General features: G+C 66.9%; 49 protein-coding genes and 3 pseudogenes (1 of these 52 running past the window's edge). 26 read left to right on the top strand and 26 right to left on the bottom strand.

The annotated features are described in order from the left end of the window. Nucleotides 1-129: 129 nt before the first annotated feature. The 3 genes from ACFQI8_RS12535 (at nucleotide 130) to ACFQI8_RS12525 (ending at nucleotide 3257) form a co-directional block, all read left to right on the top strand. Complete coding sequence (locus tag ACFQI8_RS12535) at nucleotides 130-465, top strand: sensor histidine kinase (RefSeq protein WP_390245253.1); 336 nt, start codon at nucleotides 130-132, stop codon at nucleotides 463-465. 492 nt (nucleotides 466-957) lie between these two features. Beyond that, complete coding sequence (locus ACFQI8_RS12530) at nucleotides 958-1761, top strand: inositol monophosphatase family protein (protein ID WP_390245251.1); 804 nt, start codon at nucleotides 958-960, stop codon at nucleotides 1759-1761. Between the two features lie 698 nt (nucleotides 1762-2459). Beyond that, nucleotides 2460-3257 (top strand): IclR family transcriptional regulator, encoded by a 798-nt coding sequence (locus ACFQI8_RS12525; RefSeq protein ID WP_390245249.1) that lies wholly within the window; start codon nucleotides 2460-2462, stop codon nucleotides 3255-3257. 52 nt (nucleotides 3258-3309) lie between these two features. Here ACFQI8_RS12525 and ACFQI8_RS12520 read toward each other — a convergent pair whose 3' ends face one another. Continuing rightward, on the bottom strand, nucleotides 3310-4977 hold the full coding sequence (locus tag ACFQI8_RS12520; RefSeq protein WP_390245247.1) for an aldehyde ferredoxin oxidoreductase family protein: 1668 nt from the start codon (nucleotides 4975-4977) through the stop codon (nucleotides 3310-3312). 158 nt (nucleotides 4978-5135) lie between these two features. On the opposite strand from ACFQI8_RS12520, the gene ACFQI8_RS12515 reads away from it, so the two are divergent. Both ACFQI8_RS12515 and ACFQI8_RS12510 read left to right on the top strand, forming a co-directional pair. Beyond that, a complete protein-coding gene (locus ACFQI8_RS12515) occupies nucleotides 5136-6515 on the top strand; it encodes an aspartate aminotransferase family protein (RefSeq protein ID WP_390245245.1) in 1380 nt (459 codons plus the stop codon). A gap of 16 nt (nucleotides 6516-6531) precedes the next feature. Continuing rightward, on the top strand, nucleotides 6532-6918 hold the full coding sequence (locus ACFQI8_RS12510) for a Rid family detoxifying hydrolase (protein WP_390245243.1): 387 nt from the start codon (nucleotides 6532-6534) through the stop codon (nucleotides 6916-6918). A gap of 62 nt (nucleotides 6919-6980) precedes the next feature. Here the strand turns inward: ACFQI8_RS12510 and ACFQI8_RS12505 are convergent, their stop codons facing one another. Further along, a complete protein-coding gene (locus ACFQI8_RS12505) occupies nucleotides 6981-7634 on the bottom strand; it encodes a hypothetical protein (protein ID WP_390245241.1) in 654 nt (217 codons plus the stop codon). Between the two features lie 457 nt (nucleotides 7635-8091). Between ACFQI8_RS12505 and ACFQI8_RS12500 the strand changes: the two genes are divergently transcribed. Both ACFQI8_RS12500 and ACFQI8_RS12495 read left to right on the top strand, forming a co-directional pair. Next, complete coding sequence (locus ACFQI8_RS12500) at nucleotides 8092-9726, top strand: BCCT family transporter (RefSeq protein ID WP_390245239.1); 1635 nt, start codon at nucleotides 8092-8094, stop codon at nucleotides 9724-9726. Between the two features lie 193 nt (nucleotides 9727-9919). Next, nucleotides 9920-11278: an aminotransferase class III-fold pyridoxal phosphate-dependent enzyme gene (locus ACFQI8_RS12495; RefSeq protein WP_390245237.1), complete on the top strand. Its 1359-nt coding sequence runs from the start codon at nucleotides 9920-9922 to the stop codon at nucleotides 11276-11278. A gap of 74 nt (nucleotides 11279-11352) precedes the next feature. Here ACFQI8_RS12495 and ilvA read toward each other — a convergent pair whose 3' ends face one another. Next, nucleotides 11353-12651 (bottom strand): threonine ammonia-lyase, encoded by a 1299-nt coding sequence (gene ilvA, locus ACFQI8_RS12490; protein WP_390245235.1) that lies wholly within the window; start codon nucleotides 12649-12651, stop codon nucleotides 11353-11355. Continuing rightward, the gene (locus ACFQI8_RS12485; protein ID WP_390245233.1) at nucleotides 12648-13955 is read right to left on the bottom strand and encodes an amidohydrolase; all 1308 of its coding nucleotides are present in this window, start codon (nucleotides 13953-13955) and stop codon (nucleotides 12648-12650) included. The genes ilvA and ACFQI8_RS12485 overlap by 4 nt, the downstream gene beginning before the upstream one ends. Nucleotides 13956-14084: 129 nt before the next feature. Here ACFQI8_RS12485 and ACFQI8_RS12480 point away from each other — a divergent pair, with 129 nt between their 5' ends. Together ACFQI8_RS12480 and ACFQI8_RS12475 are read left to right on the top strand one after the other, a co-directional pair. Further along, nucleotides 14085-15053 carry a D-2-hydroxyacid dehydrogenase gene (locus ACFQI8_RS12480; RefSeq protein ID WP_390245231.1) on the top strand — a complete coding sequence of 323 codons (969 nt, stop codon included), beginning with the start codon at nucleotides 14085-14087 and terminating at the stop codon, nucleotides 15051-15053. A gap of 6 nt (nucleotides 15054-15059) precedes the next feature. After that, a complete protein-coding gene (locus tag ACFQI8_RS12475) occupies nucleotides 15060-18206 on the top strand; it encodes an FAD-binding and (Fe-S)-binding domain-containing protein (RefSeq protein ID WP_390245229.1) in 3147 nt (1048 codons plus the stop codon). A gap of 67 nt (nucleotides 18207-18273) precedes the next feature. Here the strand turns inward: ACFQI8_RS12475 and gdhB are convergent, their stop codons facing one another. Together gdhB and ACFQI8_RS12465 are read right to left on the bottom strand one after the other, a co-directional pair. Further along, nucleotides 18274-19578, bottom strand: a complete 1305-nt coding sequence (gene gdhB, locus ACFQI8_RS12470; protein WP_390245227.1) for a glutamate dehydrogenase GdhB — start codon at nucleotides 19576-19578, stop codon at nucleotides 18274-18276. A gap of 29 nt (nucleotides 19579-19607) precedes the next feature. Further along, a complete protein-coding gene (locus tag ACFQI8_RS12465) occupies nucleotides 19608-20786 on the bottom strand; it encodes a M24 family metallopeptidase (RefSeq protein WP_390245225.1) in 1179 nt (392 codons plus the stop codon). A gap of 345 nt (nucleotides 20787-21131) precedes the next feature. On the opposite strand from ACFQI8_RS12465, the gene ACFQI8_RS12460 reads away from it, so the two are divergent. Together ACFQI8_RS12460 and ACFQI8_RS12455 are read left to right on the top strand one after the other, a co-directional pair. Next, the gene (locus ACFQI8_RS12460) at nucleotides 21132-22154 is read left to right on the top strand and encodes an LLM class flavin-dependent oxidoreductase (protein WP_390245223.1); all 1023 of its coding nucleotides are present in this window, start codon (nucleotides 21132-21134) and stop codon (nucleotides 22152-22154) included. Nucleotides 22155-22221: 67 nt separating this feature from the next. Beyond that, nucleotides 22222-22578 carry a DUF5658 family protein gene (locus ACFQI8_RS12455; protein ID WP_390245221.1) on the top strand — a complete coding sequence of 119 codons (357 nt, stop codon included), beginning with the start codon at nucleotides 22222-22224 and terminating at the stop codon, nucleotides 22576-22578. A gap of 27 nt (nucleotides 22579-22605) precedes the next feature. Here the strand turns inward: ACFQI8_RS12455 and ACFQI8_RS12450 are convergent, their stop codons facing one another. From ACFQI8_RS12450 to ACFQI8_RS12430, 5 genes are all read right to left on the bottom strand, one after another. Continuing rightward, nucleotides 22606-24471, bottom strand: a complete 1866-nt coding sequence (locus tag ACFQI8_RS12450) for a hypothetical protein (protein ID WP_390245220.1) — start codon at nucleotides 24469-24471, stop codon at nucleotides 22606-22608. Between the two features lie 7 nt (nucleotides 24472-24478). Next, nucleotides 24479-25306, bottom strand: a complete 828-nt coding sequence (locus ACFQI8_RS12445) for a signal peptidase I (RefSeq protein WP_390245218.1) — start codon at nucleotides 25304-25306, stop codon at nucleotides 24479-24481. 3 nt (nucleotides 25307-25309) lie between these two features. Next, nucleotides 25310-26962 carry a TasA family protein gene (locus ACFQI8_RS12440; RefSeq protein WP_390245216.1) on the bottom strand — a complete coding sequence of 551 codons (1653 nt, stop codon included), beginning with the start codon at nucleotides 26960-26962 and terminating at the stop codon, nucleotides 25310-25312. 109 nt (nucleotides 26963-27071) lie between these two features. Next, nucleotides 27072-27704: a TasA family protein gene (locus ACFQI8_RS12435; protein WP_390245214.1), complete on the bottom strand. Its 633-nt coding sequence runs from the start codon at nucleotides 27702-27704 to the stop codon at nucleotides 27072-27074. 208 nt (nucleotides 27705-27912) lie between these two features. Continuing rightward, entirely contained in the window at nucleotides 27913-29883 is a 1971-nt protein-coding gene (locus ACFQI8_RS12430) for a helix-turn-helix domain-containing protein (protein ID WP_390245212.1), read from the bottom strand. 199 nt (nucleotides 29884-30082) lie between these two features. On the opposite strand from ACFQI8_RS12430, the gene ACFQI8_RS12425 reads away from it, so the two are divergent. After that, a complete protein-coding gene (locus ACFQI8_RS12425; RefSeq protein WP_390245210.1) occupies nucleotides 30083-31789 on the top strand; it encodes a histidine kinase N-terminal 7TM domain-containing protein in 1707 nt (568 codons plus the stop codon). A 409-nt stretch (nucleotides 31790-32198) separates the two neighbouring features. On the opposite strand, the gene ACFQI8_RS12420 is transcribed toward ACFQI8_RS12425, so the two are convergent. Beyond that, on the bottom strand, nucleotides 32199-33173 hold the full coding sequence (locus ACFQI8_RS12420; protein WP_390245208.1) for a DMT family transporter: 975 nt from the start codon (nucleotides 33171-33173) through the stop codon (nucleotides 32199-32201). 197 nt (nucleotides 33174-33370) lie between these two features. Here ACFQI8_RS12420 and ACFQI8_RS12415 point away from each other — a divergent pair, with 197 nt between their 5' ends. Beyond that, a complete protein-coding gene (locus ACFQI8_RS12415; RefSeq protein ID WP_390245206.1) occupies nucleotides 33371-34159 on the top strand; it encodes a helix-turn-helix transcriptional regulator in 789 nt (262 codons plus the stop codon). Between the two features lie 79 nt (nucleotides 34160-34238). On the opposite strand, the gene ACFQI8_RS12410 is transcribed toward ACFQI8_RS12415, so the two are convergent. The 3 genes from ACFQI8_RS12410 to ACFQI8_RS12400 all read right to left on the bottom strand — a co-directional run bounded on the left by ACFQI8_RS12410 (nucleotide 34239) and on the right by ACFQI8_RS12400 (nucleotide 35751). Next, nucleotides 34239-34400: a hypothetical protein gene (locus ACFQI8_RS12410; protein ID WP_390245204.1), complete on the bottom strand. Its 162-nt coding sequence runs from the start codon at nucleotides 34398-34400 to the stop codon at nucleotides 34239-34241. Nucleotides 34401-34467: 67 nt separating this feature from the next. Beyond that, the gene (locus tag ACFQI8_RS12405; protein ID WP_390245202.1) at nucleotides 34468-35085 is read right to left on the bottom strand and encodes a class I SAM-dependent methyltransferase; all 618 of its coding nucleotides are present in this window, start codon (nucleotides 35083-35085) and stop codon (nucleotides 34468-34470) included. Between the two features lie 321 nt (nucleotides 35086-35406). Then, a complete protein-coding gene (locus tag ACFQI8_RS12400) occupies nucleotides 35407-35751 on the bottom strand; it encodes a hypothetical protein (RefSeq protein WP_390245200.1) in 345 nt (114 codons plus the stop codon). Between the two features lie 444 nt (nucleotides 35752-36195). Between ACFQI8_RS12400 and ACFQI8_RS12395 the strand changes: the two genes are divergently transcribed. The 4 genes from ACFQI8_RS12395 to ACFQI8_RS12380 all read left to right on the top strand — a co-directional run bounded on the left by ACFQI8_RS12395 (nucleotide 36196) and on the right by ACFQI8_RS12380 (nucleotide 40260). Next, nucleotides 36196-37776: a helix-turn-helix transcriptional regulator gene (locus ACFQI8_RS12395; protein WP_390245199.1), complete on the top strand. Its 1581-nt coding sequence runs from the start codon at nucleotides 36196-36198 to the stop codon at nucleotides 37774-37776. Between the two features lie 109 nt (nucleotides 37777-37885). After that, nucleotides 37886-38659: a helix-turn-helix domain-containing protein gene (locus tag ACFQI8_RS12390; RefSeq protein ID WP_390245197.1), complete on the top strand. Its 774-nt coding sequence runs from the start codon at nucleotides 37886-37888 to the stop codon at nucleotides 38657-38659. A 98-nt stretch (nucleotides 38660-38757) separates the two neighbouring features. Next, nucleotides 38758-39060 carry a stress response translation initiation inhibitor YciH gene (yciH, locus tag ACFQI8_RS12385; RefSeq protein ID WP_390245195.1) on the top strand — a complete coding sequence of 101 codons (303 nt, stop codon included), beginning with the start codon at nucleotides 38758-38760 and terminating at the stop codon, nucleotides 39058-39060. Between the two features lie 171 nt (nucleotides 39061-39231). Further along, on the top strand, nucleotides 39232-40260 hold the full coding sequence (locus ACFQI8_RS12380; RefSeq protein ID WP_390245193.1) for a transcription initiation factor IIB: 1029 nt from the start codon (nucleotides 39232-39234) through the stop codon (nucleotides 40258-40260). Between the two features lie 102 nt (nucleotides 40261-40362). Here ACFQI8_RS12380 and ACFQI8_RS12375 read toward each other — a convergent pair whose 3' ends face one another. Continuing rightward, complete coding sequence (locus ACFQI8_RS12375) at nucleotides 40363-40800, bottom strand: hypothetical protein (protein ID WP_390245191.1); 438 nt, start codon at nucleotides 40798-40800, stop codon at nucleotides 40363-40365. A gap of 96 nt (nucleotides 40801-40896) precedes the next feature. Next, entirely contained in the window at nucleotides 40897-41394 is a 498-nt protein-coding gene (locus ACFQI8_RS12370; protein ID WP_390245189.1) for a TRAM domain-containing protein, read from the bottom strand. A 149-nt stretch (nucleotides 41395-41543) separates the two neighbouring features. On the opposite strand from ACFQI8_RS12370, the gene ACFQI8_RS12365 reads away from it, so the two are divergent. Next, nucleotides 41544-41741 (top strand): hypothetical protein, encoded by a 198-nt coding sequence (locus tag ACFQI8_RS12365; protein ID WP_390245187.1) that lies wholly within the window; start codon nucleotides 41544-41546, stop codon nucleotides 41739-41741. Nucleotides 41742-41957: 216 nt separating this feature from the next. Here the strand turns inward: ACFQI8_RS12365 and ACFQI8_RS12360 are convergent, their stop codons facing one another. Continuing rightward, nucleotides 41958-44099, bottom strand: a complete 2142-nt coding sequence (locus ACFQI8_RS12360; protein WP_390245185.1) for a beta-glucosidase family protein — start codon at nucleotides 44097-44099, stop codon at nucleotides 41958-41960. A gap of 166 nt (nucleotides 44100-44265) precedes the next feature. Here ACFQI8_RS12360 and bioB point away from each other — a divergent pair, with 166 nt between their 5' ends. Continuing rightward, the gene (gene bioB, locus ACFQI8_RS12355) at nucleotides 44266-45324 is read left to right on the top strand and encodes a biotin synthase BioB (protein WP_390245183.1); all 1059 of its coding nucleotides are present in this window, start codon (nucleotides 44266-44268) and stop codon (nucleotides 45322-45324) included. A 73-nt stretch (nucleotides 45325-45397) separates the two neighbouring features. Here bioB and ACFQI8_RS12350 read toward each other — a convergent pair whose 3' ends face one another. After that, nucleotides 45398-46162, bottom strand: a complete 765-nt coding sequence (locus tag ACFQI8_RS12350) for an inositol monophosphatase family protein (protein ID WP_390245181.1) — start codon at nucleotides 46160-46162, stop codon at nucleotides 45398-45400. Nucleotides 46163-46276: 114 nt separating this feature from the next. On the opposite strand from ACFQI8_RS12350, the gene ACFQI8_RS12345 reads away from it, so the two are divergent. The 5 genes from ACFQI8_RS12345 (at nucleotide 46277) to ACFQI8_RS12325 (ending at nucleotide 51500) form a co-directional block, all read left to right on the top strand. Further along, nucleotides 46277-46954: a glycerophosphodiester phosphodiesterase gene (locus ACFQI8_RS12345; protein WP_390245179.1), complete on the top strand. Its 678-nt coding sequence runs from the start codon at nucleotides 46277-46279 to the stop codon at nucleotides 46952-46954. A 131-nt stretch (nucleotides 46955-47085) separates the two neighbouring features. After that, on the top strand, nucleotides 47086-48564 hold the full coding sequence (locus ACFQI8_RS12340) for an ABC transporter substrate-binding protein (RefSeq protein WP_390245177.1): 1479 nt from the start codon (nucleotides 47086-47088) through the stop codon (nucleotides 48562-48564). 27 nt (nucleotides 48565-48591) lie between these two features. Beyond that, nucleotides 48592-49485: a carbohydrate ABC transporter permease gene (locus ACFQI8_RS12335; protein ID WP_390245175.1), complete on the top strand. Its 894-nt coding sequence runs from the start codon at nucleotides 48592-48594 to the stop codon at nucleotides 49483-49485. 4 nt (nucleotides 49486-49489) lie between these two features. After that, the gene (locus ACFQI8_RS12330; protein WP_390245173.1) at nucleotides 49490-50356 is read left to right on the top strand and encodes a carbohydrate ABC transporter permease; all 867 of its coding nucleotides are present in this window, start codon (nucleotides 49490-49492) and stop codon (nucleotides 50354-50356) included. Nucleotides 50357-50366: 10 nt separating this feature from the next. Then, entirely contained in the window at nucleotides 50367-51500 is a 1134-nt protein-coding gene (locus ACFQI8_RS12325) for an ABC transporter ATP-binding protein (protein WP_390245171.1), read from the top strand. Between the two features lie 47 nt (nucleotides 51501-51547). Here ACFQI8_RS12325 and ACFQI8_RS12320 read toward each other — a convergent pair whose 3' ends face one another. From ACFQI8_RS12320 to ACFQI8_RS12305, 4 genes and pseudogenes are all read right to left on the bottom strand, one after another. Next, the gene (locus ACFQI8_RS12320) at nucleotides 51548-51949 is read right to left on the bottom strand and encodes an avidin-fold protein (RefSeq protein ID WP_390245169.1); all 402 of its coding nucleotides are present in this window, start codon (nucleotides 51947-51949) and stop codon (nucleotides 51548-51550) included. Nucleotides 51950-52074: 125 nt separating this feature from the next. Then, nucleotides 52075-52254: a hypothetical protein gene (locus ACFQI8_RS12315; protein WP_390245330.1), complete on the bottom strand. Its 180-nt coding sequence runs from the start codon at nucleotides 52252-52254 to the stop codon at nucleotides 52075-52077. A gap of 595 nt (nucleotides 52255-52849) precedes the next feature. Then, nucleotides 52850-53056 (bottom strand): annotated as a pseudogene (locus ACFQI8_RS12310) (hydroxyisourate hydrolase); the annotation flags it as partial. A gap of 3 nt (nucleotides 53057-53059) precedes the next feature. Further along, nucleotides 53060-53217 (bottom strand): annotated as a pseudogene (locus ACFQI8_RS12305) (factor-independent urate hydroxylase); the annotation flags it as partial. A 142-nt stretch (nucleotides 53218-53359) separates the two neighbouring features. On the opposite strand from ACFQI8_RS12305, the gene ACFQI8_RS12300 reads away from it, so the two are divergent. Further along, a complete protein-coding gene (locus tag ACFQI8_RS12300) occupies nucleotides 53360-53497 on the top strand; it encodes a hypothetical protein (RefSeq protein ID WP_390245167.1) in 138 nt (45 codons plus the stop codon). Nucleotides 53498-53597: 100 nt separating this feature from the next. On the opposite strand, the gene ACFQI8_RS12295 is transcribed toward ACFQI8_RS12300, so the two are convergent. The 3 genes and pseudogenes from ACFQI8_RS12295 to ACFQI8_RS12285 form a co-directional block, all read right to left on the bottom strand. Beyond that, a complete protein-coding gene (locus ACFQI8_RS12295; RefSeq protein ID WP_390245165.1) occupies nucleotides 53598-54734 on the bottom strand; it encodes a mandelate racemase/muconate lactonizing enzyme family protein in 1137 nt (378 codons plus the stop codon). 50 nt (nucleotides 54735-54784) lie between these two features. Next, nucleotides 54785-54963, bottom strand: a pseudogene (locus ACFQI8_RS12290) (mandelate racemase/muconate lactonizing enzyme family protein); the annotation flags it as partial. 198 nt (nucleotides 54964-55161) lie between these two features. Next, entirely contained in the window at nucleotides 55162-55587 is a 426-nt protein-coding gene (locus ACFQI8_RS12285; protein WP_390245163.1) for a DUF5518 domain-containing protein, read from the bottom strand. Nucleotides 55588-56233: 646 nt separating this feature from the next. Between ACFQI8_RS12285 and ACFQI8_RS12280 the strand changes: the two genes are divergently transcribed. Beyond that, nucleotides 56234-56372, top strand: partial view of a carbon-nitrogen hydrolase family protein gene (locus ACFQI8_RS12280; RefSeq protein ID WP_390245161.1) — the 5' portion only. It continues 710 nt past the right edge of the window; the window shows 139 of its 849 coding nt (coding positions 1-139); it begins with the start codon at nucleotides 56234-56236; the stop codon falls past the right edge of the window.

The following is a 56372-nucleotide window of genomic DNA, read 5'->3' as shown; positions in this document are numbered from 1 at the left end:
CAAATTACTACGGATACGCAGTCACGGAGACGCTGGGTGCCCGACCACTGAATCGACCATCGGTGCTCACAGAACACGGGTTGAATCTGCCACAGCTACTCGCAGAAGACAGGTGCGAGCGACCTACGGGTGGAGATAGACCCAGCGGTCGAGTACGGGGCAGACATCGGCCTCCTCGACCACATCTTCGAGAACCTGTTTCGGAACGCGGTCGCCCACCAAACCCCGGTGACGGTAGCCGTGGGGGCACTTGAGGGTCGGTCCGGGTTCTACGTCGCAGACGACGGAACCGGAATCCCGCGCGAGAAAGCCGGCGACGTCCTCGAATACGGCTATTCGACCGCACGCGGCGGGACCGGCGTCGACCTCACTATCGTCAGCGAGTTCGTAGAGGCTCACGGTTGGAAACTGGCAATCTCGAACACCGAGGGCGGCGGGGCGAAATCCGAGATTTACACGAAGTGACGGTCACCGTTCGGCCGCGCTCGGCGGACTGTGGCGACGCGACTGACGACGCATCAATTGTGGATATCACCCACAATAATCACGTCCGCGAACGGATACAGACGGTGACCAGCAACGACGTCCCAGACCGTCTCGCATCGGTCGCCAGCAACGCCTTCGGCGAGCTAGTCGATGGGAATCGGGACACCGCCGTATTCACGTTCGAACAAGTGGGTATGGAAAGGATCTGTGAGAAAGAGGAGCCGGCCCCACTGACGACGGATGCCGGCAGTGGAGTCAGCTGTCACCCACGCGGAATCCGCGCCCCGACCATCAGCGTCGGACCGCGTTAGTGAACCGCGATAAGAACAAGATTCAGTGATACGGAGACGCGGTGATAGTCGGCGCGAGAGCCGACCCGCGTTCGGCTGGCGCGACGGTCGCCGACGACGGAGAGACAGAAGCGCTGTCGGCTGTCCAAGGCTTTTTCTCGCCGTGTAATGCATAGTCGTCATGGACGCAGACCGACGCAAAGCAGTCGCAGTCGCCGCCGCGGAAGAGGGAGCCGAGCACGCCTCTGCGCGGTTCCGAACGGAACTAGACATCGAACAGAAGGACGACGAAATCGACCTCGTGACCGAGGTCGACCGCGAGACACAACGGCGGGTCATCGCGGCGATTCGAGAGCAGTTCCCCGACGACGCGGTCGTCGGCGAGGAGGAAGACGAACTGAAGACCGTCCCCGAGACGGGCTACGCGTGGATTATCGACCCCATCGACGGGACACAGAACTACACGCGGGGGGCCCGCGAGTGGGTAACGAGCGTCGCCGTCGTCAAGGACCAGACGCCGATTGCGGCGGTGAACGTCTCACCCGAGACGGGCGACACGTACGTCGCCACGGAGATGCGAGTCGAGCGAAACGGACGGCCCATATCGGTCAGCGACGAACCGAACACCAGCGCGTTTCTCGTCTCCTCGACGCTCCGGTACCGGGAGGGCGACAGACCGGGAATCGAACGGCTTTCGGGGGACATCTTCGGGACGTTCGGCGAGCTTCGAAAGCTCGGGACGACGCAACTGACGCTCTCGCGACTCGCCGACGGGTCGATAGACGCCGTCGTCGGACTCGACGAGCATCCGAACGCGTGGGACACCGTCGCCGGAGCCTACCTCGTCGAGCGCGCGGGCGGAACAGTAACCGATATTCACGGAGACGAGTGGGGACCGGGACAGCCCGGCCTCGTCGCGTCCAGCGGGAGCGCACACGGCGAGGTACTCGACGCGGCGCAGGCGGCGTTCGAAGCGACGCGATAGCGGCGTCGCCGCTCCGGTGTCGCCGCCCCGGCGTCTGCCGAGACGACCCCCGGCGGCGGGGCTGTGACACATGAAATTACACATTTATGTCTGTAATGGAGAGGCGTGTGCGACACCGACGACAGCGAAACCACGGTGACGGGTGGGCGGCGACAGCAGGACAGCCAGTCGACCACGAAGATATGCCAATTTGAGAACATATAGAGAGTTGGGACCGCACTACCGACCGACGACAAACGAGTATCACGACTCCAGCAGGTCACCGGGCGGACGGCGAGCGAATCGGTCGCTTCCCCGCTCCGACGAGCCTATTTAAACGTTCACGCCTCCGAAAATCGAGTCGAAAGCGGACGTCTCAGACCCTCGTTCGCCCGTGAGACGAAACCTCACGCGTCTCGGAGAGAATCGACGTTCCTCGCTTCCGAATAGGTATAAACGGATGCGGCGTTCACCCCGCCGAAGAACACATAATTCCAACGATAACTCTCCGTAACCAGCTTAGAGGGGCGTGTTAACTATTGACAGATTCGGAGAGTTGATATAAAGGTTTGGTCCTGCGGAACGGTTGGAACACCTGTTTGTCGAGTAGTCGCTTCCAATCGAGCGTCCGGCATCGCTGTCGAGTTCGCCGGCCGGCCGGCACAGCCGCCCCAACAAACGGAGGTACATCTTTAACCCCTGACCGTGGATTCCCCCCCATGAATAGACACGACCCGTCCGGCGTGCTCAAGACGACCGCCGCCTCGTTGGCGCTCGTCGACCACATCCTCGAACTGGAGGGGGCGACGATGAGCGAGCTGGTGGAGGCGACGGACCTCGCGAAGAGCACGGTCCACGCTCACCTCAAGACGCTCGCGGAGTACGGCTACGTCGTGAACGTCGACAACGAGTACCACCTCGGGGCGAAGTTCTGTCACCTCGGCGACTACGTCAGGACGCGCAAGGACTACTACCGGGTCGCCCAAGAGACCGTCTCGTGGCTCGACAGCGAGTCGTCGATGGACGCGGACTTCGCGGTCGAAGAACACGGTCGCATCGTCTCGTTGTACGGCGACCTCGAGTTCGCGAACTCGCCGCGCTTTCTCATCGACGGCAGTCCGTTCCACGTCCACACGACGTGTTCCGGCAAGGCGATTATCGCCGAGTACCCGGAGACGCGGGTGCGGGAAATCATCGACCGCTGGGGACTGCCGGCGGCGACGGACGACTCCATCACGACCGAAGACGAGCTGTTCGCGGAGTTGGCGACGGTCCGCGAGCGGGGGTACGCCGAGAACAGCGGCGAGGCGGTCGAGGGATTTTGGGCCATCGGGCAGGCCGTGAAGTCGCCGCGGGGCGAGGTGTACGGGTCGCTGAATCTGAGCGGCCCCGCCTACGTCATCGACGAGGAGACGCGGGCGACGCAGGTCGAACTGCTCGAACGCGCCGCCGAGCGGTTCGAACAGGGCGTCGCCGAGCTGTACCGGACCCAAGCGAGCGAGACGACCGAAGAGTGAGAAGTGAGATGGAAGAGAGATTCGCCGGACTGAGGCGAGTTGGGCGGGCGCGTTACGCCGGGACGTTACCCGACGGAACGACGCCGTCGTCCGTCCAGCCGCGACGCTCGTAGTACGCTTCGAGCGCCGCCTCGAACCCGTCTAGCTCGTCGGCGTACGGGAGCGTGTCGTCGCCGCGGTCGAAGCCGCGCTGGTTGTTGAAGTGCCGTTCGAGCGTGACGACGCGGTCGCCGACGGCCAGGAGCTCCTCGAAGTCGGCACCGAACAGCATCTCGTAGCGCTCGGGGGTCATGAAGTCCCGCGAGAACTTACAGACGATGCCGCTGTCGTTGAGCGCCATCTGGTTTTCCTTCTCGATGAGACGCTTGGGCTTGCCCTCGAAGCCCTCGGGCGGGTAGGCGTCGTCCTTGCCGACGAGCGGGTACTCCTGCGAGTAGAACACCGCGTACATGTGGTCCGCGCCGCGATTGGCGACGGCGTACGACAGGCCCTGTCCGTGGAGGACGCGCCCCTCGTGGGCGGCGAAGTCCATCCCCTTGACCGTCCAGTTCTCCACGCCGAGGTCGTCGTGCACGCGGGCGATACCCTCGGCGAGGTCGTCGCCGACGCCCTCCCGGAGGGCGATTTTCTCCACGAGGTCGTGGATGAGGTCGGTGTTCCCGAACTCGTCTTCGCTGGCGAGGTAGGCCGCGACGGTGTTGCCGGCCGAGATGGCGTCGAGTCCGTAGCGGTCGCACAGCTCGTTCGATTTCATCACCTCGACGATGTCGTCGACGCCGGAGTTCGACCCGAACGCCATGGCGACTTCGAACTCGGGGCCCTCGGTCTCGACGCCGGCCTCCTCGTCTCTCGTGGGGAGTTTGCACGCGAACGCGCAGGCCGAACAGGTGCCCTTCTTGTACTTCTTTTGCTCGACGGCGTCGCCGTTGATACCCTCTGCGCCCGCGAAATGGCGCTCGGAGAAGTAGTACGACGGGAGCCCGTCCATCTCGTTGGCGAGGTCCATCACGGCGACCGTCCCCTGTCGCTTCATGATGTGGTCGTCGGTGGCGGCGTCGCGGTGAATCTCCATCTGTGACGCCGGAATCTCGATGTCGGGCGCGGAGTCGCCGCCGAACGTGAGCGCCTTCACGTTCTTCGACCCGAGGACGGCCCCGAGCCCGCCGCGACCGAACGCGCGCTCCTCGCTCGTCATGATAGAGGCGAAGCGCACGAGGTTCTCGCCGGCGGGGCCGACGACCATCGTCCGGTCGGCTTCGATGCCGTGTTCGTCGTCGAGGTACGCGACCGTCTCGGGGACCGTCGCGCCGGCGAGGTCCGGGACGGCCTCGAACTCGACGCCCTCGTCTGTGACGTGGAGGACGACCAACTCGTCGCTCGCGCCCGCGAGTTCGACCGCCGAGTAGCCCGCGTCCGCGAAGTTCCGCGAGACGAACCCGCCGGCGTTCGACGAGCAGAGGCCGCCGGTCAAAGGCGAGACGCTGGTGCAGTTCGTCCGGCCGGTGAAGCTCATGTTCGACGCCTGCATCGGACCCGTACTGAAGTAGACCCGGTTGTCCGGGCTGAAGGGGTCCACGTCGAAGGGGACCCGTTCGTGGGCGAGTCGGGTGGCGACCCCGCGCCCGCCGACGTAGGATTCGAGAACCCCGTCGATGTCTTCCGTCCGACTCGTCTCGTCTCCCAAGTCGACCGTGAGAAGCGGACCTTTCGAGTGTAACATTGGAAAAACAAGGAGTTGCCTCCCACAAATCCATTGTGGTTACTGGTGTGTCGCTACCCGAATCACCGCGGGAAACCGGTTCCGAAACCGGATACTGTGTACGTTATCAATAGGAATCGTGGACAAATTATTTATGACTGTTCTGCATGGGTTGAGGTATGGTCGCAGGTCCACCGATTCACGAGTTGCACTTCGACGACGCGCCAAACGTGGGCGACGTTCCGGGGCCGAAGTCGACGCGACTCCTCGAAAAGCAACAGCGAATCGACAGTAGCGCCGTCTCGTACCCCGAAGACATCCCCATCGCGTTCGACAGCGGCAAGGGCGCGACGGTGCGCGACGTCGACGGCAACACATTCATCGACATGTTCGCCGGCATCGGCGTGCTGAACGTCGGTCACTCGAACCCGTACGTCCTCGACGCGGTTCACGAACAGACGGACAAGTTCGTCCACACGGTCGACTTCCCGACGGAGGCGCGGCTCGACCTCATCGAGAAGTTGGACGAAATCGCGCCCGAGGGACTGCGCGGCAACAACCGCGTCGTCTTCGGGGGCCCGACGGGGAGCGACGCCATCGAGGCGTCCATCAAACTCGCCAAGTACAACACCGGGGGGACCGGTCTCGTCGCCTTCCGCGGCGCGTACCACGGCGCGACGAGCGGCGCGATGAGCCTCACCGGCAACAAGAAGTTCAAGGGCGACTACTCGCCGCTCCTCCCCGACGTGGTCCACGCGCCCTACCCGAACACCGTCGAGATGGGCAAGGGACCGCAGGAGGCGGTGGACCACTGTCTCGAAGAGGTCAAGGCCATCTTCGAGGACCCCTACGGCGGTCTCGCCAACCCGGCGGGCATCTTCGTCGAGCCGATTCAGGGCGAGGGCGGCGTCGTCACCCCGCCGAAGGGCTTCCTGAAGGGCCTCCGCGACATCGCCGACGACAACGGCGTGCCGCTCGTGTTCGACGAGATTCAAAGCGGGCTCGGTCGCTCGGGCAAATGGTGGGCCAGCGAGTGGTACGGCGTCACGCCGGACGTGATGACCTCGGCGAAGGCGCTCGGCGGGACCGGCTTCCCGCTATCGGCGACTATCTACCACGAGGACCTCGACACGTGGGGGTCGGGCGACCACGCGGGCACCTACCGCGGCCACGTCGTCGGGATGCGCGCCGGCACCCGCGCCATCGAGTACATCCAGGAACACGACCTTCTCGCGCACGCCCGCGACCTCGGCCAGTACATCCGCGGTCGGCTCTCGGAGGTCGCAGAGGACAACCCCCGAGTCGTGGACGTTCGCGGCAAGGGGCTGTTCATCGCCGCGGAGTTCGTCGACGCAGAGGGCGAACCCGACGGCGACGCGGCCGACGCGCTCCAGCAGTACTGCTTCGAACACGGCGTGCTGGTGTGGAAGGCCGGCCGGCACGGGAACATCCTGCGCCTGCTCCCGCCGCTCGTGCTCACCCGCGACCTCGCGGAGACGGCGCTCGACGTTATCACCGACGGCATCGAGGCGGTCACTGCCGAAACGAAACGAGTCTAACCACGGTCCCACCACGATGCCACCGGAACGAGTCACCACGGACGACGCCCCGCGCACTGACACCCCCTACTCGCAGGGCGTCGTCGCCGGCGACACGCTCTACGTCTCGGGCTACGGCCCGCTCGACCCCGAGACGGGCGAGGAGGTCGACGGCGACATCGAGGCACAGACCGACCGCGTCCTCGACAACATCGCCGCCGTCGTCGCCGAGGCCGGCGGCGACGGCCTCGACGACGCGGTGAAACTGACGGTGTACGTCACGGACCTCGACGACTACGAGCGGGTCAACGAGGCGTACGGCGCGCGGTTCGACGAGGTGCCGCCGGCCCGCGTCTGCGTCGAGGTCGCGCGACTGCCCGGCGACGTGCGGGTCGAGATGGACGCGATAGCGTCTCTCGGGTAGGTCGCGGCGGGCGGGGAGTCAACCGCGCGACCCCCGGTTTGTCGAGGCCGGCGAACCGCCGCTCAGTCGTTCAGGTCGTCGACTCGGCGGTCGCGGCGCTCGTTCGCGGCGTCGATTCGCTCGAGGAACTCGGACATCTGCGCTTTCATGTCGGCGCGCAGGTCCGCCGCCGAGAAGTCGTCGGACTCCGCGAGGAGCCTGACGAACGCCTGTAGCTCCTCGTCGGTTAGCTGGTCGAACGCGCCGCGTTCGAGCTTGTCGATGACGGCGTCGACGTCGATTTGGCCGACGGGTTCGACGTTGAAATCGACCGTGACCATCCGGTAGTCGGAGCCGGCCAGCTCCTGTTCGGCCTTGTTGACGCCCTCGGAGAGCATGTCCTTGAACGGGGTGTAGTAGCCCATCGTCCCGAGGTGGAGAAAGGCGAGCATGTCGGTGATGCCCCGCGTGTACGCCTCGCGGTCGGCGGCGTCGGGGTTGAACACCGTCTCGCGGTCGCGGTCTTCGAGCGACTCGAACAGGATGGTGAAGTCGAGTATCGCGTTGCGGAGGCGGCGTCGAATCCGGTTTCGCTTCTGTTTCTTCGAGTGGTCGGTGTAGTCGGTCTTCCGGCCGAGCAGGAACTCGCGGTCGCTCGGCGTGAGGATACCGCGGCCGCGGTCGGCGGCGTAGGCGAGGTCGTCGGTGCCGTCCGTTCCGTCGGCGTCGTTTGCCATATACAGAACGCGTGTACGAATTCGATTAAGCGTTACGAACGGCCCGAAAATCCGGGCGAGACGGACCGAAAGCACGGAACTTCTCGGAGTTCGTCTACAGTTCGTATGAGCGCGCCGAGGGAACGCAAGCGAGGAGCGCCCGTGAGGAGCGAAGCGCCCGACTGCGACGTGACAATCCACCGAAGGCGGCCGACAACCGACTTTCGACCGTTTGTAAACGGATTTCGTTCTCGGCGTCACCGATAACCACAAATTTTATGGTAATGTTTGCACTTGTCGTGATGTGAGACATCACGTAGCATGGTGTCCGTCGGAGCGATAGCATGACAGACCACATTACAGCACACGGGTGCAACGGTCATCGTGGCGCACAGTTCGGGGCGCGGGCCTCGACCAGTCAATCGGGAGGTGGCGGTCCCGTTCAGGCGGGGTCGAACGGGGCGATTACGCATGGGGGGTGTCGGCGGTGAGTTCCTCGAACGGCGTGGTCGGCGAGTTCCTCGACGAAATCGAGCCGGTGATATTCGCGTTCGGCGCGGCGATAACCCTGCTCTTCGTCGGCGCGTTCAGCCTCAATCCCGATGCCTCCTACGAGTTCGTCCTCGGGATTCGCCGGTGGATTCTCGACACGTTCAACTGGTTCTTCCTGCTGGCGATGCTCGGGTTCGTCCTGTTCTTGGGCTTCGTCATCTTCGGACCGTGGGGGAACCTAAAGCTCGGCGACGAAGACCCCGAGTACGGCTTCCTGTCGTACTTCGCGATGATGTACTCCGCCGGACTCGCGGCGGGTATCGTCTTCTGGGGGCCCGCTGAGGCGCTGTTCCACTACTCGACGGTCCCGCCGCTGTACGGGGCCGAGGCCCAGTCCTCGGCGGCGATGCCGCTTGCGGTCCAGTACTCTATCTTCCACTGGAGTCTGACCCAGTGGTCGTGTTTCACCGTGATGGGCCTCGCCATCGGCTACTTCGTCTACAACTACGACGCGCCGCTTCGCGTGTCGGCGGTCCTGACGCCGATTCTCGGCGCGGACAACGTCGACGGCGCGATAGGGAAAGTCGTCGATATCCTCGCCGTGTTCGCGACCCTCGGCGGCGTCGCCACCTCGCTGGGCTTCATCGGGAGCCAGTTCATCACCGGCCTGAACTTCCAGTGGGGCATCCAACTCGGCGACGTGGGGACCATCCTCGTCATCACGGGCATGGTCGTCATCTTCACCATCTCGTTGGTGTTGGGCGTCGACAAGGGGATTCGCCGGCTCTCGAACTTCAATATGATCATGTTCGCCCTGTTGATGCTCGCGACGCTGATATTCGGGCCGACCTTCCGCATCCTCGAACTCGGCACGCAGGCGACCGGCGGCTTCATCGGCGACTTCTTCCAGATGAGCCTGTTCACGCAGGCCACCACGACCAGCGCCAGTAAGTGGGTCAACGCGTGGACCGTCTTCTACTGGCTCTGGCCGCTGGCGTGGTCGCCCTTCGCGGGCCTGTTCATCGCCCGCATCTCGCGCGGTCGGAGCGTCCGCGAGGTCGCGTTCGCCGGTATCGGCGCGACCTCGCTCGCGACGGTCCCGTGGTTCGCCATCGTCGGCGGCGCGGGCGTCATCATGCAACACACGGGCGCGGCGAACGTCCTCGGACCGGTCTCGGAGTACGGCGAAGCGGTCTCGGGCTACGTCCTCTTCGGGAACCTCCCAATCGCCGGGCCGGTGCTCCTGCTCGCGTTCCTCGTGCTCGTGACGACGTTCTTCGTCACCTCCGCCGACTCCTCGACGCTGGCGGTGTCGATGATGACGACCGGCGGCAAAGAGGAGCCCTCCGCCCTCAACCGCATCTTCTGGGCCGCCCTCCAGGGCGCGGTCGCGTCCATCCTGATGGTCGTCGGCGGCGTGAACGCCCTGCAGTCCGCGGCGATTATCACGGGCGCGCCGTTCGCCGTCATCTGCGTGATAGCGACGCTCGGGCTCATCCGAACTTTCCAAGACGACTACGGAAGCCTGCTCCTCCAAGACGAGACGAACCTCTTGGGCAAGTCGGAGTCGACCGGCGGGCAAGCACCGGCCGCGAACGTCTCCAGCCACGACGACGACTGACGCCGAATCCAGCCGAACGTCGTTCCGTCCCGTCTCTGTCCCCGTCGCCGTCCATCTCCGTTCTCTGCGGCCCGGTTCCGACCGCGAGCGCCGTCGTCGCGGCCGATGCGGCCGACGTGGCCGTCGCGAACTGACCAACACGGTCGTCCCTGAGATACCAAGTTTTAATGTATGCTATTAACAAATCCTGTGTATGGATAGGGATACCGCAGAGCCGGATGCAGCAGCGCTACCCGGCCCAAACGCCGAGAAGTGGGTCGAGTTCCACCACAAGCACGCCGCGCCCAGCGAGTACTCCCACGAGTTCGTCTGGGACGTGACCGCTGAGGCCGACGGCCCGTTCGTCACCGACGTGGACGGCAACGTCCTCTTGGACTTCACCTGTCACATCGGGGCCGCCCCGCTCGGCTACAACAACGAGAAGGTGCTGTCGAAGCTCCGCGAGTTCGACCTCGTCGAACCCATGAAAATCGCCGGGCAAGACATGTACTTCGGCGCGGGACCGGACCCCGAGACCGCCGAGTTCCCCGGGTCGAGCCACCTGATGGACAAACTCACCGACGTGTCTTCCCATTACGGGATGGACACGGTGTTCCTGTCGAACTCCGGGGCCGAGGCCGTCGAGAACGCGATGAAGATAGCCCACGACCGAAAGGCCCCCGCGAAGTACGGCTACGCCTTCGAGGGGAGCTTCCACGGTCGGACGCTCGGGACGCTCTCGCTCACGAAGTCGAAGGAGGTCTACACCCGCCACTACCCGCAGGTCGCGGGCATCGAGACGGTGCCGTTCTGCGCGGATTCGGGCTGTTCGGCGGACACCTGCGACTGCGGCTTCTTCGCCGGCAACGGCTCGCGGTTGCGGAACGCCCTGTCGCCGGAGGGCGGCCACGTCAACCCCGACGAGGTCGCGTTCGCGATTCTCGAACCGATTCAGGGCGTCGGCGGCTACCGCTTCCCGAGCGAGGCGTTCATGGCCGAAGTGGGCGACGTCTGCGACACCTACGACATCCCGCTCGTCGTGGACGAGATTCAGTCGGGCGTCGGCCGCACCGGCGAGATGTGGGCCGCCGACCACTACCCCATTGAACCCGACGTCATCGCCAGCGCGAAGGGCCTCCGCGTCGGCGCGACCGTCTCGCGGTCCGAGGTCTTCCCGACCGAGAAGAACCGCCTCGGGTCGACGTTCGGCGGCGGCGACCTGCTCGCGTCGATGCAGGGCGCGCTCACGCTCGACGCCATCGAGGAGTACGACCTGCTCGACAACGCGACCGAGCGCGGCCGGCAGGCGACGGAACTCCTCGCCGACGACGCGCCCGACCACGTGGTCGACGTGCGCGGGAAGGGCCTGATGCTCGCCGTCGAGTTCGACACCAAAGCACGCCGCGACGCCGTCGTCGAGGCGGCGCTCGACCGCGGCCTGCTCACCCTCGGCTGTGGGAAGAAGACGATTCGCCTGCTTCCCCCGCTCGACTCCACCGAGCGCGAAATCGAGCTGGGCGTGGGCATCTTCTGTGAGGCGATGGACGCCGTGGCGACCGAAGCGGTCGCGTGAGCGTCGGCGTCGCCGAGCGAACAGTACGGAAAATACGGACCCGATACGCGGTCTGTCCCGTTTTTCCGGACTCGTCAGGCCGAGTCACCAGACTCGCCGACGCATCTGTCCAGCGAGTGCGAGACGACGTCGACGCCGTCGAGCGCCGAAAGCGAGTCGAGCGCGTCCGCGAGGTGGTCCGGGCCGCTCCCGTCGAGTCGGACCTCGACCGGGACCCGATTCGGCGCGTCGGACGCGGTTCGGGGGGCGCGCTCGACGCTGTCGAGTTCGGCCCCCGACGCGGCGACGGCCTCGGAGACGTCGCCCAGTATCGCCGGCCAGTCGTCGAGTTCGAGGCGCGCTTCGACGGCGCGCCCGAGCGCCTGCATCCCGACGCGGGTCAGTTCCGCGTGTTCGGCGAGACCGACGTTGCCGCCGGAGACGACGGCGGCAACGCGCTCACCCGCGACGTCGACCGCGCCGGAGAGGAGCGCGGCGACCGGGGCCGCGCCGGCCGGTTCGGCGACGGTCTTCGCCCGCTCTGCGAGGACCGTGGTGGCGACCGCGAGGTCCGTGTCGTCGACCGAGACCACGTCGTCGACGCGGTCGCGGACGACCGCGAAGGTCCGCTCTAACAGCCGCGCGTCGGCGATGCCCTCGGCGACGGTATCGACCGCCGAGAGCATGCGAATCTCGTCGGCCTCCAGCGAGGGCTTGGCGTGGGCCGCGCCCTCGGGTTGGACGCCGACGACGCGCACGTCGGGGTCGCGCGCCTTCAGCGCGGTGGCGATACCGGAGATGAGACCGCCGCCGCCGATGGAGACGAGAACCGTGTCCACGTCAGGCGCGTCGGCCGCGATTTCCCGCCCGACGGTTCCCTGTCCGGCGATGACGGCCGCGTCGTCGAAGGGATGGACGAACTCCAGTCCCTCGTCCTCGGCGAGTCGCAGGGCGTGTTCGTACGACTCCTCGTACAGGTCGCCCTCGACGACGACGTCCGCGCCGTAGCCGCGGGTGGCGTCGATTTTGACCGCCGGCGTGATTTCGGGGACGACGATGGTCGTGTCGATATCCAGCAGGTCGCCCGCGAGCGCGACGCCCTGCGCGTGGTTGCCGGCGCTGGAGGCGACGACGCCCCGCTCGCGCGCCGACTCGGGGAGTTGCGCCATCGCGTTGTACGCGCCGCGAATCTTGAACGACCCCGTCCGCTGGACGTTCTCCAGTTTGAGGTCGACCCGCTCGGCCCCACAGCGGTCGGCTATCGTCCGGGAGCTATCGAGTGGCGTCCGGTGGACCACGCCGTCGAGTCGCTCGTGGGCGTCCGCCACGTCGTCGGCGGTGACGACGTCCGACACCGGGGGTGCCGACTCGCCGGTGACGCGCCCGTCACTCATCGGTTCGCTCCCGCGATTTCCGGTACCGACTCGACGCCGGCGACTGACAGAATCGACCGCGTGAGCACCTCCACGCCGGTTTGGAGGCTCCGCTCGTCCACGTCGAACGTCGCGGTGTGGTGGCTCGTCGGGTGGTCGGTGCCGACGATGGAGTAACACGCGAGGCCGCCGTCGCGCTGGACGCGCTCCATGAGGAACGTCGCGTCCTCGCTCGCGCCGAAGTCGGCGGTCGGCACGACGCGGTCGACGCCTTCAACTGTCTCGGCGGCGTCGGCGACCGCCTCCACGAGTTCGGGGTCGCTGTCGGCCCGCGGGCTCTCGCTGACCACGTCGACCGTCGCCTCGCAACCGTGCAGTTCGGCCGCCGACTCGAACCGCCGGCGGAGTTCGGACTTCGCGTACTCCATGAGTTCGGTCGTCTCGCCGCGCGCCTCGGCGACGGCCTCGACCTCGTCGGCGATGACGTTGCTCGCGGTGCCGCCTTCGACCCGGCCCACGTTGACGCGGGTCATCCCGTCGGAGTGCCGCGGGATGCCGTAGACGCTCTCGATGGCAGTGCCGAGCGCGTGGATGGCGTTCGCGCCGGCCTCCGGCGCTTTCCCAGCGTGGGCGGTCGTCCCCTTGATTGCCGCGTCGATGTGACACATGGCGAGCGGTTTCTCGATGCCGGCGACGACCTCGCCCGTCGGGTGGTCGAGGCCGACGTGGACCGCGAAGAAGTAGTCGATGCCGGCGGCGTACTCGCTTTTCGCCATGGGTGCGCCGCCCCCCGAAATCTCCTCCGCGGGCTGGAAGAACACGACGAGTCGACCCGAGAAATCGCTCTCCTTGACGGCTTCGAGCGTCGCCAGCCCCCACGCCATGTGGGTGTCGTGGCCGCAGGCGTGCATCGTCTCGCCGGTCTCCGAACGGAAGCCCTCGGCCGCGGGGTCGTGGCCCGCGTCGTTCGACTCCTCGATGAACAGCCCGTCGATGTCGACCCTGAGGCCGACCGTCGGTCCCTCGCCGCGGTTGAGGACGGCGACACAGCCGGTCGTCCCGCCGCGGAGGGGTTCGAGGAGGTCAGGGTCGACCCCGCGGTCGAGCGCCCGCTCGTACCACTCGTCGAGGCGGTCGTCGCTCGGGACGGCCATCCGGTCTGCGGGGTCGTAGGCGTCCGCGCCGACGGCGAGGTCGTCCACGCCGATGGCGCGCAGTTCCTCGACGAGCCGCGCGGTCGTCCGGAACTCGCACCAGCCCGGTTCGGGGTGGCGGTGGAAGTCTCTGCGAAGCTCCGCTAATCGCGCTCGAACGGCGTCAGCCATGCGTACACGTACCATCCGCCACCCACTTAAGCATAAACGGTATCCGTGGACACCGACTACGCAAAAAGACTAAGGGAGCGTCACCCAATCGATGTAGCAATCGCGCCCGCGACGCGCGCGACTCACACCATGACCGAGACAGACATCGTCGTCCTCCGCGAGGGGACCGAGGGCCTTTCGATGGAATCGTACGCGAACGCGCTCCGCGAGCGCCTCCCGGACCGGACCGTGACGCTCGCCCGGACACCGAAACAGGAACGCGAACTCGTCGCCGACGCCCGCGTCGCCACGGGCATCACGATAGACGAGGACCTGCTGGACCGCGCCGACCGACTCGAACTGTTCGCCTGCACGTTCGCCGGGACCGACCACGTCCCGATGGACGCGCTCGCGGACCACGGCGTCGCCGTCACCAACGCCGGCGGCATCCACGCGCCGGGCATCGCCGAGCAGGCCATCGGTAACATGCTCGTGTTCGCCCGCCGCCTCCACGAGGGCTGGCGGCGCAAGGAGCGCGCCGAGTGGCGGCACTTCCAGTCCGGCGAGTTCACCGACAGCACGGTGACGATTATCGGCCTCGGCTCCATCGGGCAGGCCGTCGCCCAGCGGTTGCAGGGCTTCGAAGTCGAGACTATCGGCATCCGCTACACCCCGTCGAAGGGCGGGCCGACCGACGAAGTCGCCGGCTTCGAACCCGACGCGATTCACGACGCGCTCTCCCGGAGCGAGTACGTCGTCGTCGCGTGCCCGCTGAACGACCTGACCCGCGGACTCATCGGCGAGATGGAGTTCGCCACGATGCCGACCGACGCGGTGCTCGTCAACGCCGCCCGCGGCGGAATCGTCGACACCGACGCGCTCGTGTCGGCGCTCCAGTCGAACAAAATTCGCGGGGCCGCGCTCGACGTGACCGACCCCGAACCGCTTCCCGCCGACCACCCGCTGTGGGGGTTGGAGAACTGCCTCATCACCCCCCACACGGGCGGTCACACGCCGAAACACTGGGACCGACTCGCCGACATCGTCGCCGGGAACCTCGGGCGGCTCGACGAGGGCGCGGAGTTGGAGAACCAAGTGCTGGCCGCCAAGTCGAACTGACTCCCGATGGCGACGCAGGAACGCCCCGACGACCCTCGCGGCGACCAACACGCTGATTCGGGGGTCGACCCCAGCGACGACCCCCGCGCCGACTACGACTACGTCGGCGGCGACACCGACCGCGAGGCGCTCGTCTCTGACCTCGAACGCCTCGTCGAGGGCGACGTGCGGTTCGACGAGTACACTCGACAGCTGTACGCGACCGACGCCTCGGCGTACGAGGTGCTCCCCGTCGGCGTCGTCATGCCGATTTCGACCGCCGACGTGGCGGCCGTCGTCGACTACTGCGCCGACCGCGAGATTCCCGTCCTCCCGCGCGGCGGCGGCACGAGCCTCGCCGGACAGGCCGTCAACGAGGCGGTCGTCCTCGACCTCTCGCGGCACATGGACGGAGTCCAGTCGGTGGACGCCGAGGCGGCGACGGCGACCGCGCAGGCGGGGGTTACGCTCGCGGACCTCAATAACTCCGCGGCCGACCATGGTCTCACGTTCGGCCCGGACCCCGCGGCGGGCGACCGGAGCGTCCTCGGAGGCGCTATCGGCAACAACTCCACCGGCGCGCACTCGCTGAAGTACGGCAAGACCGACTACTACGTCGAGGAGTGCGAGGTCGTCCTCGCCGACGGGAGCGTCCACCGGTTCGGCGAGGTTCGCGTGGACGACCTCCGGGAGAAGGCCGACCCCGAGAGCGACGCGTGGGGGGACGACGGCCCGGAGAGCCCGCTTCTCCCCCGAATCTACGCCGAGGTCGTCCGCGTGCTCGACGAGGAGCGCGAGGAGATAGACGCCCGCTACCCGGACCTCAAGCGCAACGTCTCGGGCTACAACCTCGACGCGCTGGTCGAGGAGGCCCGCGGGGAGCGCCCGCGTTCCGACGGGACCGGCACCGACCCGGACTGCGAGTCGGGGACCGTGAACCTCGCGCGCCTGCTCGCCGGGAGCGAGGGAACCCTCGCCGTCGTGACCGAGGCGACCGTCTCGCTCGAACCGCTCCCGGAGACGAAGGCGGTCGCGCTCCTCACCTACGAGGACGTGTTCGACGCCGCCGCCGACGTGGCCCCCATCCTCGACCACGACCCGGCGGCGGTCGAACTCATCGACGACGTGCTCATCGACCTCGCGCTCGACACCGCCGAGTTCCGCGACGTGGCCGCGTCGCTCCCCGACGGGACCCGCGCGGCCCTGCTGGTCGAGTTCTACGCCGACTCCGACGCGGACGGCCGGCGGAAAGTCGCCGACCTGCTGACGGCCCGCGCGCCATCGGTGACCCCGGAGGCGACGCCATCTTCGGACGTCGGCGTCGCCGACGACGCCCGCGCGTTCGACGCGCTGGAAGCCCACGACGAGGCGGCCCGCGCGGGACTCTGGGAGATGCGCAAGGCCGCCGCGCCCATCCTGCTGTCGCGGACGACCGACGAGAAGCACATCTCCTTCATCGAGGACTGCGCCGTGCCGGCCGACGAGCTACCGGGGTACGTCGAGCGGTTCCGCGAGGTCATCGACGACCACGACGCCAACACGAGTTTCTACGCCCACGCGGGACCGGGCGTGCTCCACGTCCGCCCGCTCGTCAACACGAAGACGCTCGACGGCCTCGACTCGTTCGAAACCATCGCCGACGAGGTGACGGAGTTCGTCGTCGAGGCCGGCGGGTCGGTGTCGGGCGAACACGGCGACGGCCGCGCGCGGACCCAGTGGAACCGCAAGCTGTACGGCGACCGGCTCTGGAACGCCTTCCGCGACCTCAAGACCGCGTTCGACCCCGACTGGCTCCTGAACCCGGGGCAGGTCTGCGGCGACGTGTCTATGACCGAGAACCTCCGCTTTTCCCCCGACTACGAGTTCGACGCCGGCTTCGAGCCGGAACTCGACTGGGACACCGAAAACGGCTTTCAGGGGATGGCGGAGCTCTGCCACGGCTGTGGCGGCTGTCGGGGCGACCAGTCGACCACCGGCGGCGTGATGTGTCCGACCTACCGCGCCACGGAGGAGGAAGGACTGTCCACCCGCGGCCGGGCTAACATGCTCAGGCAGGCGATGAGCGGCGACCTCGACGCCGACGCGACGGACACCGAGTTCATGCGCGAGGTGCTGGACCTCTGTGTCGGCTGTAAGGGCTGTGCCCGCGACTGCCCCAGCGAGGTCGACATGGCGAAGCTCAAAGCCGAGGTCGAACACGCCCACCACGAGTCTCGCGGCGCGAGCCTTCGGGACCACCTGTTCGCCGAGGTGGACCGGTTGAACGCGCTGGGCTCGCGGCTCGCCCCGCTTTCGAACTGGGCGGCGAAGGTGCCGGGCGCGCGGACGGTCATGGAAAAGACCGTCGGCATCGCCAGAGAGCGGTCGCTTCCGACGTTCCACCGCGAGTCGCTGGAAGACTGGTTCGAGGCGCGGGGCGGCGCTCGCGTCCCCGAGGCCGAGGCGACCGACAGGGTGCTTCTGTTCCCGGACAGCTACACCAACTACAACCACCCCGACGCGGGGAAGGCCGCGGTCCGCGTCCTCGAAGCCGCCGGCGTCCACGTCTCGATTCCCGACGACGTGACCGCCACCGGCCGCCCGGCCCACTCGAAGGGCTTTCTCGACCGGTCGCGAGCGCGCGCCGAGACGAACGTCGCGGCGCTCGCGCCCCGCGTCGAAGCCGACTGGAGCGTCGTCCTCGTCGAGCCGTCTGACGCGGTCATGCTCCAGTCGGACTACCTCGACCTGCTTTCGAGCGACGCGGCCGAGACCGTCGCCGCCGAGACCTACGGCGTCATGGAGTACCTCGATGCGAAGCGCCTCGTTGAGGGGCTCGACTGCGACGCGGCGGCGGGCGCGGGCGACGAGACGCTGACGTACCACGGTCACTGCCACCAGAAGGCGACGCGGAAGGACCACCACGCGGTGGGCGTCCTCCGCCGCGCCGGCTACGACGTGGACCCGCTCGACTCCGGCTGTTGCGGCATGGCGGGGAGCTTCGGCTACGAGGCCGAACACCACTCGCTGTCGAAGGCCATCGGCGGCATCCTCGCCGACCAACTCGGTGAGAGCCGCGGCGACACCGTCGTCGCCCCCGGCGCGTCGTGTCGGACGCAACTCGAAGACATGGACGGCGCGGTCGACGACCCCCCACACCCGATAGAGAAAGTCGCCGACGCGGTCGCTGACTGAGAAGCGCGCCGAAAAAGAACCGCAGGTTGTGTCAGCTTTCGCTCGACGGCCAGCCGCTCAGGGCCGCTCAGGGCCAGAGGCCCCGCGTCTCCTTCGCGCCGCCGATGCGGGAGAGCGCGACCACGTACGCCGCGTCGCGCCACGTCAGGTCGCGTTCTTCGACGTGTTCGCGGACCGCGTTCCACGCCTTGAGCATCTCCGCTTCCAGTTCCTCGTGGACGCGTTCGAGCGACCACTGGCGGCGGTTGATGTCCTGTAACCACTCGAAGTACGAGACCGTCACGCCGCCGGCGTTGGCGAGGATGTCGGGGAGGACCGGAATCCCGCGCTCTTCGAGGACGGCGTCGGCCGCGAACGTCGTCGGCCCGTTCGCGCCCTCGACGACCATCTCCGCCGAGATGGCGTCGACGTTTTCGGTCGTGATGACGTTCCCGATGGCCGCCGGGATGAGCACGTCCACGTCGAGTTCGAGCAGTTCCTCGTTCGTGAGCGACTCGGGGGCGTCGTAGCCCGATACCATGCCGGGGCGCTCGTCGTGGCCCTCGACGTCCTGCGTGTCGAGGCCGTCGGGGTCGTAGATGGCCCCGTCCACGTCGGAGACGGCGACCACCTTCGCGCCCCACTCGTCGAGGAGGCGGGCGGCGTTCGCCCCGACGGACCCGAACCCTTGGACGGCGACGGTCGTGTCTTCGATGTCCCAGTCGTAGAAGTCGACGGCTTCGCGGGTGACGATGGCGACGGAGCGACCGGGAGCCTCCTCGCGGCCGTACGACCCGCCGATGACCGGCGGCTTCCCCGTCACGACCCCGGGCGTCGTCTCGCCCTGTTGCATCGAGTAGGCGTCCATGAACCACGCCATCTCCTGCGGGCCGGTTCCCATGTCGGGCGCGGGAACGTCTTTCTTCGGCCCGACGACGTTGCGAATCTCCTCGGCGAAGCGGCGCGTGAGTCGCTCGCGCTCCTCGTCGGAGAGCGTCTTCGGGTCGACCGCGACGCCGCCCTTGCCGCCGCCGAAGGGCAGGTCCATCACGGCGCACTTCCACGTCATCCACATCGAGAGCCCGATGCACTCGTCGGCGGTCACTTCCGGGTGGTAGCGAAGCCCGCCCTTGTACGGCCCGCGCACGTCGTCGTGCTGGGCGCGGAAGCCCGTGAACACGTCGAGCGAGCCGTCGTCCCGGCGGAGCGGGACCGACACCTGCTGGACTCGGGTCGGATGCTTCAGGCGCGCGACGACGCCGTCGTCGACGGCGGCGTGACTCGCCGCGCGTTCGAGTTGCCTGCGCGCCGTCGCCAGCGCCGATTCGGGTTCGGACCCCGTGCCGCCGTCGGCGACCGCCTCGCCGTTTCGATTTTTGCCATCTTCGTTCATTCTATTAGGGCTGTGACCCCGAGTCATAATTAAGTTGTGAATAATCGACGGGGGAAGTCGGCCAGCGGCTCCGCCCCGTCGGACGTGACGACGAACGTCTCGCTGAGTTCGACGCCGAAGTCGTCGAACCAGAGGCCGGGGATGGTGTGGAACGTCATGTTCTCTTCGAGGACGGTCTCGTCGCCGGGGCGGAGGCTCGCCGTGTGCTCGCCCCAGTCCGGCGGGTAGCCGAGTCCCATCGAGTAGCCGATGCGGTCTTTCTTCTCGATGCCGTACTCGGCGATGGTGTCGCGCCACGCCTTCTCGACGGCCTCGCAGGTCACGCCGGGTTCGACCGCGTCGAGTGCGGCTTCCATCCCCTCGACGACGATGTCGGCCCGCCGAGACAGCTCTTCGGGGGGGTCGCCCACGAACGTCGTCCGCGCGAGCGGCGAGTGGTAGCGGTGTCGACAGCCGGAGAGTTCGATGATGACCGGGTCGCCGTCCTCGAACTCGCGGTCGGTCCACGTGAGGTGCGGCGTGCCGGTGTGGTCGCCCGAGGGCATCAGCGGGACGATAGACGGGTAGTCGCCGCCGTAGTCGTCGGTGCCCTCGATGAGCGCCGAGTAGATGGCCTCGGCGGCCTCGTACTCGGGAACGCCCTCCTCGATGACGTCGAGACCGGACTGCATCGCGTTCTCGGAGATGCGGGCGGCCTCGCGCATGTAGTCGAGTTCGGCGTCGGACTTCTTGATGCGCACGCGGTTCACGAGGAGCGTCGTGTCCTCGAAACTCGCCTCGGGGAGGTTCTTCTGCAGGCGCGTGTAGGACTTCGCGGTGAAGTAGTAGGCGTCCATCTCGAGGCCGACGCGCGCGTCGTCGACGCCGAGGTCCGCCAGCACGGCCGCGACGAAGTCCATCGGGTGGAGGTCGTGGGGCGACTGCACGTGGTCGTCGCTGTACGGTCGAATGCTCTCCTCGCTCAGCGTGGTCGTCGCGCGCGCGCCGTTGGCGTCCATGTCGCGGCCGACCCACACGGGTTCGTCGCGGTCCCGCGTCACCACGACGCCCTGATGGACGTAAAAGGACCAGCCGTCGTAGCCGGTGAGGTAGTTCATGTTCGCGGGGTCGCTCACGAAGAGCGCGTCCAGCCCCCGCTCGGCCATCCGCTCTTTCGTCCGGGCGATGCGTCTGTCGTACTCGGCGCTGTCGAATACGGCTCTTGGCATGGGAACCTCTATCGAACCATCGGATAGGGCCCGTAAAAAATTTTTGTGGACCATGGTCATGGATTCTGTGTACACCGATGGCTCGGGCGAGAGCAATAAAGTACACAATACACAAGACCACCAACAGGAACGGGTAGTCTTATTTATCCCCCGTCTTTATACCGTGTCCAAAACAACCCTCAAGCTACGATTATCCAGATTATATAAATAATTTAGATTAGTTGGATTATTCTAATTCGTAGTAATGTATTATTAGAGCAATACTAACTGGCGCCGACTCACCGAGAACAGTACGCATCTGCTGGGAGCCCAATCGTTATTCCTCGCAGTCTCGGAGGCGGGGGTATGGACCTCTCTATCGTCGACCTCTCGCCGGTCCCCAACGGGGGAACCGCGACCGAGGCGTACGCGAACACCGTCGAAACCGCCGCGCAAGCCGAGCGATTGGGCTACTCGCGCTTCTGGGTCGCCGAGCACCACGGCATGGCGAGCACCCTCGCGGGGACGACGCCCGAGGTGTTGCTCGGCCATCTCGCCGCGGAGACGGACTCGATTCGGCTCGGTTCCGGCGCGGTACTGCTCAACCACTACAGCCCGTTCAAGGTCGCAGAACAGTTCGGCGCGCTCGACGGACTCGCGCCCGGTCGCATCGACGCCGGTCTCGGCCGAGCGAACGGGTCGCCCGCGGCGGACCAAGCGCTCGGAACGGACCGACACGTCGAGGACCCCGACGGCGACCACGCCGAGAAGGTCGAGGCCGTCGTCAACCACCTCTACGACGACTACCCCGACGAACACCCCTACGCCGACCTCGAAATCCCGCGGGGGAGCGGCGAGCCGCCCGTCCCGTGGATGCTCGGGTCGAGTCCGTCGAGCGCGACCATCGCGGGCGAACTCGGGTTGCCCTACTGCTTCGCGGGCTTCATCAGGCCGCAGTTCGCCGTCCACTCCTTCGAGGAGTACCGCGAGAGTTTCCAGTCGTCACCGCTGGCCGGCGGCATCGACGAGCCCCACGGGATGGTCGCGGTGAACGCCGTCTGCGCCGAGACCGACGAGGAGGCGGCGCGACTCCGCGCGGTGGCCGAGGCGACGTACAAGCGGATGCGCCGCGGCGAAGTCGGCACGAGACCGACCGTCGAGGAGGCGATAGACGAACTCGGCGGGGTTCCCGAGCCCACGCCCGCGACCCTCGGGGCGAAGGAGTGGCCGCGCGCGATTTCCGGCAGTCCCGAGACGATTTCGGGGCTGTTGGACCAGCTCGCGGAGCGCGTCGGAGCCGACGAGGTGATGATTCAACACGTCGTCGGCGACCACGAAGACGCCCTCCGGTCGCACGAACTGCTCGCCGAGGGCGTCGGCCTCGTCTGACGCGCCCGGTTCCGCGACAGTCTGTCTGCCCGGACGATTCATATTGCAGTCCCCGGAATAAAGGAGTGTGTCACGACTTCGGTATCTCCGACTCACGGACACGCCCTTCGAGGCCAGAGAGTTCTCACTGCTCTGGCTCATCGCGCTCGCGACCTACGGCGTCGGCGACATCGTTACGACGCTCACCCTCCTCTACTACGAGGGTCGCTTCGACGAGGCGAACGCCCTCCTCGTGGCGAGCACGGACGCCCTCGGGCGATGGGGGCTCGTCCTCCCGAAGCTCGCCGTCTTCCTCCTCTGTCTCGGTATCTGCGTTTACGGCGCTCGCGTGGGCGACAAGGTACTGTACTACCTCCCGCCGGTCACGCTCTCGGTCATCGGCGCGTTCGCCACGGCTTTCAACCTCCGGCTCTTCGTCGGGTGAGCGGCAGAAAATCGGGGCGAAGAGCGCTCAGTCAGTCGCCTGTTCGAGCGTGAAGACGAACTCCACGTCGACGCTGTCGGTCTGTATCTCGTTGCCGGCCGACTCTCGAATCCGCCACTCGACGACGAGCGACAGGGACTCCCCGCCGTCGAGCCTCCCGAGCGAGACTGACTCGTTCCACACGTCGGCGAAGTCGAGATACGTCGTCTCGTCGCCGAGCACGTAGGTACTCGTTCCGTTCGCCCGCTCGACGCGGAGTCTGACGGCGAGCGCCTCGTGGACTTCGCCCTCGTCGGCTCCGCCGGTCGAATCGACCGACAGTTCGGGGCCGAATCGGCCGTTCTCGGCGGATTCGAACGGCATCGACTCCAGCGTCAACACGCCGGGCTCGCGCCCACGGTTAGTGAGTGTCCCCGTCGAGTTGCCCGCAGAGCCGGGTGCGACCGACTGCGTGTCGAGAATCGAGACCCCGGCCCCGCCGGAGCCGAGTTCGAGGTCGACGCCCTCCGGAGCGCGCCCGGCGGTGTTCTCGACGGTCACGTCGAACGACGCGGTCTCCTCGGTTCGGGCGACTTCGGTCGAGTCGCGGAACAACACCGCAGTCACGGAGACGTAGCCCGTTGTGACGGCGGTCTCACCGTCGGTGGTCGCGGCCAAGCCGGCGGTTCGATTCCCCTCGGCGTAGGTCACGTCAGAGCCGAGCGCGGCGGCGATGTCCACCGGACTCGACCCCGAGAGAGTGACGCGGCGCTCCTCTTGCCAGCCGTCGTCGGGGACCCACGCGTTCACCACGAGCACGACGCTGTCGACCGTGCCGGTCCACGAGAGCGTCCCGGTCACTGGGCCGCTGAGCGACCCGACAGTCCCGTCGGCGCTTCGGACCGTCGGCGGGTCGGCGGCCTCGACCGAGAGCGTCGGCTCGGGCGACGTCGACGATGCGGCCGTAGTCGTCGTTTGGCCGCCGCCTCCGCCACCGCCACCACCGCCACCGCCGCCTCCGCCACCGCCACCGCCGCCTCCGCCAGTGCCCGAGCGCGCCGTGGTGGTCGGGTCGGGACGGCTCGTCGGCGCGGGCGTTGGCGACGGTGTCGGGGCTGGAGTCGTTGCGGTCGCAGTCGGCGTGGCCGTCGCCGTGGCCGGCGGCATCGGTGTGTCTTCGTCTTCGTCCTCGTCGTCCTCGTTTGGCGGCGTATCCGGCGTCGGCGAGGGCGGCGTCACGGTGACGTCCGGCGGCGACGGCTCGGGGTCGTCGCCACGGAGATCCGAAAGCGCGTCGTTGATGCCGCTGTCGTCGAGGAAGCGGTCGATGCTCCCGGGAGCGGCAAAGCCGGTTCCGACCAGCACGATGCCGACGACCACGAAGACGATGAACACCCGACTGGCGATCTGCGAGAGCCGCGGCGAGAGCGTGCCGAGGAGCTTCGCCGAAAAGAGCGATGCGAGCGACAGCGGAATCGGGAACAGCCCCGCCCGCGGCGGGCGGTACTCGACCACCAGCGCCGTCTCGGTCGGCCGGTCGCCGGGTTCGACCTCGTCGCCGACAGCGACCGGGTACTCGTCGGTACGGAGTTCGTCGTCCTCATCGGTCGAGACGCGTTCGACGGTCGCGGGGTCGATGCCCGCGTCGGTGTCGCCGACGAACGACCCCGACTGGGCGTCCCAGCGCCGAACCGCCCGAACAACCCCGTGGACGGGCAGGCGCTCGCCGGGGAGACAGAGGACGCGGTCGCCCCGTTCGAGTTGCTCGAAGTCGAGCTCCTCGAAGTCGTCCGTGTCGCCGTCGTCAGCCGCCTCGTCGACGAGGCGTCGACACCGGGTCGCGTCGGCGAGCGCCAGTTCGGGCGACTGCTCGGGTGTCCAGTCGGGCGCATGCGCGTCGTCCGGGGTGGTCACGGGCGACTCACCGCCCGTCCTCGGAGGACTCGTCGGTCGGCGCATCAGAAGGGCGGTCGACGGGGTCGGTCACCCACTCCATGCCGTCGGCCGAGCCGGAGGGCATGGAGGCGGACGCCGAAGGAGACGGGTCGGCGACTGCGACGGGGTCCGCGACGCGAACCCCCGTCCGCTCCGGGTAGAGCGCGACGCCGCCGTCCGAGGCGCTGACGTAGCCGGCGTCGATACCGGCCGCACCGCCCGCCGAACCGCCGTCTGCGGTACTCCCGTCGCGTCGGTCCCTCCCGTCAGACTCGTCGGAGTCGACCTCGACGAGCGCGTCGGTGTACAGCGAGTAGAGCTCGGTCACGACGAGGAGCGCGCCGGGGAGGATGACGAACAGGACCAACCCGAGTCCCGACTGGACGAACTGCGCGGCGAGCCCGAGATACGGAACGTGGAACCAGACGCGCCCGACGACGCGGTCGGCGGTGACGGGGTCCGAGTCGACGTCCTCGTTGGCGTCGCCCTTCGTCCGGAACACCGGACTGTCGCCGCTTCGGTCCACCGCGACGACCCGGTGGGTCACGCGGTCGGTCCGCTCGTCGGTGATGGCACCGCCGGCTTCCCGGTAGGTGATGATGTCGCCCGCCGAGATGTCCGCGGGCGGCACGTCGCGGACGACCACCACGTCGCCGGCGTCGAACGTCGGCGACATGCTCCCCGAGAGCACGGTGTAGCTGGCGTCGGCACCGAAGGCCTGCGGCGCGGCGAGCACGACGACGAGCGCGACGGCGACGAGGAGCACGACGCCACCGAGAACGCGGGCCGCCGCGGTGAGACGAGACCAGTTCATCGGTCAGGCACCCCCGTCGGCGTCGTTTCCGTTCTCGTCGTCAACACTGACGCCCTCGGTGGCGACCGCTTCGGTTTCGGTTTCGGTTTCGGAGCCGGGGTCGGGGTCGGCCGTTTCGTCGCTTTTCCCGACGTCATCGTCTTGGCCGTCTGTACGGTCTCCGCCGTCTTGCTCGGATTCGGCTTCGTCGTCTTCACCGTTTCCGCCGTCTTGCTCGGATTCGGCTTCGTCGTCTTGCTGGGAATCGACTTCGGCGTCTTGGTCGCTTTCTCCGTCTCCGCCCTCGACATCCGCGTTCTCGACTCCGCCGTCTTCTCCGTCCTCGGGTCCACCGTCTTCCTCGGGTTCACCGTCTTCCTCGGTCGTCTCGGCTTCGTTTGTTCTGACTGCGTCGCCCGTCTTGACGTCGACGCGCATCGCGAGGTCGTCGGGGTCGACGTGCACGTCGTGGTGCCACGAGAACCGGAGCCTGCCGGTGAGCGAGAAAGACCCGTCTATCTCGCGGGCGATTCGGACGTGGTTCGTGCCGGTCGCGTCGACCGAGACGTCGGCGAGCGTGCTCGTCCGGCCGTCGGCGGTGAGTTCGAGGTCCGAGACCGCGACCGACGACCCGGCCGCCGAGGCGGAGACCGTGACGCCGAGCGCGACCACGTCGTTCGCGCCGACGCCCTGCGCCTTCTGCCCGTGTTTGTCCGGGTACTCGGTGCCGCCGACGGTCATCGTCACCTTACTGCCGTCGAAGTCGACGCGGAACGACTCGGTCTGCCCCGAGGTCCACGCGTGTTGCCAGTCGTTGTTCTGCTTGTGGACGCGGGTCTCGGAGCGTCCGGTGCGCTTCAGCACCGCGACTTCGTAGTTCTCCGGCTCTGAATTACCGTGAACGGAGTCGTCGTGGGGCTCGCCGTAGCGGGCGAGCGTCGCCCAGTCCCAGCCACCCATCGCGTCGCGGGCGTCGCCGGAGCCGGACGTCGAATCGTCGTCGTCTCCGTCGTCTCCGTCGTCGTCGGCCTCGCAGGTCGCACCGCCGTCGTCGTCGACCCGCTGGTCGAGCGCGAACCGGAGGTCGACGCCCGCGATATCCGAGGCGACTTCGTTGCCGGCGCTCGACGGGAGCCGCCACGCGATGACGAAATCGACCGACTCGCCGGACCCGAGTTCGTAATCGAGGTCGAACGTCTCGTCCGCGACGAAAATCGAGTCGAGGGTCGCGTAGTCGGAACTGCCGCAGAGGTACGTCTTCGACCCGTCGGGGGCTTCGAGCCACGCGCGGACTTCGAGCACCTGCGCGAGTTCGCCGTCGCCGACGCGGGGGTCGTTCTGCGACGGGGGCTCGGACTGGCCGTTCTCGTCGTCGGTGACGCCGAGCACGTCGATGTCGAGGAACCCGGCGAGCGACCCGCGGTTGCGGAGCGTCACCGACGCGGTGCCGCTGTCGCCGGGCGCGAGACCCGACTCTTCGAGGAACGTGAGCCGCTCGTCGTCGCCGTCGACCGTCAGGTCGAGCGTGCCGACGCCGAACGACGCGTCGGCGCGCTCGGTATCGGAAAACGCCGAGTAAGTACCGACGCCCGCGGCGGCGCTTCCGGCGCTAATCGTGAAGATGCCTCCGAGGAGGCGGCGGCGCGTGAGCGTCAGTGTTGGTGTCTGTTTCGGCATCGAGAGGCGTGAGGTCGTCGTGTGCGTTCGGAGGGCCGGAACGAAAGAGATGGACGCGGTCGGTTCGACCGGGTCGCGTCGTCTGCGTCGCCCGCGAACGCGAGTGTGGTTACTGGCTGTCCCGCTGGTTCAGTTCGAAGTCGAACTGGATGTCGAGCCCGTCGGCTTGGAACTCGTTTCCGGCGCTCTCCCGCATCTCCAGCGCGAAGGAGAACGTCTTCGTCTCGCCGGACGCGAGGGCGATGTCCTGGACGTTGGAGTCGTCGTCGCCCTCGGCCGCGTCGCTGTTGTTGTCGACCACGTCGGCCAGCGTGGCCGAACCGCCGAACCGGTCGGCGAGCACGTCGAGGTTCCCGACTTCGAACGTCGTCACGTCGAGGACGCCCGCGAGGTCCGCCACCGAGGCGTCCGCGTCGCCGTCGTCGCCGGCCGTGGCGTCGCTGTCGTTTTCGGTCAGCGAGAGGTCGATATCGAGGCTCCCGTCGAGCGTCCCGTCGTTTTCGAGGTCCACCTCGAAGGTGTCGGTCTCGTCGCCGGGCGCGAGGCCCGTGGCGCTGAAGCTCGCGGAACTGGCTCCGTCGGCGAGGCTCAGCGTCCCCGCCTGGAGCGTGTTCTCGGTGCTCGATTCGGTGTCGTTGAACAGGGCGAACGTGCCCACCCCGGCGGCGGCGCTTCCCGCGCCGATCGTGAGGAGGCCTCCGAGGGCGCGGCGTCGTGTGAGTTTGAATACTTTGTCTGCCATTGAGTTCTCCGTGCGGCCCACCGTCCACCCACTCCCGTCCGTGATGTTCTGGGTGAGGTGACCTTCAGGAGTTCCTACTCGATTACGCGGGAATAATTCGATACCACCATTATGCGGTATTCGTCAAAAACCGAGCGACGTGGTAGCCCTCGACACAGCCCCGGTGGAATGAGAGCCACCCGGACCGTCGGGTCGGTGACGCGTCGTCTCACTCGCCGTCGAACAGTTCGGCGAAGACCTTGCGCTGGGCCGCCCTGAGGTGTTGGGTGAACGTCGACCGCGAGATGCCGATGGCCTCGGCCACTTCGGCGGCGCTCCGTCGCTTCGGCCGCTCGAAGTAGCCCGTTCGGTACGCGACTTCGAGCGATTCGCGCTGGCGGTCGGTCAGTCCGTCCAACACGCTGGCACCGATATCTGACTCGACGGTACGGTGGCTCCGCGCGGTCATGACGACGCTGTCGAAGACGGCCGCGAGCGCCTCGACGAACGGGCCGGCCGGTCGCCGCCGGGGGAGGTCGACGACGACGGTCGCCTCGCCGTCCGTCACGACGACGCGGTGGAGGACGCCGCCCGCGTCGGCGATGGCCGTCCCCAGCGAGGGCGCGGCCGTGTCGAACTGCGCCCGGACGACCCCGTCGCCGGGAGTTACGTCACCGGGCGTCACCCCGTCGAGGCTCGCCAGCGCGTCGGTCACCGCGGCCTCGGACGCGCCGCGGACCGTCACGAAGTAGCGCTCCCTGTCGCCGCGAGGCAACACCGTGTGGACGACGAGTTCCGCGTCGCGGCCGAGCGCGTCGCCGACCGCCAGAAGCCCCGCGTCGTCGTCGCGGACGCGGAGGCGGACGCGGACGACCTCGTCGGCCACGAGCGCCTCGCGGCTCTCGGCGGTGCTGAGGGCGTAGCCGAGCGTCTCCGCCAGCTCTTCGAACCGGCGGCGCTCCCGGTCGTCGTCGGCACCGCGGCGGTACACGCCGAGGACGCCGTAGTCGACGCCGCCGTACCGGAGCGCGACGGCGACCGCGGTTTCGATACCGCTGGCGGCCGCAACCGCCCTCCATCCGGCGTCGGGAGTGGTCGCCGGCGCGTCGACATCGCGCCCGTCGTCGACGGCGCGGGCGACCGTCGTCCCCTCGCGGAAGGCGGTCAGGCTCGGTTCGGTCGAGTCGCGGCGGACCCCCGCGTCGGCGTCGAAGACGCCCGCCGTCCGGAGGTACGACTCGTCGCCGACGACGGCGAGCGGGTCGAGCCCACCGCTCGCGGTGCGCTCGCCCACCCACGCCGTGACGGTGTCGGGGTCGCTCTCGATGTACCGACAGAACGACTCCGCGACTTCGACGCGCGACGACTGTCGGACGAGAATCTCCCGAATCGCCTCCTTCGTGTCGCGCTCGCGTTCGAGTCGGCGCTGGTGGTGGACCTGCGCCGTGATGTCCCGGAGGACGCCGATGGTGCCGGGGAGTCCGTCGTCGACGACGTGGTCGATGTCGAGGATGCAGTGTCGTGTCTCGCCGCCGCGGTCGCGGATGCGGATGTCGAGCGACTGCGGGACCGCCCGGTCGAGCGCGTCGCGGACGCGGCCCCGGTCGTCGGGGTGGACGACCATCTCGACGATGTCGCCGTCGGTGAGCGCCGCGCGGTCGTAACCGGTGAGCGTCGTCGCCGCCTCGTTGACGAGGACGACGCCGCCGTCGCGGGCGACGAAGATGGCGTCGCGGACGTTCTCGACCAGCGTCCGGTAGCGCGCCTCGCTCTCGGCGAGCGCGCGCTCCGTTCGGTGTTTGTCGACCGCCGTCCGAACGCGCGTGGCGAGCGCCGCGGCGCTGTCGTCGACGCTCGTCTTGACGATGTAGTCGTCCGCGCCGGCCGACAGCGCGCTACTGGCGAGCCCCTCGTTTCCGGCACCGGTAAAGAGGAGAAACGGAATATCGGGTCGGGCGTCGCGGACCGCCGCCAGCAGTTCGATTCCCGTCCGGCCGGGCATGTAGTAATCACTGACGACGCACTCCACGTCATCGGTGAGGCGGGCGAGCGCGCCCTCGGGACTGTTGGCCTCGCGAACGTCGAAGTCGGGGGCTACCTCGCGGAGTCGATGCACGACGAGCGTCAGCCAGTCGCGGTTGTCGTCGACGAGGAGGACGGTGACGGGGTCCGCGCTCGTTCGGTCTGTCGTCTCGGTCACGGCGGTTCGGCCGTCTGTGGCACAGCGACCGGCATAAACTGTTCGGGTACGAACACGGGCGGCGCTCAAAGAACTCGGAACGCCAGTCCGGTTACGCCGACAGCGGGGCGGTGAGAACGCTCGAACATATAGTTTAAATACCAGAGTGAGTACAAAACACGCACCGATGGACGCGAAAAGCGGTCGGGTGCAGTGAGCGATGGGCTGGCAGTACACCGTCTTCGCGCTTCCGACGCTCTGTGCGATGATTACCGCGTCTCTCCTCGGCGTGTACAGCCTGCGGTACATGCGGGCCCACGGCCGGTCGTCCGAACTCGTCGCGTTCTTCGCCGTGAACGTCGGACTCGTCCTCTGGACCGGCTTTTCGTCCCTCAAGCTACTGCAGACCGACCCGTCGCTGAAGCTCCTGTTCTACCGACTCCTCTACTTCGGCGTCGCGCCGCTCGGCGCGCTCGCGCTCCTCTTTACGCTCGTCCACACGGACCGGGTCCGCCGAATCACTCCCGGACTGATCGCGGCGGTCATGACCGTGCCGGTCGTCTTTCTGGTGGTCCTCTTTACCAACCCCAGCGGTCTCGCTATCGAGGCGACGCGCCTCGTCGAGACGAACGGCCTCGTCGTCATGCGGGTCGACGTCGGTCTCGGCCACGTGGTGTTGCAGTTGCTCTACAACGCGGTGCTCTCCGTGCTGTCCACCGCGCTCATTCTCTACGAAGCGGCTCGACTGGGCCGAACGTACATCCCCCAGGCGGTGTTGGTGAGCATCGGTCTCGCCGCCCCGTTCGTCTTCACGGCCTGCACCACCCTCGGAATCCCACCGTTCGGTAGCGACAGTGTGAACCTCGTGCCGACCTCGGCCGCAATCACGTCGGCCGCCATCGGCGTCGCGCTCTTTCGCTACCGATTTCTCGACCTGCCGCCCATCGCCTACACGACCGCGATGGAGGAGTCGCCCGACGGCGTGTTCGTCCTCGACGCCGACGAGCGAATCGTCCACGTCAACACCCGCGGCGCGGAGCTCTTAGAGCGCTTCGGCGCGGCCGTCGGCGACCCGGTCACGGCCGTCTCGTCGGACCTCGACCTGACGACCGAGAGCAACGACAGCGTCAGAACCACGCGAGCGGACGGCGAGACGGTGTATCTCAGCGCCCGGTCCCAGCGGCTCGAACGGGGCGACCAGACCGTCGGATGGGTCATCGTCCTCCGCGACGTGACCGAATTGCACCGTCAAAAACAGACCATCCTCTCCCGAAACGAGAAGCTCACGCTCCTCAATCAGATCGTCCGCCACGACATCCGAAACGACATGGCCGTCATCCTCGGCAACGCGCAACTGGTCGAGGAGTCGGTCGACGACGAGGTAGTGCGCGAGCGCCTCGACACGATCATCAGGAACGGCGAGCACGCCACCGAACTCACCGAGAACGTCCGAAACCTCATGGCGACGATGCTCGACGACGAGGAGACGAACCGCCCGACGACGCTCGCCGGACCGCTCTGGGCAGAAGCGAGCGCGGTCCGCGACGGAACCGCCGACGCGGCAGTCTCGCTCCCCGACGAGCCACCGGACGTGACAGTCGTCGCCGACGACATGTTGGGGACCGTCTTCCGCAACCTCCTCACGAACGCGGTGCGGCACAACGACGCCGACCGGGCCGAAATCGACGTGTCGGTCGAGGTGCGAGACGACGACGCGCTCGTCCGCATCGCCGACAACGGACCGGGCGTCCCCGACAACCGAAAGGAGACGGTGTTCGGCCGCGGCGAAAAGGGGCTCGAAAGCCCCGGCACCGGCCTCGGTCTCTACCTCGTCGACACCATCGTCAGCGGCTACGGCGGCGACATGTGGGTCGAAGACAACGAGCCCCGAGGCGCGGTCTTCGTGGTCCGCCTGCGGAGAGCCTGACGACAACTCGTCCTCGGTCTCACGGCGTTCGCGGCGGTCGTCGTGGTCGACACGTCCGGCTCGAACGCGGTGTTGCTCATCGGCGTCGGGAACGTCTGTCTGAGTGCCGCGCTCGGAGCGGTCGCGCTCCCCGATAGATAGCGCGAAAAATCAAAACGACCACGCCGCCGTCCGCTGTTTTTTGAGAATCGGGCCAAAAAGACTACTTAGGGGGCTGACAATCTCTAGGTGTCCGCTCGATACTGTCTGGTCGGCGGACAGGTAACATATCAGCACAGACAGGCGGCCCATCCCGTGCCACCGGTACTCCGACCCTGCCCCCTCGGACTGCCGCCCGATGGTCCGCCCCTACATTTCTACCCTCTCACCGCATGTTACGCGAGCGACCGGTCCGCGACCCGTCAGCGACTCAGTCGCGCCCCGGAGCGCCGGCCCCGACGAGACCGGCCACGCGGGACTCGATTTTGCCGTAGGCAAGGACGACTGTGCCGCGGAGCGACTCCGTCGCGAGGACGGCGAAGCCGGTGAAGATAGTCGCGAAGCCGACGACAGTGAGCGTCGAAATCGACTCGCCGAGGAGCGCCGTCCCCCCGAGCGCCGCGACGATGGGCACGGCGTAGAAGACGAGGTTGCCGCGAATCGGGCCCACGTCGTCGAGGAAGCCGAAGTAGGTGAGGTAGGCCACCGCGCCGGCGAAGACGCCGACGTAGGCGAGCGCGAGGAGCGCCGTCGGCGACCACGTGGCCGCGGCGAGTGACTCGCCGGAGGCGACGCTCAGACCGTGGGTGAGCGCCGCGCTGACGGGGAGCGCCCACGCCGTGCGGACGGTGCTCGAAAGCGACGTGTCGGCCCAGCGGATGAGCACGGTCCCGAGCGCGCCGCTGACCGCGCCGAGGAAGACGAGGCCCTTCCAGAGCGCCTCGCCGCCGAGCAGGTTCGCGGGGTCGACGCCGACGACGAGGCCGACGCCGAGGAGGCCGATGAGCATCCCGAGCGCGCCGCGGGTGGAGAGTCGTTCGTCGGTGAGGAGCGCCATGGCGAACACGGGGGTCAGAATCGGGTTGAGGCTGAAGATAATCGACCCGACGCCGCTGGAGACGTGCTCCTGTCCCACGAACAGGAGGGCGTTGGCGAGACCGATGACGAACACGCCGGTGGCGAGGATGCCGACCACGTCGCGGACCGACCGCGGGAGCAGTTCGGCACGGGGACGAGTGGCGACGACGTAGCCGACGAGTAGCACCGCCGCGATGTCGAACCGGAGCGCGACGAACAGAAGCGGCGGCAGGTAGTCGAGGCCCGCCTTCGCGGCGACGAACGTCCCGCCGAAGAAGAACGCCGTCAGCGCGAACAGGACGAACCGCCGACGCGACGTCGTCACCATGCCGCACCTCCGACCGAGAGACCGAACGCAGAGTGAAGTGAACGCATCTTGGATACACCTACGACTCCACCACGTATAGTTTGATTCAGAAATTAGTTCAGGGTAAGAAAAATGTCGGTCGGGGCGAGCATGATTCAGTATGTGAAATTATTTCACGACGCGAAAGACGTTTACCGAGGCGCGCACAACCCCGGTGCATGGAGTCGGCATTAGACGAGATAGAGTTCCTCGCGCTCTCGCAGAACCGCGTCGACGCGCTCAGATACCTCGCCGAGCGGCCGCACTCCAGACGCGAACTGGTCGAGCGAACCGGGGCGTCACAGCCGACGATGGGGCGGATTCTCAGCGACTTCGAAGACCGCTCGTGGCTCGTCCGCGAGGACGGGGCGTACCGGGCGACAGTGACGGGCGAACTCGTCTCTCGGGGCTTCGACGACCTCGTCGACATCCTCGACACCGACGCCAAGCTCCGGCCGGTCGTCGAGTGGCTCCCGACCGACGCCATCACGTTCGACCTCGAACACCTGACCGAGGCGACGATTACCACGCCGAGTCAGGTCCGGCCGAACGCGCCGGTCAAGCGCGCGGTATCCCTCCTGAGCGAGGCCGAGGACGTGCGAATCTTCTCCTACGCGTTCAACGAGCAGAACCTCGACATCGTCCGGGAGCGGACCGCCGCCGGCGACCAGCGCTTCGAGGGCGTCTTCTCGTCGGCCGCCATCGACGCGCTCGCCCACGACTCCCACCTGCGCGAACAGCTCCGCGACCTCCTCGACGCCGACGCGGCCGCCGTCCGCATCACCGACGAGCCGATTCCGATGGCGGCGACCATCGCCGACTCGACCGTCCACCTGTTCCTCCGCGACGACAGCGGCATCCTCCAGGCGTCTATCGACGTGACCGAACCGGAGGTACTCGCGTGGGCCGACAAGTTGTTCGAGCGCTACTGGGAGGCGGCGGAGCCGCTCGACCTCGACCGGCTGTAACGGGCCGGCGTCTCCGAGAGTGCGCGCGGTGCGTCGGCGTCCGAAACCACGACCGAACGGTGCCCTCGCGTCCCACCCGTCAGTCGAGTTCGTCGAACGAGTCGAACTCGTCCCAGCAGGAACACTGCAGGTCGTCCAGAGAGGTGACTTCGTCCGGGAGGCTGGTGATGGGAATCCCGGAGCCGGCCTCGTCGCAGTCGCGCAGGTGAACGCTGAAGTCGTCGCTGGACATCGTGTACATGGTCAGCACGCTCAGTTCGCCGGCTTCATTGAAACAATTTGTGAGTGCGACAAGCGAGCGCGGGGCGTCAGAGAACCCGGAAGACGCGAACCGTGTCGCGCTTGCCCGGTTCGCAGAGCAGTTGCGCGAGGCCGAGGTCGGAGAACTCGTCTTTCCAGTTGCGGTGATACAGCGGGAAGTCGTCGTTGACGTAGCTCACCTCGGAACCGGAGCGCCCGCGCGTCGGCCCGTTGCCCTCGTTCTCGGCGGTGATGACGAGGTCCGACGAGACGCGCGCGATTTCTTCGAACACCCACATATCGTCGGGGTGGACGTGCTGGAGCGTCTCGACGGAGTAGATAACGTCGAACTTGTCGTCGGGGAAGTCGGGAAGCAGGTCCTCGATTGCGCCGGTGAGGAACGTGCCGGTGTCGACGAGTTCGGGGAAGTACTCGGCCATCACCTCGAAAGAGTCGTCGTTGATGTCGATGCCGGTGAGGTCCTCGTAGCCGCGGTCGCGGAGGTGCGCGAGGTGGCGACCGGAGCTACAGCCGAGTTCGAGAACCGACGCGTCTTCCGCCGCGTAGTGCTCGAACACGGTCGCGAGCGTCTCGCTGACCTCGTTCGGGCCGATTTGGGCGTAGTACTCCGGCGAGAAGTCGCCGGAGCGCTCGGCCCACCCGCGGTGGTTGTCGTCTGCGTCCATACCCGGAGTAGCGAACGGGCGGGTAAATGTTCCGCGGAGTGTGCGCCGTCGTTGCGACGCGCGAGTCGTTCCGAGAAACCGGGAGACCTCGGCGGGTCGGGTACGCCGGAGGACCCAAGGAGAGCGTGCTGGAGGGCACGTTGGGGAGGGGTGCGTCAGGGGGGATTGGGGCGTCCCACGAAGGGACTGGGAGCGAGTGTGCCGTGGAGGGCTGGAGGGATGTGCGCCGCCGCGGGCACGAGCAGTCGGGTGTACCAGTCAAGCGTGCCGTGCCTCGCTCGCGGCGCGCGCGTCAGCGGGTCATCGGTTCGACCGCGGCCATCACGCCGAGTCGTCGCTCGTCGTTTCGTCCTCGGTCGTCGTCTCGTTCGCCGTCGTTTCCATCTCGGTCGTCGTCTCGTCTTCTGTCGTCTCCATCTCGGTCGTCGATTCTTCCTCCGTCGTTGCTTCTGTCGTCTCTATCGTCGTCGTCTCGTCTGCCGTCATCGTCCCGATACCGCCGGTCTCCGCTGTCGTCTCGGTGTCGCCGACCGCGGGTTCGGCGTCCGTGCCGTTCGTGTCGTTCACGGGACCACCACCACCGCCCGTGTCCGTACAGCCGGCGAGTGCGACGGTCGCTACCGCGACTCCGACACCGAACTGCCGTCGAGTGAGGGTTTCGCGCATCGCAGTCAGCAGTATCGCTCGGCGGATGATAATGGGGGAGAGTCGTCCCGACCGTTCTCCCCGTGAACAACCGTTTCGACCGACTGTTTCGACCGTTTCAGTCGGATTAACGGCACGTTTGCCAGTCGTTCGCGGGCCGACGAAGGCGGCACAGTCCGGCGATTACCACGCTTCTACCGCGGGGGCAGACGAGAAGCGACGGCGAGCAGTCACGAGCGGCGACGAGCGCCGTTCGACGACGTCGAGACGCGACGTAACCGCCGCGAACCGCGGCATCGACGACCGGGGGTGACGACAAGCTCGCCCCGCGTCGAAGAGAGGGTGAAAAGTTCTAATTCTGGAACATTCTTCGCAAATTGACAGTCAAAAGAGTTGTAAAAATGCATAACGAACAGATAAACAAAACATTATGCACTAGCAGAGTCGACAAATAGAGAACGAACAATGCCTGTCAAACGCATCTCTCCGGTCGGGTGGGCGCTCGTCGCGGCGCTACTCGTTGTCGCGGGCGGCGTCTCACCGGTCGTCGCCGCCGCGGACGGCGTCGAGGTGCGTGGGGTCGACCACAGCGGCGCGGCCGTCGTCGCCACCGAGAACGGCCGGACGTACGTCGCCTCGTGGCGGCCCTCGACGGTTTCGGTGGCCGTCGCCGCGGCGGACAGCGGCGACTACGAGGTCTGTCTTCAGACCGACCGCGACGACGGCTCGACGATGCTGTTAGGGTGCGAACCGCTCGGAAGCGCGGGGGCGAACGCGACCGGCGACCAGCGCGTCGACTTCGAGTTCGCAACGTGGCCGGCGAACGCGACCGGCGACCGCACCGTAACAGCGGTCGTCAGACCCGGTGACGGCGGCGAGTCGGTCGCGCAGGCGAGCCACGGCGTCACGGTGCTCGCGCCGGCCGGGGACGCCGACGGCGACGGTCTCGGCAACCGCGACGAACTCGAGCGCGGCACGGGTGTACTCGTCGCCGACACCGATACCGACGGCGTACCTGACGGCGAGGAGGTCAACCGCTACGAGACCGACCCGACGAGCACTGACACCGACGGCGACGACCTCAGCGACGGCGTCGAAATCAACGAGCAGGGGAGCAACCCGACCGAGACGGACACCGACGGCGACGGCCTCGACGACGGCGCGGAGGTGACGACCCACGGCACGGACCCGACGACCGCCGACACCGACGGCGACGGCCTCGACGACGGCGCGGAAGTCAACGACTACGAGACCGATCCGACTGCCACCGATACCGACGGCGACGGTCTCGAAGACGGGCCGGAGGTCAACGTCCACGAGACGAACCCCACCGCCGCCGATACCGACGGCGACGGCCTCGACGACGGCGCGGAAGTCAACCGCTACGAGACGAACCCGACCGAGGCGGACACCGATGGCGACGGCCTCGACGACGGACGCGAGGTCAACGTCATCGGGACCGACCCGAACCGCGGCGACACCGACGGCGACGGGCGCGGGGACGGCGCGGAGGTCGAAGCGGGGTCCGACCCGAGCGCCGCGCCGGGGTCGGTCGTCGGGTCGCTGGAACTCGGCGGCGACGGCTGGTTGCTCGCGGTCGCGGTCGCGGCTGTCGCGGTCGCCCTGCTCGTCGTCGGCGCGCGAGTCCGGAGAACCGACGCCGGCGTGCGACTGTCGGACGTTCGCTCTCGCGCGACCGACCGGGTCGACGAGACCGCCGCCAACGGGGGAGCATCGGACGCGGTTCGAACCGGCGAGAGCGGCGGCGTGGCGCGCCCGGAATCGGCCGCCGACGGCACCCCCGACGCCGAGGAGCTCCTCGACGACGAGACGCGCGTCCTCAGACTCCTCGACGACAACGGCGGCCAACTCCGGCAGTCGAAGGTCGTCGAGGGCACGGAGTGGTCGAAGTCGAAGGTGAGCCGCGTCCTCTCGCGGATGGCCGAGGAGGGCACCGTCACGAAGATAAATCTCGGCCGGGAGAACCTCATCGCCCGCCCCGAGAACGTGCCCGAACACGCCCGGTCGCCGTTCGACGAATCCTGAGCGGGTCGCGTCGCGGTCGGTGCGGCCCGCGAGTTGGAAGTCCGAACCGCGCGTCGGGGTTGGAACATACCAACCAAGGCTATAGGCCTCGAGCGACTAGGTGAGAGCCATGCGCGAATTCGTCTTCACGGTCGAGTACGAGCGGGGCGTCGACGAGGTGATGGACCTCTTCATCGAGAACCCGGACCTACACTCCAAGACGATGGCGATACACGCCACGAGCGAGTCGATGTGGCGGCTCGACCGCCTCACCGGGCCGACGGAGGCGCTCGAAGCGTTCGACGAGGTCATCGAGCAGGCCACCCGATGCAACGGCGTCCTCGGGATGTGCGGCGCGCCGGTCGTCGAGTGGGACTACGAAGTGCTCTCGGAGACGCCCAACGGGCGCATCGTCTACTCCTGCCGCGAGGAGGGCGACGGGATTCAGTCGATTCCTCACGTCGCCGCGAAGCACATCGGCGACGGGCTCCTGATGCAGGCCGAACGGCGGGGGGCGCAAAACCAGTGGCGACTGCTCATCTCCGACGACGACACGGTGAGCGAGATTTACGAGGAGGTCAAAGACAGCCTCAGCGACGGCCTCTCGCTGAGCGTCCAGCGCATCAGCGAACCCGAGTGCTGGCTCGAAGAGGGCGTCTCCGCCGACGGGCTCCCGCCGGAACAGCAGGCCGCGCTCGAAGCCGCCGTCGAGTTCGGCTACTACGAGACGCCGCGACAGCACACCGTCCAAGAGATTTCCGAGGAACTCGACATCCCGAACTCGACGCTCCAGTACCGTCTGACCCGCGCCGAGGCGTGGCTGGCCCGGCAGTTCGTCACCGATACGCTCGGCACCGAAGTCGAAGAGCGCGTCGACCCCGAAACGCTCGAAGCGAGCGCCTGACCCGCGAATCACGGCCGAGCGCGCGAGAGGACGCGTCCGAATCCGGGTTGGAATATGCCAACCACACCCTGATACGCCGTGGGCGCGTACACAACTGCGTGGGAAAGGACACTTTCAGCGATATCACCGGCTTGCCGGACGACCTCGGAATCGGCGACGACCTCGCGCGCGCGGACCAGCGCGCGTCGATTCGCGTCGATACCCGACGGTACGGCAAGCCCGTGACGGTGGTCGACGGCCTCGACCTCCCGGCCGACGAACTGGACGCCCTCGCATCGACGCTGAAGCGACGGCTCGCGGTCGGCGGGACCGTGACCGACGGACGCATCGAACTGCAGGGCGAACACGGCGAGCGCCTCGAAGCCGCGCTCCGCGACGAGGGCTTCGACGTCGAGCGCTGAGCTTGTTTTTCGTCCGCCCGATAGCTCTCGCGGCCGAAAGAGACGGATAACTGACACGGCAACCGATGAGCCGAGCGGCCGGTATCCCCCGGTCGCACACCCCGGGGGGCCACGTTTGGTATATTCCAAACGAGAGCCCATTACCCTCTGTACGGAACACGTAGGTACTCAATGGACACGAAACACGTCGACTGGCGTTCGATGCGAGACGAGTCGGCACCGACGGCGAAGCCCGAGGCCCGACAGTCTGACGACGAGCGCGACGAAGACGAGACCGAGGCGTCCGAGGTGGCGGTCGCGGAGCGGACCGACCTCGTCTACGACGAGCAACACGGCGAGTGGGTCGACCCCGAGACGGGCGAGATTCTCCGCGAGGACGAAATCGACCGCGGTCCCGAGTGGCGCGCGTTCGACGCCGCGGAGCGCGACCAGAAGTCCCGCGTCGGCGCGCCCACGACGAACATGATGCACGACAAGGGGCTGTCGACCAACATCGGCTGGCAGAACAAAGACGCCTACGGCAACTCCCTATCGACGGGCCAGCGCCAGAAGATGCAACGACTCCGGACGTGGAACGAGCGGTTCCGCACCCGAGACTCCAAAGAGCGCAACCTCAAGCAGGCGCTCGGCGAAGTCGAGCGGATGGGCTCCGCGCTCGGCCTGCCTGACACCGTCCGCGAGACCGCGTCGGTCATCTACCGCCGCGCGCTCAACAACGACCTCCTACCCGGTCGCTCTATCGAGGGCGTCGCCACGGCCGCTATCTACGCCGCCGCTCGACAGGCCGGCGTCCCCCGTTCCCTCGACGAGGTGCGGCGCGTCTCCCGCGTCGACAAGATGGAACTCACCCGGACGTACCGCTACGTCTCCCGCGAATTGGGGCTGGACGTGAAGCCGGCCGACCCGGCGCAGTACCTCCCGCGGTTCGTCTCCGAACTCGACGTGACGGACGACGTGGAGCGCCGCGCTCGGTCGCTCCTCGACAACGCGAAGCGGCAGGGCATCCACAGCGGGAAAAGCCCGGTCGGGCTCGCGGCGGCGGCCATCTACGCCGGCGCGCTCCTCGCCGACGAGGAACTGACGCAGTCCGAGGTGAGCGACGTGACCGACATCAGCGAGGTGACCATCAGGAATCGCTACCGCGAACTCCTCGAAGCGACCCAGAAGCCGGGCGAGCGGACCGTCGGGTCGACCGCCTAAGCCGGAATTTCAGGCGCAAGAAGCGGTGTTTCTCTTCGATTCGGTTCGTTTCCAGTCGGCCCCGTGAGTGTCGCGAGCGATGCGGAGACGGTCTCACAGCCGTCAGCGGTTGCACGAACACGACGAGTGGGACCCACTGTCGCGTCCCGGCCGAGTGTCGCGGACGCAGTCGACGAGGTCGCTCGCTGTCTCGCGGACGGCGCGTCGGGCGCTCGATTCGGGGCGTCGCTCTCGGTAGTCGAGGTAGAGCGCCGTCGGCAGGAGAAGCGAGGCGTACACGCCGCTGACGGCGACGGCAATCTGCACCGGGTGGTCCGCGGGGACGACCATCCACCCGACCGCGATGAGCGCCCACAGCGCGATTCCCTGTCGAACGGTCGGACGCCATCGGTTCGTTCGCGCCGACTGCGACTGCACTTCCGAGGTGGCGTCGGCGTCGGCGTCGTCGCCCGAGTCGGACGCCGAGCGGTCGACTCGGCGGGACTCGGTTCGCGTGTCGTCACGTGGAGAAGCGGCGTGACGGAACCTCTGTTCGGACATAGAGTGCTGTCGGCGGCTACGACTCCGAACCTAATGGGAACACGGTTGGAATATGCCAACCAAGAGACGCAGAGCGCGGCGGTCGGCCGCGGGAACTCAGTTACTGCTCGTGCCGCCGGCCGGTTCCGCGAACGCGACGGTCTGTTTCACGTCGGTGACTTCGACCTCGACGCGGTCGCCGGGCTCCGTGCCGGGGACGATGATGACGAAGCCGCGTTCGACCTTCGCGATGCCGTCGCCCTGGTCGCCGAGGGTGTCGATGATGACGGTCCGAACGTCGCCCTCCGCGACGGGGGGTTCTCGCGGCTGTGAGCGCGCGTCGCCGGGGCCCGCCGGCGAGTCGTCCGGTTCCCGGCCGTCGGAGCCGATGTCGCGGTCGTCCGCCGAAGTTGCCGTCGCCGCCGTCGATTCGACCGGAGACTCGGCCACCGACGCGGTAGCCGGACTCGAAAGCAGTGCGATGCGGTACAGCTCCCCCGCCGAAATCGACCCGCTTTCGACGAGTTCGCTCGGAATCGACACCACGTAGCGGTCGCCGTCTCGCTCGACCGAAGTCTCGAAAAGGAGCCGAAGAGAATCTGAGATATCAGTCACTCCCGCTACTTCGTCTCGGACCAAATAAAGGTGGTGAAACCAACACACCCGTCTCGGCCGGCAACGACCGACAGAACCCGCCGAACACCGGTTCCGCCAGACTGCGGGCGTACCCGAAGACACATGACAGCATGGTATCTATTTCTGGCATGGCACGCGACACGCTCGTCTCGTGGCGGACGTTCGCGCTGTTCGTTCTGTTTCCGCCGGCGGCGCTCCTCGCCGTCGTGTTGTTCCCCCTGACGTTGCTCATCTTCGGGTGGCTATACTACCGTGGCAAGTACGAGGCCGTACTGGAGTCCGACGACGAGCAGACGGATGTGAACTCGAACGGCTCCGCCCCGTGAGGCGACGCACCCGCGGGGGGACCTCAGTCGGTGCACTCGTCGAGGTCGGACAGGGCGTCGATTCCCTCGTGCGTCAGTTCGAGCGACTCCGTCGCCGCGGCGGCCGCGCTCGACGGCGGCTAATGAGCGTGTCCTACGTGCGAAAGCGCGCGGGCGGGGGGAAGAAAACCGACGACTGGAAGCGTCGGCCTTGAAGCGGCCAACTGGGAGGACGCCCTACCGCGACACCGTCGTCTCGGCTCGGACGTCGCGGGAGGAGCGGCCGACCTCGACGACGTAGTCACCGGCGTCGACGGTCCATCCCTCGGAGTCGTCGTATCTTCGGAACGCGTGTTCGGACAGCGGGAGTTCGACCGTCTCGGTCTCGCCGGCGGTGAGTTCGACGGCCGCGTAGCCGGCGAGTTCCCGCGTCGGGCGCTCGACGCCCGCGACGGCCGGCGGGCGGACGTACGCCTGCACGACCTCTCTGCCGTCGCGGTCGGACGCGTTCGTCACCTCGACCGCGACCGCGTCGTCGCCGCGTGTCTCCACGTCGCCGTACTCGAAGGTCGCGTACGAGAGGCCGTGGCCGAAGGGGTAGGTCGGGTCGGCGTCCGCGTCGGCGGCGTCGAAATGTCGGTAGCCGACGAAGACGCCCTCGTCGTACTGCGCCTCGTCGTCGACGCCCGGGAATCGCTCCTCGGACGCCGTGGGGTACGAGTCCTCGGGCGCGAAGGTGACCGGGAGGCGGCCGGAGGGGTCGGCGTCGCCGTAGAGGACCGACGCGAGCGCGTCGCCGTCGGCCTGCCCGGGGTACCACGATTCGACGACGGCGTCGACCGAGTCGCGCCACGGCAGTTCGACCGGGCCGCCGGATTGGACGACGACGACGGTCCGGTCGGCGGCGTCGGCGACGGCCGCGACGAGTTCGTCCTGTTCGCCGGGGAGTCGGAGGGACTCGCGGTCCGCGCCCTCGGTGGTCGCGTCCCTGACGACGACGACCGCGACGTCGGCCTCGCGAGCGCAGTCGGCCGCCGCGTCGATGTCCGGCGTCTTCCCGCCGGGGAAGTCGTCGCCAGCGTCTTCGTCGTCACCCGCGGCGTCCGCGCTCTCGTCGAAGAACGAGGGCGTGGTGACGCGTTCGACGCCGGGCTCGAACGCGACCGAGCCGTCGGTTCGGGCGCGGATGCCCGCGAGCGCCGAGACCTCGCGGGCGGGGGTGACTTCGGAGGAGCCGCCGCCGCCGAGCATCGCCTCCGCGACGCCGGGGCCGACGAGCGCGACGTCGGCGTCGTCGGAGAGCGGGAGCGCCCGGTCGTCGTTCTTCAGGAGGACGGTGCCGCGGGCGGCGAGCGTCTCGGCGAGATCGCGGTGTTCGGGCGTGTCGAGCGCGCCGCCGTCGCCCCAGTCGCCGTCGAGGAGGCCGATGCGGGCCATCTGCCCGAGGATTCGCGCGACCATGTCGTCGAGGCGGTCGGCGGGGACCGCGCCCGCCTCGACCGCGGATTTCAGTTCGGTCGCGAACTTGGGGGTCGTCGTCTCGCCGGCCGGGATGCTCTCGTCGTCGCCCTCCTCCAGCATCTCGGCGTCGGGGTCGAGCCCGAACGCCTCGTGGAGCGCGGCGAGCGAGATGCCCGGCATTTCGAGGTCGAGGCCGGCGGTGGCCGCGCCGACGGCGCTTTCGGTGCCGAACCAGTCGGAGACGACGTAGCCGTCGAAGCCCCACTCGTCTTTCAGCACCTCGGTGACGAGCCGCCGGTGGTCGCTCATGTGGGTCCCGTTGACGCGGTTGTACGCGGTCATGACCGACCCCGCGCCCGCCTCGACGGCGGCCTCGAACCCGGGAAGGTAGAGCTCTCGGAGCGCCCGCTCGCCGACCTCGGCGCTGACGACGAGTCGCTTCGTCTCCTGGTTGTTGGCGACGTAGTGCTTCGGCGTGGCGAGGACGTCCTCGGACTGGAGGCCCTCCACGACCGCGGCGGCGAAGTCGGCCGTCACGACGGGGTCCTCGGCGTAGTACTCGAAGTTGCGCCCGCAGTTGGGGACGCGGACGAGGTTCAGCCCGGGCCCGAGGACCGCGTGCTGGCCGCTGGCTTTGGCCTCGCGGGCCATCGCGACGCCCTGCCGCCGCGCGAGTTCGGGGTCGAACGTCGCGGCCACGGCGATAGAGGCCGGAAACGCGGTCGACGAGCGCCCGGGGATGCGAATCCCGAGCGGTCCGTCGGCGAGGCGAAATTCGGGGATGTCGAGTCGGGGGACGCCGGGGACGTAGCCCGTCGCCGTCCCCTCGGGGTCGGTCGCCCCGCGCACGAGCGAGCACTTCTCGTCGAGAGAGAGCGAGTCAACCACGTCGGAGACGTCGGTGTCCGGGGAAGCCATAGAACTGTCTACGAGTTTCGCTAGTGGCTCGAATAGTGTTGTGGTGTCAGCAGGGCAGACTCCTTCTCGAAGCGGCCAGCGTGGGTGGACGCCGGCCGACGGACGCGACCGCACAAACTGTCGTCGAGTCAATAGGTTTTTGAACCCGTCAACTGAGCTACGGAGTATGGTTTACGAGACTGAGAACCCGACGGTCGACGACGCGGTGCGGCGGGTGCTCGACGGCGAGGAACTCGACCGAACCGACGGCGTGGCGCTCATCGCCCAACCGGTCGAACCCCTCGCGGCGGGGGCCGATTACGTCCGTTCCGTCCGCTCCGACGGGACCGTGGACGCCTGTTCTATCGTCAACGCCAAGGCCGGAAACTGCGCCGAGGACTGCGGCTTCTGCGCGCAGTCGGCGCACTTCGACACCGGTATCGAGACGCACGGCTTTCTCGGGCCGGAGGCGGTGTTAGACGCCGCGCGGCGCGCCGAACGCGACGGCGCACAGCGGTTCGGCATCGTCGTCGCCGAGAAGGGCGTCTCGAAGGAGCGCCGGCCCGAGGAGTGGGCGGAGGTGCTGGAGGCGATTCGGCTGGTCCGCGACGAGACGAGCGTCGAAATCGACGCCTCGCTCGGCCTGCTCACCGAGGAGGAGGCGCGAATCCTCGCCGAGGAGGGCGTGAACCACTACAACCACAACATCGAGACCTCACCGCGGTACTTCGACGAGGTGGTCGGGACCCACGGCTTCGAGGACCGACTGGTGACGCTCCGACGGGCGAAAGACGCGGGAATGGACCTCTGTGCCGGCGTCGTCCTCGGAATGGGCGAGACGCCGGCGGACCGCGTCGACGCCGCTATCGAACTCCAGAAAGTCGGCGTCGAATCGCTCCCGGTGAACGTGCTTAACCCCGTTTCCGGGACGCCGCTCGGTGACGCCGACCACGCCGACATCACGACGGCAGAACTCGTCAAGACCGTCGCGGTCTACCGACTGCTCCACCCCGACGCGCGCGTCCGCTTGACCGGCGGGCGGGAGGTCAACCTCGCGCCCGACGAGCAACACCTGCCGTTCGAGGCCGGCGCGGACGGCGTCCTCACCGGTGACTACCTGACGACCGACGGCCAGTCGCCGGCGGCCGACATCGAGGTCGTCGAGCGGGCGGGCCTCGAACCGAACCGCGCGGTCAACGACTTCGACGTGGACGCCGTCAAGCGCCGGGAAGCGAGAGACGACTGAGGAGATAGGGAACCGCCGAACTGCCGAACCGCCGAACCGCCGAACCGCCGAACCGCCGCCAGCGACGCGTCGCTCACCCGAGGGCGCTGTGCCGGGACATGAGCGAGATGACCTGCCGGTGGAGCGCCTGATTGGACGCGACGACGGTGTCGCCGGTCACGTCGTCTATCGCCTCGACGTGCGTCACCTCGCCGCCGGCCTCGCGGACGAGGAGCGGGCCGGTTCTCGTGTCCCACATATCGAGGTTCTGCTCGAAGTAGACGTCGAAGCGGCCGGCGGCGACGAGCGCCAACTCCGCGGCGGCCGACCCCATCCGGCGAACGCCTCGCGTCGACTCGCAGAGCGCTTCGAGATACGCGCCGTCGCCGTTCGCTCGGGCCAGCGAGTCGAACCCGGTCACGACGAGCGCGTCCGACAGCTCCGCGGCGTTCGAGACCGAGAGTTCCCGCCCGTTGACGAACGCGCCTTCGCCCTCTATCGCGACGTACAACTGGTCCGCGGGGACGTAGTTGACGACGCCGACGTCGGGCCGTGTCGCACCCTCGTACATGATGGAGACGGAGAAGTGCGGCACGCCGTTGTGGAAGTTGACCGTGCCGTCGAGCGGGTCGACGACCCAGCGCGGCTTCGGGCGGAACTCCGGAGAACCCTCCTCGGAGACGATGTTGTCGTCCGGGAACGCGGCGGCTATCACGTCGATGATGCGTTCTTCGGCGGCCTCGTCCGCCGGGCGGTCGCGAAACCGCTCGTGCGAACCCGACTCGAAGCGGGCCCGTAACTCGTCGCCGGCGACCTCGGCCGCCCGAATCGCGGTCCACAGGTAGCGGTCGTCAACCATACACCGACGTGGCCGAGGCTCGTATATTGTGACTGCTATGTTGTCTCAATAGTACTCTGTTCAGTACGTTGCTATCATAGTACGGTTGATAAGTCGTTGTCAGTGATGTATCGTATGCTCACTATCGGGCATCGAGGCTGTGCGGGCCAGTATCCAGAGAACACGATTCCCGCAATCGAGCGGTCTGCACCCCACGTCGACCTCGTCGAGGTGGACGTGATGTGCTGTGGCTCCGGGGAACTGGTCGCGTTTCACGACGACGACCTGTCGCGGCTGACGACGGCCTCGGGTCAACTCGCCGAAACCACCGTCGACGACCTCACGACCCTTCGAGTCGACGGCTCGGGGGCGACGATTCCGCGGTTCGACCGAGTGGTCGAGAAGTGGCCCGCGGGCACCGGCATGAACCTCGATACCCGCGACCCGGCCCTCGTCGAAGACGCCTTAGACGCCGTCGAGGCGCTCGACGAGCGAGTCGTCTTTTCGTCGCCGTCGCGCGAAGCGGTCGATGTCGCGCTGGAGACGCCGACGTCGGCCGAGGTCGGCTACTCGTTCCGCGACGACGTTTCCGCGGAGTTGGCGTGGGCCACCGAGCGGGGCTGTGAGTTCGTCCACGTCGAACACGGCCTGTGCACCTCCACAGACCTCGTGGAGCGCGCGCACGACGCCGGCCTGCTCGTCGACGCGTGGACCGTCGACGACGAAGCGACCGCGACGGCCCTCCGGTCGCTCGGCGTCGACGCGCTCACCGTCGACCGATGGGACGCCGTCACTACGGAGTCGCACTCGTGAACCCGACTCGACGCCCGAGGCCGTCGACCGCCTTTTTATACCCCAATCAGAGCGGTACGAGTTACACCAGAGAACAACATATTTATAATTATTCGCTAAATAATGGTAAAATTTAAATTATGTGTTCGGATATGTTCCAGTACATGCCTGAAAATGGCCCTGTCGGCGAGCGAGCCGAAACGACGAACCGAGCTATCGGACGCACAACCAGTCGGCGCGGATTCCTCGCAACGGCGGGGGCTGTCGGCGTCGCGGGACTCGCGGGCTGTTCCGGTGGGAGCAACTCGCCGACCGAAACCCAGGGCGGGAGCGGGAGCACCGAACAGTCGGGAACGACGGCCGGGACGTCCGGCGCGCAAGACGTGACCGTCTCGTTTTGGCACATCTTCGGCGGCGAACTCGGCCAGACGCTGGGAGACATGGCCGCCGAGTTCTCACAGCAAAACGACGGAATCACTATCGAAGCGGTCAACAACGGCGGCTACCGGCAGAACCTCAATCAGTCGCTACAGGCGTCGCGGGCGGGCGACCCGCCGGGTATCGTCCAGATATTCGAGGTCGGGACGCGACTCGCGCTCGACAGCGGGTCGTTCACGCCGGTCGAGGAGATTCTGCCGGAAGAGCAAATCGACTTCGACGACTTCCTGCCGTCGGTCTTGAACTACTACCGCATGGACGGGACGCTGAACTCGATGCCGTTCAACTCCTCGAACACCATCATGCTCTACAACAAGAGCGCGTTCGAGGAGGCCGGCCTCGACCCCGAAAGCCCGCCGCGGAGCCTCGCGGAGGTCCGGCAGGCCGCACAGACCATCGTCGACCAGACCGACATGGAGAGCGGAATCAGTTGGCCGAACCACACGTGGATGCAGATCGAACAGCAGTTCGCCAAGCAGGACCAGGTGCTCGTGAATCAGGAGAACGGCCGCGACGGTCGACCCGACCAGACGTTCTTCAACTCCGAGGCGGGGCGAAGCGTCTACTCCTGGTGGAAGCAGATGGCCCAAGACGGGCTCTATCTCAACCCCGGCATCGAGGCGTGGGGCGAAGCGCGGCAGGCGTTCCTCACCCAGAAGGTGCCGATGCTGTGGGACTCCACGTCGAACATCGTCTCGATGCAGTCCGGCGCGAAGGAGAACGGCTTCGAACTCGGCTCCGGCTACCTGCCGACGCCCAACGGCGCGAACACCGGCGTCGTCATCGGCGGGGGGTCGCTGTGGGTGCCCGACGCCCTCTCCGACGAGAAGAAGCAGGCCGCGGGTGAGTTCATCGCCTACGTCACCCAGACCGAACAGCAGGCGCGCTGGCACCGCAACAGCGGCTACTTCCCGGTTCGACAGAGCTCCATCGACCGGCTCACGGACGACGGTTGGTTCGAGAACAACCCCAACTTCAGCACGGCGTTCGACCAGCTACAGGACACCGACGACACGCCCGCGACACGCGGCGCGGTGATGGGCGTGTTCCCCAAGACCCGGTCGATTAACGAGGAGATATCGGTCAGCATCATCAACGACCAACTCGGCGTCGAGGAGGGACTGTCGCGGATGGACACGCAGGTCGGCGAGGCACTCGCCGGGTACAACGGCAACTACGACGGGAGCCAGTAGGCTCCCCCGAAACGTGAGTTAATTTATATGTCTACTGCCACAAAACCGTACGACTCGACGCTTCAGGCGGCGTTGTTGTTACTCCCGACAGCGGCGGTACTCGTCGCGTTCCTGTACTACCCCTCGCTCGAAACGTTCCGTCTCAGCCTCTACGAGACGCTGTTCCTCGGACAGCGACAGACGTGGACCGGGCTCGGGAACTTCGTCACCCTGCTCACTTCGGGCGTCTACCAGTACAGCTTCTTCATCACGGTCGCGTTCGCGGCGGTCGTCGTCTTCGGGACGCTCGGCGTCTCGCTGTTGATCGGCTACATGATATTCTCCGTCGACGTCCGGTCGTCCGTCTATCTCGTCGCCGCGATTTGGCCGTACGCGCTCCCGCCGGCGGTCGCCGCGATTCTCCTGAACTTCATCCTCCACCCGAATCTCGGCATCTTCACCCACTATCTCGAACTCCTGACGCCGCTCACTTTGGACTGGTTCAACGACGGCCCGCAGGCGTTCGCCATCCTCGCGGTCGTCGCTATCTGGAAACAGCTCGGCTACAACATCATCTTCATCGTCGCCGCGCTCAACAACATCCCCGAGATACTGACGGAAAACGCGCGAATCGACGGCGTCGGTCGGTTCAGAATGCTGTACAAGGTGTACGTGCCGATGATTGCGCCGACGATGACGTTCCTCGTCGTCATGAACACGATATACGCGTTCTTCTCGACGTTCCCGCTCGTGGACCTGATGACGAGCGGCGGGCCGAGCGACGCCACGAACTTCCTGATATTCAAGCTCTACCGCGACGCCTTCCAGTTCAACAGCCTCGGACTGGCGTCCGCGCAGTCCGTGATTCTGTTCGTCGTCGTGTCGATTCTGATGTACATCCAGCTTCGGTTCGCGTCGGGCTACGGGCGGTACGGAGGATAACGAGATGGCCACAGAGACAGACACCACGACGTTCGACGCGGGAAAACTCGCGAACCGACTCCCCGACGACGCGCTGTTGCACGGCGGCATCGTCTTCGCAATCCTCTTGATGGCGTCGCCGCTGTTGCTCGCGATTATCATGAGCACGCAGTCGACGACGGAGGTGTATCAGGTGACGAACCTCGGCCTCGGGTCGAAGGGGCTTTCGAACTACTCGGACGCGCTCGTGAACTACGACTTCAGCACGTACATGCTGAACTCGTTCGTGATGAGCGTCATCGTCGTCGTCGGGAAGGTCACGCTCTCGCTTTTCGCGGCGCTCGCGCTCGTCTACTACCGCTTCCCGTACGAGCGGGCGGTGTTCATGTTCATCCTGCTGACGCTGTTGTTGCCGGTGCCCGTTCGAATCGTCCCGCTGTTCCAGTTGATGGCCGACCTCGGGTGGACGAACTCCCTGTTGGCGTTGACCGGGCCGTACATCGCGAGCGCGACGGCCGTATTCCTCTTTCGCCAGCAGTTCATGGGAATCCCGGCCTCGCTCGTCGAGGTCGCGCGCCTCGACGGCGTCGGCCCGCTCACCTTCCTGTTCAGGGTGCTCATTCCGATGTCGAGAGGGATGGTCGCCGGGGTGTGCGTTATCACGTTCATCTACACGTGGAACCAGTTCCTCTGGCCGCTGGTCGTCGTGACCGACAAGAGCAGTCAGGTCGTCCAAGTCGGGATTCGGTACCTCCAAGGCTCCGCGCAGGCGGGGCTGACGCAGTGGGGGCTCATCATGGCCGGCGCGGTCCTCGCGTTGCTCCCGCCGCTCGTGGTGCTCGTCGTGCTACACCGACCGCTCCTGCGAACGCTCACCATCCAACAGAAATAGCGAACTCACCATGTCAGACATCACGATTCAGAACGTACGGAAGACGTACGACGACGTGCGCGCCGTGAAGGGTATCGACCTCGAAATCGACGACGGCGAGTTCCTCGTCGTCGTCGGCCCGTCGGGGTGCGGGAAATCCACGACGCTCCGAATGCTCGCCGGCCTCGAATCGGTGACGGACGGCTCCATCGCTATCGGCGACCGCGTCGTCAACGAGGTGCCGCCGAAGGACCGAAGCATCGCGATGGTGTTTCAGAACTACGCGCTGTACCCCCACATGACGGCGGCGGAGAACATGAAGTTCGGCATGAAATCGGCGAGCGAGTTCTCCGCCGACGAAATCGAGCGACGCGTCGAAGACGCCACCGAGACGCTCGACATCGCGCACCTCCGGGACCGGAAACCGAAGGAACTCTCGGGCGGGGAGCGACAGCGGGTGGCCATCGGCCGGGCGCTCGTCCGCGAACCGGACGTGTTCCTGATGGACGAGCCGCTTTCGAACCTCGACGCGAAGCTCCGGGTGCAGATGCGCGCTGAACTGCTCAAGCTCCACCGCGACCTCGATACGACGACCGTCTACGTCACCCACGACCAGACGGAGGCGATGACGCTCGGCGACAGAGTCGCCGTGCTCGAAGACGGGACGCTCCAGCAGGTCGCGCCGCCCCAAGCGCTGTACGACTACCCGACGAACCAGTTCGTCGCCGGCTTCGTCGGCGAGCCCGCGATGAACTTCGTTCCCGTGGCGGTCCGGCGGCAGAGGAGCGAACACGTCGCCGAAGCGCCGGGTCTCTCGCTCACGCTCCCCGCCGGGTCCGGACTCGACGACGTGGACGACGACGGCCTCACGCTCGGTTTCAGGCCGGAAGACGTCTCTCTCGTCTCGAACAGCGCCGGGGCGTCGGAGTCGTTCACCGCCGAGGTGACGGTCACCGAACCGCTCGGAGAGCTCCTGCTTCTGCACTGTCGGCTCGGCGACGAGGAGATTCGGGTCAAGGTCGAGCCGCGGAGTCGGATTACGGCCGGGGACACCGTCGAACTCGCCGTCGATACGGACCGTCTGCACCTGTTCGATGCGGACGGCGACGCCGTCTACCACTCGTCGGTGCCCGAGCGGGCGACCGAGAGCGTCGTAGCCGATTGACGAGGCGAGCGGTAAAGCGAGCGACGAAGCGAGCGCAGGGCGCGTCGCTACCGCCCGTCGAACGCCTCGGGCGATAGGTCGAGTCCCGCCCGCTCCTCGTCGGTGAGTTCTTCGAGAACGCTCGTCCCGGAACCCGCCTTCGAGTCCCACGACCAGTCCTCGTGGAGGCGGAGGCGACCGTCGTCCAGTCGCTCGATGCGGTCCGTCGAGTGCCCGGTCGCGGTCGTCCCGTCTTCGGTGACGTGGGAGTAGCGGAAGTCGAGCGTGTCGCCGAGGCGGCGGCCAACGAGGTGACCCAGCCTGACGGTTCCGCCGCGGTACGTCGCGTGAATCAGGTCGTCGGACTGGTCGAACCAGAAGTAAGTGTCGCCGCCGACGTCGCCGCCCTCGTCGTTGGCGACCGATTTGAAAACTCGGCCGTCGAGCGACGGCGCGTGAGATTCGGGCATACTCAGTGTATGGGACCGGCCGTTATGAGTGGTCCGCCGAGAAATGTGAGCGACCGGTTGTCCCCCAGCCCGGTCATCCGGTCATCCGGTCGTCGGCCCGTCACGGCCCGTCACACCATCACCGGTCAGTCGCTACTCCGACCTTCCGACCCGGAGTCAGAGCCGTTTTTGACCGCGTGAGTCGCCTTTTCCATGCCTCTCTTGGCCTCACTCACTTTCGTCCGTTTTCCGACCTGTTTGGCGAGTTCGTCTTCGTGGCCCTCCACGAGCCCGAGCAACCGTCGAAGCTTGCTCATCGCGCCCATGGCATCGGCGATAGCGCTTCCCCGGACGAAAAGGAGGCGGCCGCGAACCGCAGAACCGACACCGGAGAGTAGACGCCTGCCGGCTTCGAGTAGACGGTGAACCAACAGTCGAGAGAAGCGATTCATCTATGAGTTCAGTATATAATTAAAATCCGACATATATGCGAGACGTTCTGTCATATGTCTCCACGCGAGATGAGAGTGAACGGTTCGGTCGATACGCACGTCGGACAAAGATCAGCAGGCGAGGGAGAGCTCAGAATCAGTGTTCGAGCCCGTGAAAGTCGAGGTGTCAGATACGTGCGTTCAGAACGACGCGCGCGTCGTTGGTACGAACGACGGCACCTCACGTGACGTTCGAGTCACGCCAGTACGGTCGTTTTCCGTCGGGAACAGCAATTGAGAAGCGTTTATGTCCGAACCTCGAAGTCTTGACATCGTTAGAGATTCACCGACACTCTCAGAGACGCGTGCGTCAATTATCCAGCCGAGAAAGTAGATAAGAAATCAAGTATGTTTCTTATATTCTCAGTATTTTGGTAGTTCATTCTGGCGTTCGTGTCGGGGCGTCGGACCATCGCCCCAGTTGGCGTTCTCAGCTTCCCCGGTAGGTCGTGTAGCTCCCCGCCGACAGCAACAGGGAAACGTGGTAGCGCTCGCTCGCGTCGTCGACGACGAACCGGACCGGAACCGTCTCCAAGAACGACGACTCCGTGGGGGCGGCGCGGTAGTACGGGCCGACTTCGAACAGGCGTTGGTAGGTTCCGGTCGCCATCGCGTCGGCCGACAAAAGTGACTCGTCAAGGTCGTCGCGGTCGTCGTAGACCCAGAAGATGTCGAGCGAGATGTAGAGCGTCCGGTCTTTGCGCTCCGGGAGCGTCGGGTACTCGTCTTGGACGTACCGGTGAATGAACTCCCCTTGACCTTGAACTTGACCAGTTCGAGGCCGGACACCGGCGGTGTGACGTGCGGTTCCGCCGCCGCGTGAACGCCGCGCGATAAATTACATATTTATTTTCGTAATGTGTCGTCGCGACAGACGCGGGTTCGACGCATCGTCAAGCGGCGTACCGCCCCGTGCGCCGCGAGCGGTCGAATCCTCGCAATGGCCCTCGGCGACAGTCGTTCGACTGTTTCAAACGCGGCGTCAAAGACGGCTGTAACGAGGGCGTTTACGGGGACTGTCATCCTCGGCGAGGAGGCGCTCGTTGGTATCTGCACTGTCGACTACGACGAGCGATGACCGCATACAGGCGCAACGATGCTCCGGCACAGAAAACTCTCCCGCGGGGCGGGTCGGTTGTGAGGGTGGTGCGTAGAGGAAACGAACGAACGACTCGCGCTCAGCGGTCGGCCCGATACCGCTCGACCGCGTCCTCGTCGATTTCGACGCCCAGTCCCGGGGTCTGCGGCACGTCCACCTCGCCGCCGGTCGGGTCGAACGGGGTTTGCAGAATCTCGTCGCGGAGCGGGTTCTCGCTCCGGTCGAACTCGACCATCATCGGGTCCGGGACGTGCCGCGTGTGCGGGTAGTCCGAGACCGACGCCGCGAACTGGACCGCGGCGGCGAGGCCGACCGCGCTGTTCCAGATGTGGGGCCGGACCGCCACGTTCTCCGTGCTGGCGAGGTCGGCGATGCGGCTCGCCTCCGAGAGCCCGCCGCACCGGCCGAGATTCGGCTGGACCACGTCGACCGTCCGGTCGTCCACGAGGCGCTTGAACTCGAAGCGACCGTAGTGCGCTTCGCCGGCCGCGAGGGGCACGTCGACGCCGCGTTTGACCTCGCGGTAGCCCGAGAGATTCTCCGGCGGGACCGGCTCTTCCATCCACGTGATGTCGAACTCCTCGATGGCCTTCGCGGTGCGAATCGCCTGTCGCGGCCGGTAGTTCCCGTTGATGTCGACCATCAGCCGCGCGTCGTCGCCGAGGAGTTGGCGGGCGGTTCGAACCCGCTCCACGTCGGACTCCGTGCCGGTGCCGATTTTTATCTTGGCCGCCGAGAACCCCTCGTCGACGGCGTCGCGAATCGGCTCGGCGATGTCGCGGTCCGCCTCGGTGAAGTACATCGTCGAGGCGTAGGCCGTGAGCGTCTCGCGGGGCGTCCCGCCGAGGAGTCGGTGGACGGGTTTGCCGACCGCCTTGCCGACGAGGTCCCACAGCGCCACGTCGATGCCGCTGAGGGCGCTCTGGACGAAGACGCTCCCGCCGAAGTGGTACGGGTCGGTGTACGACTCCTCGGCGAGCCGTCGCACGTCGAAGGGGTCCATGCCGACCACGTCGGCGCGGAAGAACTCGTCGACGACGGGCGCGACGACGCTCCCCGGCGCGAACGCCTCGCCCCAGCCGACCTCGCCGGTGTCGGTGTCGACGCGGATGAGCGTCGTCGCCCTGTCGTGGCCGAACCCGCGCGCGTCGCCGAGACCCTGCCCGTCGGGGAGGCGGTGCGATATCGGGATGACTTCGATGTCGGTTACGTGCATGAAAAGTGTACCACGGAGAGACGCATTATAGCTTGTGCAGACGGCGAACGCGGCGAGACCGGCTCTTCGACCCAGTAGCAGTCCCGCTCGGCGGCGAAGCTGACGAGCCCTCGACCGTCTCGCGGTGGTAGCCGTCGCGAATCTTTCACCACGTGTGCACGTCGAGCATCACTTCCATGTCGCCCGCGACGTCGGCGAGCAGTTCGATGGTGCGGCGGTCCCCGTCGGGGAGCGGCGCGCGTCGTCGCGGAGACTGTTCTCCGGTGAGGAACAAACACCACAACTGTTGCTGGACGAGTTCGCACTCGCGTCGCTGTGAGAACTGAGGCGATGTTCGAGCCCGAAATCGTGCATCGAAGCGCCCTTCATATCATATTTACATATATCTTTATTATTTGGTAATTCGTCGTGGGCTGTCAACAGGAGGCTACGACATGCTCGCGGTGAGGTTCCACCGTGAGCCGACGGTTCGCACCACCCACCCGCCGATTCGACCGCATCCCAGACCGAACATGGAGGCGAGACACAGCACGACTCCGCCGGCGAGCGCGAAGAACGCGACTCTGGACGGCGGCCACGCCGCCGTCGTTCCCGTCGTCACCGCGAATATGACCAGTTCTAGAACACCGCCAAGAAAGCCGGCGCAGAGTCCGGCGGCGTCCGAATCTTCCGAACGGGCCGCGGCGACGGCTCCCGCGATGAACGCCCCGAATATCATCATACCAGCACCGACGGTCGCCTCCGAGTTCGGGAGCCAGTTCACGACGGTACTGACGGGGATCGAGGCTATCACCCCGACGAGCGCGGCGTTCCATGCCGGAGAGGGGGCCCTGAAGCGGGGAATCGAGACCATACACGCGTATGTAAGACGGCTAAGGAGTCATAATCTTGGCGGGGTTTGACGGTGGAGTTCGAACTGTACTCAGCGTCTGGGCCACTCGTGGTACCGTTCGCAGACTGAGAGGCCGTCCGCCCGACTGGTCTCCGGTGGTCAGAAACTGTCTAAAATAATAAATGAATTGTATTTACAAAAATTTCACACATATCTGTAATCGGATTTTGATGCGACGGAAAAGATACGAACACGCCGGCAGAACGTATCTTATGGCAGACAGTACAACAGTCGACGAGCCGGTCGTCACGGAGCTTAGTGACGCGAACTCCACGGCGTTCGACGCCGGTCGCACGGAATCGGCCAACCTACGCGACGTGGCGGTCACGCGAGCGGCGCTGGAGTCGGATAGAGAGCCGATGGCGACCGCGGGAGAGCGGAACCCGCTTACTGCCAGAACGCCCACGATATCTACGTCGTCTGCGGAACGCTCGGCCCCGGACTGGACGATAGGACGCGGACGGAGATTGCCGCCTGCTGTGCCGCGATTATCCCGCCGGGGCATCGCGGCTGGACGGTCGGAGACGAACGACTCGTCTATCTGGAGTTCGACCCGAGCGAGTAACCGTGAGTACCATACCGTCGGTCCGCGTAGCTTCCCGACGAGATGTCTCGATTCGTGGCGGCCGCGTGCCAGCTAGACTCGCGAGACGACAAGGCGGCGAACGTCGAGCGGGCGCTCGAACTCCTCGACGAAGCCGCGGCCGACGGCGCGGACTTCGTGGCGTTCCCGGAGATGACGACCT

Origin of the sequence: Haloferax chudinovii (assembly GCF_042663345.1) — an archaeon.
Classification (GTDB): Archaea; Halobacteriota; Halobacteria; order Halobacteriales; family Haloferacaceae; genus Haloferax; species Haloferax chudinovii.
Note: the sequence above shows the minus strand (reverse complement) of the source record. Positions and strands in the feature narration are given on the sequence as shown.

Bases quoted from the DNA above. Each gene is read 5' to 3' on its own strand.
- ACFQI8_RS12530 (WP_390245251.1), top strand. From the start codon at position 958: ATGGACGCAGACCGACGCAAAGCAGTCGCAGTCGCCGCCGCGGAAGAG.
- ACFQI8_RS12525 (WP_390245249.1), top strand. From the start codon at position 2,460: ATGAATAGACACGACCCGTCCGGCGTGCTCAAGACGACCGCCGCCTCG.
- ACFQI8_RS12520 (WP_390245247.1), bottom strand. From the start codon at position 4,977: ATGTTACACTCGAAAGGTCCGCTTCTCACGGTCGACTTGGGAGACGAG.
- ACFQI8_RS12515 (WP_390245245.1), top strand. From the start codon at position 5,136: ATGGTCGCAGGTCCACCGATTCACGAGTTGCACTTCGACGACGCGCCA.
- ACFQI8_RS12510 (WP_390245243.1), top strand. From the start codon at position 6,532: ATGCCACCGGAACGAGTCACCACGGACGACGCCCCGCGCACTGACACC.
- ACFQI8_RS12505 (WP_390245241.1), bottom strand. From the start codon at position 7,634: ATGGCAAACGACGCCGACGGAACGGACGGCACCGACGACCTCGCCTAC.
- ACFQI8_RS12495 (WP_390245237.1), top strand. From the start codon at position 9,920: ATGGATAGGGATACCGCAGAGCCGGATGCAGCAGCGCTACCCGGCCCA.
- ilvA (WP_390245235.1), bottom strand. From the start codon at position 12,651: ATGAGTGACGGGCGCGTCACCGGCGAGTCGGCACCCCCGGTGTCGGAC.
- ACFQI8_RS12485 (WP_390245233.1), bottom strand. From the start codon at position 13,955: ATGGCTGACGCCGTTCGAGCGCGATTAGCGGAGCTTCGCAGAGACTTC.
- ACFQI8_RS12480 (WP_390245231.1), top strand. From the start codon at position 14,085: ATGACCGAGACAGACATCGTCGTCCTCCGCGAGGGGACCGAGGGCCTT.
- ACFQI8_RS12475 (WP_390245229.1), top strand. From the start codon at position 15,060: ATGGCGACGCAGGAACGCCCCGACGACCCTCGCGGCGACCAACACGCT.
- gdhB (WP_390245227.1), bottom strand. From the start codon at position 19,578: ATGAACGAAGATGGCAAAAATCGAAACGGCGAGGCGGTCGCCGACGGC.
- ACFQI8_RS12465 (WP_390245225.1), bottom strand. From the start codon at position 20,786: ATGCCAAGAGCCGTATTCGACAGCGCCGAGTACGACAGACGCATCGCC.
- ACFQI8_RS12460 (WP_390245223.1), top strand. From the start codon at position 21,132: ATGGACCTCTCTATCGTCGACCTCTCGCCGGTCCCCAACGGGGGAACC.
- ACFQI8_RS12445 (WP_390245218.1), bottom strand. From the start codon at position 25,306: ATGAACTGGTCTCGTCTCACCGCGGCGGCCCGCGTTCTCGGTGGCGTC.
- ACFQI8_RS12440 (WP_390245216.1), bottom strand. From the start codon at position 26,962: ATGCCGAAACAGACACCAACACTGACGCTCACGCGCCGCCGCCTCCTC.
- ACFQI8_RS12435 (WP_390245214.1), bottom strand. From the start codon at position 27,704: ATGGCAGACAAAGTATTCAAACTCACACGACGCCGCGCCCTCGGAGGC.
- ACFQI8_RS12425 (WP_390245210.1), top strand. From the start codon at position 30,083: ATGGGCTGGCAGTACACCGTCTTCGCGCTTCCGACGCTCTGTGCGATG.
- ACFQI8_RS12420 (WP_390245208.1), bottom strand. From the start codon at position 33,173: ATGGTGACGACGTCGCGTCGGCGGTTCGTCCTGTTCGCGCTGACGGCG.
- ACFQI8_RS12415 (WP_390245206.1), top strand. From the start codon at position 33,371: ATGGAGTCGGCATTAGACGAGATAGAGTTCCTCGCGCTCTCGCAGAAC.
- ACFQI8_RS12410 (WP_390245204.1), bottom strand. From the start codon at position 34,400: ATGTACACGATGTCCAGCGACGACTTCAGCGTTCACCTGCGCGACTGC.
- ACFQI8_RS12405 (WP_390245202.1), bottom strand. From the start codon at position 35,085: ATGGACGCAGACGACAACCACCGCGGGTGGGCCGAGCGCTCCGGCGAC.
- ACFQI8_RS12400 (WP_390245200.1), bottom strand. From the start codon at position 35,751: ATGCGCGAAACCCTCACTCGACGGCAGTTCGGTGTCGGAGTCGCGGTA.
- ACFQI8_RS12395 (WP_390245199.1), top strand. From the start codon at position 36,196: ATGCCTGTCAAACGCATCTCTCCGGTCGGGTGGGCGCTCGTCGCGGCG.
- ACFQI8_RS12390 (WP_390245197.1), top strand. From the start codon at position 37,886: ATGCGCGAATTCGTCTTCACGGTCGAGTACGAGCGGGGCGTCGACGAG.
- ACFQI8_RS12380 (WP_390245193.1), top strand. From the start codon at position 39,232: ATGGACACGAAACACGTCGACTGGCGTTCGATGCGAGACGAGTCGGCA.
- ACFQI8_RS12375 (WP_390245191.1), bottom strand. From the start codon at position 40,800: ATGTCCGAACAGAGGTTCCGTCACGCCGCTTCTCCACGTGACGACACG.
- ACFQI8_RS12365 (WP_390245187.1), top strand. From the start codon at position 41,544: ATGGCACGCGACACGCTCGTCTCGTGGCGGACGTTCGCGCTGTTCGTT.
- ACFQI8_RS12360 (WP_390245185.1), bottom strand. From the start codon at position 44,099: ATGGCTTCCCCGGACACCGACGTCTCCGACGTGGTTGACTCGCTCTCT.
- bioB (WP_390245183.1), top strand. From the start codon at position 44,266: ATGGTTTACGAGACTGAGAACCCGACGGTCGACGACGCGGTGCGGCGG.
- ACFQI8_RS12350 (WP_390245181.1), bottom strand. From the start codon at position 46,162: ATGGTTGACGACCGCTACCTGTGGACCGCGATTCGGGCGGCCGAGGTC.
- ACFQI8_RS12345 (WP_390245179.1), top strand. From the start codon at position 46,277: ATGCTCACTATCGGGCATCGAGGCTGTGCGGGCCAGTATCCAGAGAAC.
- ACFQI8_RS12340 (WP_390245177.1), top strand. From the start codon at position 47,086: ATGTTCCAGTACATGCCTGAAAATGGCCCTGTCGGCGAGCGAGCCGAA.
- ACFQI8_RS12335 (WP_390245175.1), top strand. From the start codon at position 48,592: ATGTCTACTGCCACAAAACCGTACGACTCGACGCTTCAGGCGGCGTTG.
- ACFQI8_RS12330 (WP_390245173.1), top strand. From the start codon at position 49,490: ATGGCCACAGAGACAGACACCACGACGTTCGACGCGGGAAAACTCGCG.
- ACFQI8_RS12325 (WP_390245171.1), top strand. From the start codon at position 50,367: ATGTCAGACATCACGATTCAGAACGTACGGAAGACGTACGACGACGTG.
- ACFQI8_RS12320 (WP_390245169.1), bottom strand. From the start codon at position 51,949: ATGCCCGAATCTCACGCGCCGTCGCTCGACGGCCGAGTTTTCAAATCG.
- ACFQI8_RS12315 (WP_390245330.1), bottom strand. From the start codon at position 52,254: ATGGGCGCGATGAGCAAGCTTCGACGGTTGCTCGGGCTCGTGGAGGGC.
- ACFQI8_RS12300 (WP_390245167.1), top strand. From the start codon at position 53,360: ATGGCCCTCGGCGACAGTCGTTCGACTGTTTCAAACGCGGCGTCAAAG.
- ACFQI8_RS12295 (WP_390245165.1), bottom strand. From the start codon at position 54,734: ATGCACGTAACCGACATCGAAGTCATCCCGATATCGCACCGCCTCCCC.
- ACFQI8_RS12285 (WP_390245163.1), bottom strand. From the start codon at position 55,587: ATGGTCTCGATTCCCCGCTTCAGGGCCCCCTCTCCGGCATGGAACGCC.